Genomic DNA, 57,671 nt, shown 5'->3' on the forward strand with positions numbered 1-57,671 from the left:
TTCCCCAGAAAACACTGTTGTTGACATTGATGACGCCCGCACTGCGATACAATCCTGCACCGCCCATTGTAGTGGCATGAGTAAAGGCAATCCGGTTGCCGCTGAAGGTAACGTTGTTTAGTGTTGCTGCTGCGGCAACAAACAAACCTCCGCCATAATAAGCCCCTGCTGTAGTCACCGCATTTCTGCTGAATACCACATTTTCCAGGGTAGCAGTTCCAGACACATGGTACATTCCCCCTGCCTGCTGACCCGCACTGTTATTCATAAATGAGCTGTTGAATACATTGATCAATCCTCCATTATGTGCAAATCCTCCTGCGTAAAGCTTGGCGGTATTACCTTTAAAAGTCGCATTGACTAAAGTGATGGAAGCGTTTAAATTATACATACCTCCACCATAAGCACTGGCTTCGTTGTCCTGGAAAAGGATTCCGGTAAATACTGCAGGTCCCTGATTGTAGATCCCTGCTCCTCTATCCGCTTTATTGTTTATAATTTGAAGGTTATTGAATATTGCTTTTACAGTGGCATAATTGTAGATACCACCACCACGATGGTTGTCGGTATCTCCTCCTGCTAAAGTTTGTCCGCCGCTAACCGTAAATCCATCCAGGACGGTGGCGGTAGTTAAAGCGAGGTTGTTAAATATTACGTGTCTGCTGGCCACTCCTTTGCTTCCATCTAAAGTACTCTGATTATCGGTGTGGATGGTATTGGCTGCTCGTTCCTGAATGGTTTTTTCTGTTCCGGCAAAACCGCCGTAAACTTTTACGCCTTCTTTCATGGTAAACCAGTCGGTGGCCAATGGCCCTGGGCTGTAATTTCCTTTCGCCACCCAGATCTGATCTCCGGTAATGGATTTGTTCCAGGCATTCTTTAAATCTGTGAATCCATGTTCCCAGCTGCTGCCATCATTATTACCGGATGCAGCGGCGGCATTGGCATATAAAACTGCAGCTGCAGGATTCACCAATAAAGTGTATTGCTTACTGCCCACCAATTCTCCGTCGGTTACACCGATCACAAAAATATAGGTTCCGGCAACCATTGGTCTGCCGGAAAGCGCACCATTTGGTTTAAGCAAAATTCCGGATGGTAAGGTTCCTGAAGTCACTTTCCAGGTCAAGGCATTTGTAGAACCCGTTACCGTTAATGGCACTTCCAATATGTCGCCGCGGCTATAAGCCGATAAGCTCAATGGCGCAATGATCAAACTGGCCGTCCCTTGATTTTCATAGGCCCCCATATCTACCGTTTCGTTGATTAAACGGGGATTTCCATCCAGATCTTTTACGGTAGAGATCTTCGCATTGTTTCCCATATCTATGGCTGGAGATCCTCCTTTCAGGCGAAGATTATCCGCTGCTGGATTGACAAATAAAGGATCGCCGATCACGATGTTTGTACCGCCAGAATAACTGCCTTGAACAATACTCTGATCGATGGTTACGACTCCAGCAATCTGATCTGGAAGGTTTGCTCCATAAGTATTTCCCCAAAAAATACTGTTGTAAATGGTAACAGCTCCGCTGGTGCGGTATAAAGCACCACCACCTGCCGAAGCTCTGGCAATGCTGTTACCACTAAAAGTGACATTGATTAAACTGGCATTTGCAGCGGCATAGATGGCTCCTCCATAAAAGGCCCCGGTAGACGTTACCTTATTCCTGCTAAAGATCACATTGTCTAATTTGGTTGCTCCTGCAAGGTAAAATGCACCGCCATGCTGCACAGATTCGTTGGCAATAAATGAAACGCGATCCAATACGGCATTCACGCTGCTGCTGTATAATGCGCCGCCCGCTCCAGTGGCAGTGTTTCTGATAAAGTTCACATCAGTCAACTCCAGCACTCCTGCGGCCGAATATAGGGCTCCACCTGTTAAGGCTGTATTTTCTATAAATGAGGTTTTAGAGATCTTAGAAGTCGCTCCTGAGGCATGGTAATAGGCACCACCCTGTGCATAAGTCGTTCCTTCCACCCTGTTGTTTTTAAATATCGTATTGCTCATATTTAAAATACCATAGTTGATCAGGGCACCAGCATAGGTACCAGTTCCTGCAGTCACCACATTGTTTTCAAAAGAAACACTGTCCAGATTTGCCGTAGCGTTACCAAGATATAATCCCGCTGCCCTACCATAAGTGCCGGTGGTGGTATTGCCGATAAATTGAGTATTGGTGAGCGTAACCGCACCTCCAGTAACCATCATTCCTCCTCCGTAAACAGCATTATTACCGGTAATGATCAGGTTGTTGAACACTGGATTTCCTAGACTGTTAAAGATCCCCGCACCATAATTATTTACGCCCAGGGAACTGCTGTTGCTCATTAATGTTTTTCCTCCGCTAATGGTAAATCCATCTAATAGCGTGGCATTACTGACCGCGATAGTATTGGAAACCACATGGTAACTGGCTACTCCCTGACTACCATCCAGGATCGTTTTATGACTGGTATGCAGCTCTGATATTTTCCTGTTTTCCAAGCTTACTTCTGTTCCGGCAAAGCCTCCGTAAATTTTCACACCCTCCTTTAAATTGAAAGTAGAAGTGGCGAGTAATCCAGGACTGTAGCTTCCTTTAGCTACCCAAATCTGGTCGCCCGCAATGGCTTGAGTAATGGCTAGCTGTAAATCTGAATAAGCATTTACCCAGTCACTGCCATCTTTTTTTCCGGTTGCCTTTTCATCCGTAAACAGGTGCGTACTGGCTGCATTAACGATATACGTATATTGTTTACTACCGAGAAACTGACCATCGGTTACCGAAAGAACAAAGGTGTAACTGCCTGCAAACATCGGTCTGCCCGTTAACCATCCTCCGGTACTTAGGGAAAGTCCCTGAGGCAATGCTCCCGAGGACACTGTCCAGGTTAATTTTCCTTCGCCTCCTGTTGCAGTGAATTGCTGGTTTAGAATGGTACCTCTGTTTATTGGGCTAAGTGTTGCTGGCAAAATACTCAGACTTGCTCCGCCCTGGTTTTCATAAGCACCCATATCTACCTGCCCATTGACCACCCTTTCATTGATATCCAGATCCCTTGAAGTTCCTGTTGCGGCATTATCACCAGCATCTATGGCCGCTGATCCGGCTTTCACCCGGAGGTTATCATTTGCGGCATCTGTAAATAATGGGTTTCCTATGGAGATATTGGTTCCCGCAGCATAACCACCTTCTACGATGGAGTTAGCGATGGTTAAAGCGGTACCAGTTAACTGATCAGCTACATTCCCCCCGCGTTTATTGCCCCATAAAATACTATTATAGATTGCAGCTGTTCCCGATGCGGTCTTGAAAAAAGCTGCTCCGGTAGCTGTTGTGACATGAACATAAGCGGTGGTATTGTTGCTGAAAGTAATGTTGGAAAGCGTAGATGTTCCTGAGGCATGGTACATTCCGGCACCATATCCACTGGTACTTACCCCGGTGATTGAATTTCTGCTGAAGATGACATTGTCTAACCTGACAATACCGGTATTGTAAAGTCCGGCACCATGCTGTACCCCGATATTGGCAATAAAGGAACCTCGATTTAAGGTAAAATTTGTGGTGGTATGTACCCCGGCTCCTAAAGTATTGGCAGTATTGCCTTTAAAGGTTAAATCTTCTGCATCAATTACGCCATTATTCAAGATTCCCCCACCAGTTGTTAAGGAACTATTATTTTGGAAATCCCCTTTCCTAATGGTTAACAAGCCTGTTCTATGGTATAAACCAGCACCACCTCCGGTAGTTGCTTTATTGCGTAAAAACTGAACATCTTCCAGTTTTACCTCTGGAGAGTAATTGTACATCCCTCCGCCAATAATTGCCTCATTCTCGATGAAAGTCAGCTTTCTAAAACTTGCCAGGGCATTCTGGTTGTAAAATCCACCCCCCTGAGCGTTACCACCAGACACGATGTTTTTTTCCATCCTGATGTTTTCAAATGTGGATGGGCCATTGTTAAAAATACCCCCTCCATAATGGTAGGCATTGTTATTTTTAATCCACAGGTTTCTGAACACGGCCGTTCCTGCATTGTTGTAAATTCCCCCTCCATAATAAGCCGGACCGGAGCTATTGATGGCTGTTCTTCCTCCGATGATGCTGAATCCATCTATGACCGTCGCCGCGGTTAAGGCCACCGCGTTATTGATGACGTGATAACTTTTTCCATTTCCATTCAGGATGGATTCATGAGTTCCGTATAACCCATTTGCATCTGCTACACGCTGTGTCAAGGCATCCTCAGTTCCAGCGAAGCCACCATACATTTTAACGCCTTCCTTAAGGGTAAATGTAGAAGTCAAGTCTGGTCCCGGGGAGTAATTCCCTTTGGCCACCCAGATCTCGTCACCTGCTCCGGCTTGTGCCAGGGCAACCTGTAGATCTGTAATTGCATGGATCCAGCTATTTCCGGTCTTTGTTCCTGTTGCGGCTTCACGTACGTATAAACGTGCTGGCGCCTGCTGTACCTCTATTGTATATTGTTTAGATCCAATCAAATTGCCATCTGAAGCAGCTACTGCAAAAGTATATCCACCAATCACGGAAACCATTGCACGCCCATAGATTTTACCTGCAGGAGAGATAAAAAGCCCTGTAGGAAGATCTCCAGATAATAAGCTCCAGGTATAAGTCCCGCTGCCACCAGTGGCTTGTAACTGGATGTTCTGCTCTTCACCACGGACCAGTACCGGCAAAGTGGCTGGTGTAATTTTTAACGAAGCACCGCCTTGATTTTCATAAGCTCCCTGATCAACAGTAGTATTATAAAAACGTGGATTTCCTTCAATATCTTTTGTAGTCGTGGTATAAGCATTATTTCCTTTATCGATGGCCAATGAGCCGTTTTTCAGACTCAGGTCGTCGGTTGCGGCATTTGAGAATAGTGGGTCTCCTACTAAAATAGCCGTTCCTGCTGCATAATCATCCTGCACGGTACTATTCGCAATGGTAATCCCTGCATTCAATTGATCAGCAACTCCAGCCGCTTTGGCATTTCCCCAGAAAATACTGTTGTACACTTTTACAGTACCCGCAGCTCTGAATAATCCTGCTCCGGCACTGGCAGCCACCGAAGCGACAGTATTATTGCTGAAAGTAGCATTGCTCATGTTTAATGTACCGCTGCCAATGTATACCCCTCCACCGGTAGCAGCTGTTCCTGTTCCTTTATTACGACTAAACACCACATTGTTCATGTTATTCGTGACCGTTCCATAAAAACCTGCACCGCTTTGAACGGCAGTATTGCCAAGGAAGGATACCCGGTCCAAGTCTATGGTACCTACGTTATTTACCGCTCCCCCATAAGTTACCGCAGCATTTTCTCTGAAAACAGCATCTGTAATCGTGGCTGAACCCGCGTTATAAATTGCGCCTGAGCTTGCGTCTGATCTGTTGTTGATAAATTCGGCATTGCTAATCGTGAACCCGGTTCCTGCGGAATTATTAAATATGGCCCCTGCATAAGTATTGCCGAGGTTGTTTTCAAACACCGCTTTATTGATAGAAACATTCGCTGCGGAAGTAAAAATCGCCCCGCCATAATTTGCCTGGTTTCCTCTGAAAACCACATTATTCAGCACTAGATTTGCCCCTGTATTATAGAGCCCGGCACCATAACGATTACCTGTGAGCAGGATGTTATCTTCAAAAGGACATTGTCTATTTTTGTTCCTGGGGCAAGGTTATAAAAGCCTGCTCCATATTGAGCCCCTTTATTCTTTTTAATGATCAGGTTCCTGAAAGTTCCGTTCGCTGCTGCCGCAAGGTGGTTAATACCCGCTCCGGAAGCATTGGTATATCCTCCCGAAATGGTAAAACCATCCAGTAAGGTTTCTACCCCTAAAAATGTCGTGTTGTTAACTACACGGCGGTTGAAATCGTTTCCGCTCAATTCGGTCTCGTGAAGGGTAAACTTACCATTTGCATCAGTAACACGCCCTGTGGTACTCGTTTCTGTGCCCGCAAATCCACCGTACATCTTTACTCCGGAAACCATATAAAACGAAGAATCCAGCTCTGCAACAGGGAGGTATTTTCCCTTAGCCACCCAAATCTCATCCCCATCTTTTGCGAGTGTCAATGCGCTTTGCAACTTGACGAAACCATTTTTCCAATCTACTCCATTATTAATTCCTGTAGCAGTCAGGTTTACATGTAACCTCGTGGCTCCTGGATTAACAATGATGTTATATTGTCTGGTTCCAACTTTAGTTCCCTGAACCGCACGCAATACAAAAATGTAGTTCCCGGCGATCATCGGAATTCCGCTGATCACACCTGTTTGCGTATTTAATGTCAATCCTAAAGGCAGTGCTCCTGTGAATAATGACCAGGCGACTGCCCCAGGGCTATTGCTTAAACTAAATTGCTGCTCCAGAACCGCTCCTCTGGTCATCGGCGTTAATGTTGCCGGAAGGATGGTTAAAGAACCTGGAGTTCCCAGTAGATTTTCCAATGCCCCAAGGTCTACGATCCCATTGATGATCCTGGTATTTCCGGCTAAATCTGTTGTGCCAACGACTTCCTGATTGTTCCCGGCATCTATGGCAATGGACCCATTTTTTAATCGCAGGTCATGCTGTTCCGGGTTTTCAAAATCAGGGTTCCCAATCAGGTTATTTGTCCCAGAGCTATAGTTGTTCTGAACGATGTTATTGGCCATGTTTTTAAGCACCGCTCCACCGATCTGATCTTCTACATTTCCTCCTCGTTTATTTCCCCAGAAAATGCTATTGTAGACATTTACCGTAGTGGGTGCGGCCCATAAACCGGCGCCAAGAAAGGTGCCTGGTAAACTCGTTACCGCAACCGTGTTGTTACTGAAAGTACTGTTCTGAATCGTTGCGGTGGTGCTGCTTTCTACATACACCCCTGCCCCATTAGAGGCCGCTAAAATTCCTGTGATTCGATTTTTGCTAAACACCGCATTTCGTATCGTAATTAGCCCGTAAGCAAAAATACCAGCCCCTTTTTGATCTGCTGTATTTTCGAGGAAACTCGCTCTGTCAATGATGATTTCTGCAATAGAATGTAGTCCCCCACCAGTCGTACTGGCTGTATTTCCTTCAAACCTAACATCGTTCAACTTCACATTCGCGACGTTGTTATATACACCTCCACCAATAATGGCTTTATTATTTTTAAACGTCACCTGATTTAAGATCGCATTTGATCCTGTATTGAATAAGCCTCCGCCATATCTGGTGGTATTGGTCACTTCATTATTTTCAAAAAGGACATTGGTCATTTTCAAACCTGGGGAAGCATTGTACATCCCCCCTCCATAGATGTGCGCTCTGTTATTTTTGATGACCAGATTGTTATACGTCCCATTCATTACGGCTGCACCATTATAGATCCCCGCACCATAACCGTCAAGCCTGGTACTGTCTGCAAAACCGGCAGTAATGGTTAATCCATCCATTAAAGTATTTGGAGAAAGGAGCGTATTATTGAAAACAACATGTCTGTTGATATCGTTTCCATGAAGTACCGTTTCGTTGGTCGTAAACCTGCCTGAAGCATCTGGTACCCGCTGCGTCAAATCTGTCTCTGTCCCTGCAAAACCGCCATACAGCTTTACGCCAGAAACCAGAGAGAACGTTGCTTTAGGCCCTGCTCCCGGACTATATTTACCTTTAGCCATCCAGATTTCATCCCCATCTTTAGCAATGGCCAATGCGGCTTGCAAATCGGTAAAACCATTGCCCCAGTCGATTCCATTGTCATCACCAGTCGCCGCCGCATTCACGTGTAACCTTGTTAAACCGGCATTCACAACGATCGTATATTGGCGGGTTCCTATTTTATTTCCCTGTAATGCCCTAACCACGAAAACATAAGTTCCGGCAATTGTTGGGATACCGCTTAACTTCCCTGTTTTAACATCAAAGCTAACTCCTGAAGGTAAATCTCCTACCAGCAGGGACCAGGTTACAGCACCAGAACCACCAGTAAGCGTCAGCTCCTGCTGAAAAACAGCTCCACGAATCTGCGCATTTATCGCAGCAGGCATGATGGTTAAAGAGCCAGTCATCCCTAGCGGATTTTCCAATGCCCCCAGGTCAACCGTTCCATTAACAATCCTGGTATTTCCAGCAAAATCGGTAGCCGTAACCACCTTTAAATTATTACCGGCATCCAACGCAATAGAACCGTTTTTTAGCCGGAGGTCATGCTGTTCCGGGTTTTCAAAGTCAGGATTAGCAATCAGGTTATTTGTGCCAGAGCCGTAGTTGTTCTGAACCAGGTTATTGGCCATATCTTTAAGTACAGCTCCTCCAATCTGATCCGCAACGTCATTACCTCTTTTATTACCCCAGAAAATACTGTTGTGAATGCTTACTGAAGCAGGTGCCGCCCATAAACCGGCACCAACAAATGTACCTTCTACAGCGGTGCTGGCTAGCGTATTCTGACTGAATGTGCTGCTTTGAATCGTAGTTGTCCCACCTTCCACAAACATTCCCCCACCATTATAACCTGCTGTTGTACCGGTTACATTATTTTTACTAAGGATAACATTGCGCAGGACATTCGTACCCAGTACATACAGTCCCCCGCCTTTTTGCTCTGCTGTATTTTCCAGAAAGGATACGCGGTCAAGTGTTGCGATAAGCAAACTGTAAAGTCCACCACCATTAGTCTTTGCACTGTTGTTTTTAAAGACGACGTCTGTCAGCGTCACTTCAGAAATATTATGTAAGCCTCCACCTATTGTCGTTGCTGTATTTCCTTCAAAACTCACATTATCCAGGGTCACTTTTGTGACATTATTATAGAGACCCCCTCCTAGTATTGCGGCGTTATTTTTGAAAACCACTTGGTTCAGACTCGCACCAATCCCTGTATTGTACAATCCACCACCATACCTGGTTCCATTGACTACCTGGTTGTTCTCAAAAAGGACATTCGTGAGTTTTAACCCAACAGCTGCATTAAACATCCCTCCACCAAAAATATTGGCGTTGTTATTTTTAATGACCAGGTTGTTGAAGATCGCATTCCCCACCGAAGCACCATTGTATATTCCTGCGCCATGTCCACTTGTTGAGGTGGAATTTGCATTACCTTCCGATACGGTAAAACCGTCCATTAAGGTGTTTAATGATAAGGCGATGGTATTATAGACCACATGCTTGTTGATTCCATTTCCAGTTAAAATAGCCTCATTACGGGTAAATCTGCCAGATTCATCTGCCAGTCGCTGACTCAAAACCGTCTCCGTACCTGCAAAACCTCCGTACATTTTTACACCTGAGACCATGGAAAAAGTAGAATCAGCATGTAAAAATGGGCTGTATTTTCCTTTAGCTACCCAAATTTCGTCTCCATCTTTAGCAAGCGCCAGGGCAGTTTGCAGCCTGGTGTATCCATTTGCCCAGTCTACCCCATTATTCAGGCCAGTTGCCGATGCGTTGACGTGCAATCTTGCAGCTCCGGCACTAATTGTAAAATTATATTGCCGGCTCCCAGTCAGGCTTCCCTTACTGGCTTTGATCACGGCCAGATAATTTCCGGCGATGGTTGGAATTCCAGAAAGCTGCCCGGTTTGAGGATTTAAAGAAATTCCGGGAGGCAATGCCCCAAAGGTAACCTCCCAATTGCTGGCACTGCCTCCATTGATACTCAGCAATTGATTAAAAGGCAATCCACGTTGCTGAACACCGATTGCTGCTGGCAGGATATCTAATGTGGCCGACATTCCCGAAGGATTTTCCAATGCCCCAAGGTCTATATTAGGCCCAGCTAACCTTGCATTTCCTGCTGCATCCGATGTTCCGTTTTGTTTGGAATTGTCTCCAGCATCAATTGCTATGGACCCATTTTTCAACCGAAGATCATCGAGCTCTGCATTCATAAAATCAGGATTGGCGATGATATTGTTTAGCCCATACAAGTAATTGTTTTGAACAATACTGCGTTCCATCGTGATTCTTACGCCACCAACCTGATCTTCTACATTGTTTCCTCTTTTATTTCCCCAGAAAATACTATTGTAAACATTTGAGGCTACCGCAGCATTTAAAGCCCCTCCGTAAGTATTATTGTCTGCAATCACATAAGCAATAGAGTTATTGCTAAAGCTGCAGTTAAAGATATTCATCGCCGTTGTCACTCCATAAACGGCCCCTCCAAGATGGGTTGAAGCCAATCCTGTTACCCGGTTTCTACTAAATATGGAATTCCGAAGCGATATTCCACCTGTAGAATAAATGGCTCCTCCTTGCTGACCAGCAGTGTTTTGTATAAAACTAACCCGATCTAAAGTCAGAGCGCCTGTACTGGCTAGTGCTCCTCCATTAATAGTAGCAGTATTGTTTTTAAAGACATTATCTTCCAGTGTAGCTACCACGGTATTATATAGGCCGCCACCAGAGCTCGCCCCGATGTTATTGACAAAAGAAACATTTCTGAAAACTGCTGAGCCGGAATTATACATTCCTGCACCAAAGGTGAAACTGAATGCAGCATTATAAAAGCTGTTATTCTCCAGGAGGAGATTGAGGTAAGCCGGCGTTCCACTATTAAAAAATCCAGCGCCATAATTGCTGGCGATATTATCTTTAATCCATAGATTTTGGAAGACGGCAGATCCCGCAGTATTGTAGACACCCGCCCCCCTGTTCGCAACATTCGAACTATTGCTATTTACTGTTCTTCCTCCAGTAATGGTAAATCCATCTAAAATCGTTTCTTTAGGGACATTTGCAATATTGCTGACCACATGGTTATTGACATTACTACCCGTCAAAATACTTTCGTTAACCGTGAATAAGCTCTCCGGATTTGCGATACGCTGTGTCAGTAAGTTCTCGGTTCCTGCAAAACCGCCGTACATTTTAACGCCCGCTTTCAGCGTAAATGTAGAGGCTGCTGCTGTCCCAGGGCTATAAGTTCCTTTCGCCACCCAGATTTCATTTCCGGTGGCCGCTTTAGTAATTGCATTGAGCAAGTCCGTATAGGCATTGTTCCAATCCGCACCGGTATTTGAACCTGTGGCAGCGACATTCACATAAATTTTTGTTTGAGCGGTAATTTGAAGAGCGGAAAAGAATAGGGTAGAAAAAGTAATGGCCTTAAAAAGGGAAGTACGCATCATTCGACAAAGGGATTTCTTCTTGAAAAAATTAAGATTCAATATGTGTGGGGCAAAATGTTTTAATCGCTTTCCACCAAAGAAAGAAAATTATACTTAATGGCCTTTTTAAGAAAAAATCTGTAAAAAGAACCAAATTAATATTGCTTTATTGATGGTTTAAATAACAAAATCAACCCAGTAGCAAAGCTATAAAATAAAGTTTGCTTCACAATAAAATCACTGGCGGTTTTAGTAAAAAAAAGGATAGCTAAATCAATAACTTAGAATAAGTTAGCTAAAATTATGAGCGATTCTTAGAATTTGAATTTTAAACTGCCTTTAGGACTAAAAGACTAGCTTTTTAAAAAAATAAAAGAGGAGAAAAAAAATGACCAACATCGTCAAATTCGAAGATGTTGGTCATTTTACTTTGATGGAGCAGCAATGGAATGCACTCCAGATTACAAAAAAATAAATCCTGGGTTAAAGTGCTTTGTCCAGCCCTCTATCTTTTAGCAAATATTTCATGTTTGGTTCTTTACCTCTAAAGGCTTTATATAAATCCATTGGCTCTACAGTTCCCCCTTTTTCCAATACGTTTTTACGGAAAGAATTGGCCACTTCCGGATTGAAGATATTTCCACTTTCCTTGAAGGCAGCGAAAGCATCACTATCCAATACTGCCGACCAGATATAGCTGTAATAGCCTGCTGAGTATCCAGAAGCGAAGATATGCTGGAAATAAGTGCTGCGGTAGCGAGGCGCAATTTGCTTGATCAAGCCATATTTATTCATTTCCGAACTTTCAAATTCCGTTGCATTTACTGCTTTGCCGGCTGGAACAGTATGGAATCCCATATCCAGCAAAGAGGCCGCAAGGTATTCTACGGTTTCGAAACCCTGGTTAAATTTCGAGGCATTTTTCATGCGGTCGATCAATTCCTGAGGAACAATTGCACCTGTTTTATAATGTTTAGCATAAAACTGAAGTACTTCTGGTTCAAAAGCAAAATGCTCCATCACCTGAGAAGGCAGCTCTACAAAGTCGCGGGGAACAGACGTTCCAGCCAGACTTCTGTATTTCACATTCGACAATAGGCCATGCAGTGCGTGTCCCATTTCATGGTAGAAGGTAGTCACCTCATCTGCCGTAAACAAAGCCGGTTCATCACCGTTAGGTCCTGAGAAATTACAAACGATAGAAACTACCGGAGCTACACGTTTGCCATTTTCATAAGATTGAGTAGCATAAGAAGTCATCCATGCACCGCCGCGTTTAGAGCTGCGGGTAAAGAAATCCATGTAAATAACGCCGATATGGCTTCCATCAGCTTCTTTCACCTGATAAGCAGAAACGTCTTTATGGTATACCGGAACTTCTGGAAGTAAGGTAAAAGTAATGCCATACAGTTTGTTGACCACCTTAAAAAATCCTTCTCTTACATTGTCAATCTGGAAATATGGACGTAATGCTTCTGCATCATAATTGTATCTTTCTTTACGCACTTTATCTGCATAATGTGCCCAATCCCAGGCTTCCAATTGCTCATTGCGCCCCTCTTTGTCCATCACTTTCTGCATATCTGCAGCTTCCTGCTTTGCAACTGGTAAAGCGGCATCCCAAAGACCATTTAACAAGTCATAAGCCTCTTTAGGAGATTTTGCCATACTTTCTTCCAGTACAAAATCAGCATGGCTGTTATAGCCTAATAATGCGGCTTTCTCTGCACGCAAAGCCACGATACGGGAAATGATCTTTTTGTTATCATTCTCATCATCATGATTGGCGCGGTTGATATAAGCATTGTACATTTTTTCGCGAAGGGCACGGTTTTCCGAATACTGAAGGAAAGGCGTTACACTTGGTGTGTGCAGTGTAAATCTCCATTTTCCTTCTTTCCCTGCTTGCTTTGCCGAAGCTGCTGCAGCGGCTTTTACCGATTCCGGCAAACCGGCAAGATCTGCCTGATTGTCGATGATCAATTCGTAAGCATTCACCTCAGCCAGCAAATGCTGCCCGAAGTTTAAGGTCAGTAAAGAAAACTCTTTATTGATCGCTCTCATTTGCTGCTGCTGTGCTTCATTTAAATTGGCACCGCTTCTCACAAAAGCTTTATAAGTTTTCTCCAGCAAGCGCTGTTGTTCTGCGCTCAGTTTTGAGGCAGTACGTTTATCGTATACGGCTTTTACTCTTTTAAACAATTCAGAGTTCAAATAAATATCGTCACTGTGTTTAGACAATTCCGGAGCCATCTGCTGTGCAATTTTCTCTAATTCAGGAGATGTATTTGCAGAACTCAGGTTAAAGAAAACCGTACTTACTTTAGACAATAATTTGCCGCTTTCTTCCAAAGCCACAATTGTATTTACAAAAGTTGGCACTGAGCGTTGTTTATAAATTGCGGCAACTGCTTGCTGCTGCTGTTTCATTCCTTCCTGGAAGGCTGGAATAAAATGAGCATTGGTAATTTTATTAAATGGTGGCACTCCATAAGGAGTGTTATACGTTTCCATAAATGGATTTGTGCTTTGCCCTAATGCTGTTTTATCGGTTACCAGCAGCATACCGCAAACTAAAAGCATAGAAGGGATTCCTTTTTTTAAGTTCATCTTTTTCATCAAAATTTATTCATCTACCTCAAAATCCTGGCAATCCAGGTCCTCACAAAGATAATTTTAAAAATGCTGATGCCCTTCTTAAAATGTATCATTGTTGCAACAAAATAGAGATAAAAATATTTAAAAATCGAATTTAACCCTTAAACCTGTTCCGATCAAGTATAGATTTTCTTGCGTAAACTCTTTAATCGGGAGCTTTAAAAATGGCTCTAAAGAAACCGATTTGCCTCGGGAGATCCGCTGCTTATAACCCAAAGAAAAGTTATAGAACCCAAGATAAGGATCAGTTTTAAGCTCATCAGAGGATTGCTTTTCTTCTATTATCGTGGTGCTCAACACATTGGACTTAAACGCAAAGGAAGCATTTGCTGGATCCATAGGGCTATCCTGCACCTGACTTTCCAAAAAGATGTTTTTTCTTTTTTGATTCAGAACAGCAAAAGCGGATATCCCCACATTTGCATATAGACTTTTACTTAGGCGGTAGCTAATTTCCAAAGGAATATCTATCCCCTGCAGACTGGCATCTACAGATTGCAGCTGTTTGCTGTTGCTGGGGAATCCACCACTAAAAGCATTGGGCGAATTTTGCTCCCCTCCACCCGAAGAGGCCGCATTTCTTGAGGCTCCCATTTCATTGTAGGAAATTCCTGAATTGATGGATACCTTTTTACTCAAAGCATAGGCCATACTGACTCCATAGCCCATATTCAATTTCTTGCTGCTGCCAAAAGAAGGGGCAACCATCACGCCCATCTCCCATTTGTCATCTTGTATAGCTAATCCCCTTTGATTACCTGTATTTCTCATTCCGCGGGCATTGCCATTTTTGGATTCCTGTGCTAAAAATTCTTCCAGACTTTGTTTTTGAACAACTGTCGGAGTTTTCGGTAAGGTAGCTTCAGCGGTTTTATCTTTTGCAGGCGACATACTGGAATTGTTCAGTCCGGCAACTGCCGTATTGACTGTCTGCTGCTCCTCTGGAATTTTAGTATTGACTACCGCTGCATTTTCCTTTTTTAAACCCTTGCCTCCAATTAAACTCCTGTTTTCATTTAGCCCCTTATTTTCACTTACATCTTTGTCTCTCGCGGCAAGATGCTGTGAAATACTAACAGAGCCATTTTGTTTTGGAGCAGTAGGATTGGAAAGCCCCGCTATTAAGGGGGGATTACTAACTAAATGGTCCGAATGAACTGGGCCAACCGGATGAATTGCCCCAGGTTTTTGCCCTGCGACAGTCTCTCTGACTTTAGCCGGTCCTGTTTTTTCTTTTTCCTCTGCAAATTCAGCAGGCTTCATCGTTTCAGCTGATCCTGCTCCTGGTAATTTTATATCTTGATTCACGGCCTTATTTCGCGTCAATACTGACGGTTTAGGCCCTTCTTTTCTCTCATTTACTAAAAATATGGCAAAGCCGATCAGGATCAATGCGGCAGCGCTGCTTAAACTTCCGAACCAGAAGAATACACCTCGTTTTTTGGCGGGCTTTTCGGAATTGAAATTTTCCCATGCTCCGGGAGCATAGTCTTCCTCATGAGCCAATAATTGCTCCTTAATGTGAGCGATCAGCTCATCATCAGGTAACTTTATATGTTCATTCGGTTTCATTCTTATATTTTTATTTAGGTCATTTTCCCCGTTCATCCCCTGTTATTCCTTTCGCGCGCGCCTTTTAATTTGGTTCAAAATCAGTGATTAGTGATTTCGAATACAGTATTCTTAATTTGTTCTTTGCTCTGGTCAGGTACACCCGACTAGAACTTTCCGGTATTTTTAATAGTTTAGAAATCTCCTCATGAGAAAAGCCCTCCAATTCATACATATTGAAAATCAATTTATGCGTTTCCGGTAATTGATTCAATAGTCTCATAATGTCTTGTACATGGAGTTGAGAAATGGCATTTAAGTCTGTGATTGGCTGTGGCGGCTCCTCCATATCATCTACGTATAAAAAGGTCTTCTTGCTGCGTAAAAAATCGATCGCTGTACGGGAAGAAATCCTGGCGGCCCATCCTTTAAATGCTTTTTGTAATTGTTCCGGGTCGCTGGGCGCCCCAAACTGCCCTAAACTTTTAAAAACCTTAATGAAGCAGTCGTTGATCAGCTCTTCAGCATCATGACGGTCGTTGACATATCTTAAAATAACGGCCATTAAATACCCATAAAATGATTTATAAACCACCTCCTTGCATTTATTGTCATTTTTCAAACATCCAGCTAAAACGTCCTCAAACTTGAGCATTCTTTTCTAACACCATTAAGGATTTTTTAATTTCTTCTACATTGTACAGAGGAAAGGAAGCTTACTAAAAACTCCTTTCCTCCGAACATCTTCTAAAACAGGAATTATTCCTGGAAAGGCTAATTTACGCATTTCCAAATTAACTCTTTTAGAAGCCGGCCCATAAACGGGCCAAAGCTAATGGTGTATTATTTTGCAGAGTAAACTGCTGCTTTAAATTTCAAAGAATCGGTATCGGCTTTGTCTTTAAATCCTTTTGCCCAAACGGTATAAAATTTACCTTTTTCCAGCTTCATGGCAGGAAGTGTTGCTTTAACGGCTTTAGTCGTATGGTCTTTTACCTCCAATGCTACACTTGCTCCTGGTGTTACATCAGTAAAGAGACTATACTCTTTAAATGCTTTATTGCTGGCGATATCTGTTGCTGAACCCGTAATGGCTAAATCTAAAGTTGGTGCATCCGGACTTAAGTTGATGAAACGAACTTTGGCATTGTCGTTCGCTTTGATACTATCTAACTTGTCATTGATTGTCAGGAATGATCTTTTACTTCCAGTATCCAACAGGAAAGTACTGTAGAACTGACCTGATTTGTACAATTCATTTTTTGTCAGTAAGAAAGTTGTTTTTCCTCTTTCCGTGATGGCAATCGTACTCACACCAGGATACAATCCCAGGTAACCTAGTTTAAAGCCATATTTAAATGGCCCGTCATTGTTTGCTCTTTGTCCGCCTACAATGAAATCAAGTTCTTTAGCATCTGGACCAGCATGAACAATGGTTAAAGCTGCAAGCTCAATTGGCTCTCCGCCATCAAACTTTTTTGAGCAAGCTGAAAACACAACTGATACTGCAACGGCAGCAACAAAAGTCTTAGATATTGTTCTTAAATGGTTTGAAACTCTCATAATAATTTTTTTTTTGTTTGAATGGTTAATTATTGGCCTTTAGCCTTTTCCTTATAAAACGGAGGTCATTTTAAAAACGCTACAACCTCCATAAAAATAAAATAAAAAACCCCGCTGCATTGCTGCAGCGGGGTTCCATCTTCTTTTAAAAAATATTAAATCAGGTTTACGCTTCTGCTTACAAAAGCAGTCAATTCTGCACCTGTTAACATTCCCTGCGCCAATAGAGCAAGATCTACAGCTTGTTTAGCCAATAATCCCTGTTCCTCTTCATTGTCGGTCAAAAGAATCTTACCAATCAATTTATGGTTTCCATTGATGGCTACTTTATAAGTATCTGGCATGCTGCCATATAAGCCCATTCCGCCACCCATTTGTGCCATTTCTTTCATTCGGCGCATAAACTCATCCATCGTTACCGTTACTGGCAACTCTTCCGGGTTCAGGCCAACTACTTCTACCTGCATTCCTGGTTTAGTAATCGCTTTGGTAAAGATCTCCGTAATCTTTTTCGATTGATCTTCTGTCAATACAGACTCGATCGCCTCGTCTTTTTCGATCAGTTTATCGGCAACACTAGAGTCTACACGTTTCAATAACGTTTTCTCCAGTTTATTTTCCAGGAAGCTGATAAAGTGATTGTCGATTGCCGAGTTCATCAGCAATACATCATAATCTTTTTTATTGGCCGACTGGATAAAGGTATCCTGTTTAGCAGGATCCGTTGCGTAGATATATACTACCTGACCATTTTTGTCGGTCTGGAAATCTTTTACCTTATCATGGTATTCTCCTAAAGTATAATTTTCGTTTTTAGTATTGGTTAGCAAGGCAAAATCCTTCGCTTTATCGTAGAATTTCTCTTCGCTTACCAAACCATATTTCACGAACAATCCGATGTCACCCCATTTCTCTTCATAACCCTTACGGTCTTTATTGAAAAGTTCCTGAAGTTTATCTGCTACCTTTTTCGTGATGTAGCTATTGATCTTTTTCACATTGCTGTCTGCCTGAAGGAAACTTCTGGAAACATTCAAAGGAATATCCGGTGAATCAATTACCCCATGTAACAACATTAAGAATTCAGGAACGATGTCTTTTACCTCATCGGTGATGAATACCTGACGTGAAAACAACTTGATCTTGTTCCGCTGCATGTCAAAATCATTCTTCACTTTCGGGAAGTACAATACGCCTGTTAAGTTGAAAGGATAATCTACATTCAGGTGAATCCAGAACAGAGGATCTTCTGCATACGGATACAATTGCTTGTAAAATGCAAGGTATTCCTCATCTGACAAATCTGCAGGTGCTTTGGTCCAGATTGGATTCGTGGTATTGATGATGTTATCTACCTCAACAGCTACTGTTTTTGGTTTTCCTTCTTCATCTTCTCCATCAGCAACATGCTCTGTTCTTGTACCAAATTTAATCGGTACCGGTAAGAACTTACCATATTTATCCAGAATCTCTTCCAGTTTATTTTTGCTCAAAAACTCTTCTGATTCTGCATTGATGTGCAGGGTAATCTCTGTTCCACGAGTGGTTCTGTTACCGGCAGAAATCTCGAAAGAAGTACTGCCATCACATACCCAACGTGCAGGCTCTGCGCCATCCTGGTAAGAAAGGGTTTGAATTTCTACTAAATCCGATACCATAAAGGCCGAATAAAAGCCCAAACCGAATTTACCTATGATTTCATTCGCGTCTTTCGCGTCTTTAAACTTCTCTACAAACTCACTTGCGCCAGAGAAAGCCACCTGATTGATGTATTTCTTGATCTCCTCAGCAGTCATACCTAAACCATTATCTGTAATGGTAATGGTTTTTTTATCTGCATCAACCGCTACTTCTACCAATGGGTTACCCAGCTCTCCGTTGTATTGTCCTAATGCAGCAAGACGTTTAATCTTTTGTACCGCATCTACTGCATTGGATACCAGCTCACGCAGGAATATCTCATTGTCTGAATACAGGAATTTTTTGATGATCGGGAAAATATTCTCCGTGTGAATGGAAATGGTTCCTTTTTCTTCTATGCTCATATATTAACTCATTTTTAAGTACATAGCCAACCTATCAATGGCTATTCCAATTCGAAAATCTTGTCAAATTGACAGTAATACTGACCGAAAATTGCCAGAGCATTCTCTTAAATTTATGTATACTTGAATATCCTATAAAATATATTTCGCCTCATGACCAATGCCGACCTTTATAAAACCTTAAAAGAGGAGGATGCCCTATCGCCCGAGTCTTATGAAAAGCTATGTGAAAAACAGCGAAGCACCCTATTTTCCTTACACTGGGAATTAAAGACGCTGTTATACCTGGGTGTAATGATGCTCAGCACCGGATTAGGGGTCCTGATTTATAAAAATATAGATACGATCGGCCATCAGGCAATATTGGCCCTCATCGCAGCCATTTGCGGCGGCTGCTTTTATTATTGCTTCAAACATAAAAAGCCCTTCAGCAAAGAATTGGTCAAGGCTCCGAATGCGATGTTCGACTACCTGCTGCTCCTGGCTTGTCTGAGTTTCCTGACTTTTACCGGTTACCTGCAATTTCAATATGGGGTTTTCGGAACCAATTACGGTATGGCCACCTTTATTCCGATGGTGGTTTTATTTTATATAGCCTATGAATTTGATCATTTGGGAATTCTCAGCATGGCGATCGCCAACCTTGCTGTTTGGATGGGCGTATCAGTCACCCCAAGTCGCTTACTTTCCAATGGCAATTTCGACAACCAAACGATCATTTACACCTACCTCGGCTTAGGTTTAATGCTGCTTCTTGCAGGTTTTCTTACCGATCGCTACCATTTCAAAAAGCATTTCCGGTTCAGCTATCTTCATTTTGGCATCCACATTAGCTTCATCGCTTTGCTCTTCGGATACTTCAATGCTTATGAATCGAAGCTGTCTATTTTATGGTTATTGGTTTTATTTGCCCTTGCCTTCTATCTATACCTGGATGCCATGCGCCATCAGTCCTTCTATTTTGTGCTCCTGATGATACTTTATAGCTACCTCGCGATCAGCATCCTCGTTTTCCGTATGCTGGATGGGATGAACAATATGGGTGGACTTTACTTGCTCTGCTGCTACTTCATCATTTCTGCCACTGCATTAATTCTGCGCATTGTCCGTTTAAACAAACAAATGAAAGCCTCATGATCATTTACAATACGACCTGGTTAAAAAACCTGATCATTCAGGATCAAATGAAAAAAGTACAGCAGGACCTGCAGCCAGGGGAATTACTATCCATTCTGGAAAAACATCCGGTAGGCTTTCATAGCTCCAACCTGTTTATGCGGATCGGGTTATTTGTGGTCACGAACATTCTGACTTCCTTTGCTTTTGGTTTTGTGAGCCTGATCCTGAGCAATACCCAATTATTAGAATCTCCCACTTATTATATTTTCCTTGGACTGATCAGTTATACCGCCCTGGAAATTGCGGTAAGGGTGTATCATCATTATAGATCAGGCGTGGACGATGCGCTGCTATGGACCGCGGGAGGCCTGCTGATCATGGCTCCTTATGTTTACCTAGACATGAAGTACAACCTGAACAATGTCGCCAGTGGATTACTGCTCTCAGGAATGATCAGCATCCTGGCCATTTATTTTACCCTCCGTTTTGCCGATATGCTCATGGCTTTACTCTCTTTCTGCGCAGGCATTACTTTTGTTTTCTTTGCCTGGTACGAGTATGGATTTCTACCCTTTGCCACCATGCCCTTCCTGATCATGATCCTATCATCGGCCGTCTATTTTCTGACCCGAAATCTTTATAAAAAGCATTGGATCTATAAAGACTGCCTCCGTATGATTCAATTGGCAAGTTTGTTAATCACCTATGCCGCCGGAAATTATTTTATAGTCAGAGAACTGGGGAGCATGATGAATGACGTGACCCTTTCTTCAGATCAAGGCATTCCTTTCGGTTGGTTTTTCTGGCTCTGGACCTTTGGGATTCCTTTAATATATATCGGAATGGGTTTAAAAAATAAAGAGGTGATCCTATTGCGATCCGGCTTAATCCTGGTGGCAATCGCTGCTTTTACCTTTAGAAATTATTATCATGTCTTACCGATCGAAATGGTCCTGGTTATCGTTGGAGTTTTGTTGTTGGGCATTTCTTACGGCATCATGCGATACCTAAAAACTCCGAAACATGGCTTTACAGCAGAAGAATTGGAGGGAGATCAGTTATTAGACCAACTCAAAGTAGAATCGCTGATCGTGAGCGGTACTTTTGGAGATGGAGCTACAGCCCCGGAAGGAACCAGGATGGGTGGCGGCAATTTTGGCGGAGGAGGAGCATCGGGAAATTTTTAGAGAATTATTTAGAATAATTATAAATAGTTTGTTTCTTTGTAAAAAAAGAACAGCCATGAAATTCATCATCAAGACTTTATCCATTCTATCACTTATTATTTTTACCGGACAAGCCATATTTGCCCAAACTGCCAAAACAGAGAAAAATCTGGATGCTAAATCTAAGACTACTTTTTATAGTCTGACGGAAGGAAAACCAGTCAAAGAAAGCGAAAACTGGGACCTTGCCTTCAATAATACAACCATCAAACTTAACAGCAAACATAAAGTTGCAGGCCAGATATTAAGTAATACCAGCTTTGATAAAGTAGTAAAAGTACCAGAATCCGGTTATAAAGAAGATACCCAAAGTACAAGTGTGATTCCAACCGGATCAGGAAAAGGCTGGTACAACTATGACATGGCCAGTCATGCTTTAACCCCAATTGAAGGTAAAATCATATTGATCCGCAATGCTGCGGGAAAACACTATAAACTGGAAGTATTGAGTTATTATTTTGACGAGCAGGACTACAACGAAACAGGTTTCTATACCTTCAGATACACCGCATTAAAATAGTTAATCCAGCAATTGAATCCCAATCCAGGAAACATACAGCTCCATAATAAGCGTCTTAGTTTAAGCTAAGTCGCTTATTCAGATACAGAAATGACCGGAATGCTACATAAATATTATCCCGCTGAAGGTGATTTCTTCCGTATCTTTGCGCCAGATGGAATACAATGTTCACACCCTGCCAAATGGCATCCGATTACTTCATGTCCCTTCTCCTTCAGCGATTTCTCATGCCTGCATTATTGTAAATAGTGGGTCTAGAGATGAGCAGGAAGAAAAATCTGGTCTCGCTCATTTTATTGAGCACTTAATCTTTAAGCGTACAGAGAAAAGAAATACAAACCAGATCTTAAACCGCTTAGAAAGTGTAGGTGCAGATCTTAATGCCTATACCACGAAAGAATATACCTGTATTCATGCCTCTTTTCTGAACCCTTATCTGGACAGAACTTTAGAGCTTTTCCATGATATTGTGTTTCATTCGACCTTCCCGGAAGATGAAATGGACAAAGAGAAAAGTGTCATTCTAGATGAGATTACCTCATACCTGGATCAACCGGAAGAAGCGATTTACGATGATTTCGAAGACCTGGTTTTTGCGGGTCATCCACTAGGAAGAAACATCCTGGGCAGCCCGGAAACAGTGAATAATATCAATCAGGCAGACATCCATCAATTCATTAAAGAAAACTACCACACCGACAAGATCATTGTTGCAGTTTTAGGAAACTACAGCCTGAGTAAACTGATCAAAACCGGTGCTAAATATTATTCAGAGATTCCAGAGAACCGACATAAAGACACCAGAACAGCTCCAGAAAAAGCGCCTTTAGCGAAGGTAATCCTGGAGAAACCGATCAGTCAGGCTCATGTTATGCTTGGCTCTCAGGCCTATTCTTTGCACCATCCTTATAAAACCGGCTTATTGTTACTGAACAATATTGTTGGCGGTACGGGCATGAGCTCTATTTTAAACTTACAGATCCGCGAGAAATATGGCATCGCCTACACCATTGAAACGGGCTATAGTCCGCTCAGTGACACCGGCATCTTTACCTTATATTTCGGGACGGACAAAGAAAAAGTGGAGCGGGCATTATCCCTGATTTTCAAAGAGTTTAAGAAATTAAAGGACAACCCGCTCACTGAAGTGCAGCTTCAAAAGGCAAAAAATAAGTTCATCGGACAAATTGCTTTAGGCGAAGAAAATAGAATCGGCCTGATTATATCTATGGCTAAAAGCCTGATCGACTACAATCACATCGAAGATTTACAGGCGGTATTTAGTAGAATTCAGTCAGTTACCACCACTGATATGGCCAATATTACCCATGAAATCTTAGATGAAAGTAATCTTAGCGCCTTAACCTTTTACCCTTTAGCGTAATATTTGTATTTTTGCATTATGAAATTACCCATTGTAGCATACGGCGATCCGGTACTTAAGAAAGTTTGCGCTCCTATAGACGAGACTTACCCGGATTTAAAACAATTGATCAGCAACATGTTTGACACCATGTATAATGCTCATGGAATTGGTTTAGCTGCCCCTCAGATTGGCTTACCGATCAGGTTATTTATTGTAGATACGGGAGTTGATGAAGAGGAGAAGCAAGGCTTCAAAAGTGCTTTCATCAATGCAGAAATCCTGGAAGAAACAGGTGAACCCTGGGCTTTCAACGAAGGCTGTTTGAGTATTCCTGACATCAGAGAAGACGTGATGCGCAAGCCTAACATCCGCATCAGATACTACGATGAGAACTGGGATTTACAGGAAAAAGAACTCAATGGCATCCTTGCCCGCGTGATTCAACATGAGTATGACCACATTGAAGGCAAGCTGTTTACAGAAACTTTAAGTTTATTGCGTAAGAGAATGCTGAAAAGCAAGCTGGATGCGATCTCCAAAGGAAATGTAAGAGTAGATTATAAAATGCGTTTCCCGCAGCAGAGCAGAAGGCGTTAATTCCCTTCGCTCCTGCTTTTATCCCCTTTGAATATGGATTGCATCAACTTACCCCATGCGAATGGGTTTAAAAGCGGGTTGGTTTGCACCATATTCTTGTTTACAGACCTATCGTGATTCAACCTGAAGTTGATCCCGGAAATCTCTCCCGCATCTCTCGGCAGCGTCTGCATCATTCCACTGATACTTTCTGGAGAAAGATTCCTGATGGCGATTGCAAAATCATCATCAGCAATCTTCATGGCCATAAAATCTCTGGTGAAATCCTCTACTGTGGCCCACGGATAAACCCGAACAGTTGGCAGATTGACGATCTCAGACTTTAGCTTTACCATCGCTGTATATTTACTGTCGTCGATTTGCGTAGGGATTGCTTGCAGCAAATCCCTGTACCCTACGGCAGTATATAGAATGGTATCACCGGGATGTGCGATAAAAGAGAAATAACCCTTATAATTCGCTGCATACCGCTGGCCTTTATTTGTTAAATTGGTCACCGTCACATAAGGCACCACTGTATTACTGTCTACATCGGTAATAATCCCGCTAAACTGAATCAACTTTTTACTTGGGCTGTCCTGTGCGAAGGCCGTACCCATAAAAAGAAGTAATAATAAGGTGAGTGAATACTTCATATACAAAAATAGCTGTATTAATTAAGACGGCTAGTTAAATAGTGTTAAAACGATTATACCGGCTCTGCAAGGTTAATAGCCACAACAGAAGTGATTTGCGGCACAGCTTTCATGATGGCTTGTTCAATACCTGCTTTCATGGTCATAAAGCTCATTTTACAAGATCCACAGTTACCTAATAATTTCAATTTAACTACATTGTCCGCCGTAATCTCTTCTATAGCCACGTCCCCACCATCAGCGATTAAATAAGGTCTGATTGTGTCTAGTGCCTGCTCTACTTGTTGTGTTAAATCCATTTTATTAATTTTTTAAAGTATAAAAATAGTAATTTTTTAGCAATTAACCGTCAGCGCATTGTTAATTGCTACCTGTTGCGCTACCTTTCCTGCAATTTCTGCAAATACAGTTGACATTTTACTGGACAGGTCCAGTGCTATCGGAGCACCGCTGTCACCAGCAGCTGTAATACCCTGAACGATTGGTATTTCCCCTAAAAATGGCACCTGAAATGATTTCGCCAGCTCTTTACCACCATCTTTACCGAAGATATAATATTTGTTTTCCGGCAATTCTTCTGGCGTAAAGTAAGCCATATTTTCTATGACACCTAACACCGGAATGTTAATGCTTGGCATTTTGAACATCGCCAGTCCTTTTCTTGTATCCGCAAGCGCTACCTGCTGAGGAGTAGTTACAATCACCGCACCTGCAATCGGAAAGCTTTGAGTAATGGTAATGTGAATATCGCCTGTGCCCGGAGGAAGGTCAACAATCAGGTAATCCAATTCTCCCCAATCTGCATCATTGAACAATTGCTTGATCGCATTTGAAGCCATCGGGCCTCTCCATGGTACAGGCTGATCCGGATCTGCAAAAAATCCTAATGACAATAGTTTAATGCCATATTTCTCAATAGGAAGAATCAGTGTTTTTCCATCTTCAGTTTCTCTGGCACTAGGTTTTGCACCTACCAGATCAAACATGGTAGGAACTGAAGGACCGTAAATATCGGCATCAATCAATCCTACTTTTGCGCCATCAGCAGCCAAAGCCACTGCAAGGTTACTCGCAACGGTAGATTTTCCAACCCCACCTTTTCCGGAAGAAACCAACAAAATATTGCGGATCGCTTTCAGCTGAGTGGTATCCATTGGCTTGGTTACCCTCGATGTGATATTGATTGCTACTTCAGCCTCCTGGCTTACAAAATGTTTTACCGCATTTAAACACGCATTTTTCAGCATATCTTTCATCGGACATGCAGGAGTGGTTAATTCCAACGTAAAACTCACCTTCTTATCTTCTATTTTCAAATCCTTGATCATGTTCAAAGTCACCAGATCTTTTTTAAGATCAGGGTCTTCAACATTTCTCAGAGCGGCTAGAACTTGTTCTGGACTAATCATCATTAGCCAAAATTAACAAAAGACGGCCACAATTAATTGACTTTAGGCTTTTTAAGTGTAATTTTAACACGAAATAAACATTTGCGTTTAACGTTTAGCAATTATATCTACTTTACCGTATGCAACTTCCCAAAATTAACATCCCCAAAAAATATATAAAAATAGCGGCTTGGGTGTTTGGAGTTTTTCTTGTGATCTCTGTTATTCTAGGCGGTATTGCCTATAGTAAACGGGAGGCATTGTTACAAAAAATGATGGCGAAAGCCGTTGCTAAAGCCGACAAAGATTACGGTCTGGATCTTAAAATCGGAAGCTATGGCTTCAGTGGATTGAGTACGGTACACCTGACCAATATCTCTGTCGTACCAAAAGAACGTGATACACTAGCTACTATTGATGATTTTACAGTTGGCGTAAAACTTTTCCCTCTGATCTTCGGAAATGTTAAGCTGTCAGAGATGATCCTGAATAAAGGAAACCTGAATGTGGTATTTAAAGATTCAGTAAGTAACCTAGATTTTCTGCTGAAACGTAAAAAGAAAGACTCAGTAAGCACCAAAAAATCTGATCTTGCCGATCTTGCCCATAATTTATTAAACCAGGTTTTATATAAAATTCCTGACCACATGGAGCTGAAAGACCTGATGCTCCGAATCAATGACAACGATACCGCAAAGCTGACTTTTTTAACCACTACCGCCACGATAAATGATGGAGAACTGCTGTCGACCATTAAAGTGAACGGTAATTATGCCACCTGGCATGTGAACGGTTCTGTGTATCCAGGGAAAAAACAACTGGACATGATGCTCTTTGCGGATCATAAAAAAGTAGATTTCCCTTATCTTGAAAACAGATTTAAAACCAAATTTAGCTTTGATACGGTAAGAACGGAGCTGAAAAGCGCCGATTATAGTGGTGATGACTTTAAGATTAAGGGGTCTTGGGCGGTTAAGAATCTATTGCTGAACCATCCAAAAGTAGCTTCAAATGATATTGTGATTGCCGATGCCAAGATTGATGCCGATATGCGCATCGGTCCGAATTACATCGCGCTAGACAGCTCATCAACAGTATATCTTAAAAATGCAATCGTTCACCCCTACCTGAAATATACATTATCACCAAATAAAATATACGAGGTAAAAATCCAGGCACCAGAACAGGATGCACAGCAAGTGCTGAATGCTTTCCCACAAGGCTTGTTCGAATCACTGGACGGTCTGCAGGTAAGCGGTAAGGTGAAATATGCCTTGAATTTTTACCTGGACAGTTCCATTCCGGACAGTGTGAAATTCGATTCTGGTTTAACACCTGTCAATTTTAAGATCCTTAAATGGGGAAAAACAAACCTGCAAAAGATCAACAGCGACTTTATCTATACGCCTTACGAACGCGGAAAACCAATGCGCGACATTATGATTGGTCCTTCAAACCCAAACTTTACTCCGCTTTCCCAAGTATCCAGCAATTTCAAAAATGCAATCCTGACTTCCGAAGATCCTTCGTTCTTTACCCATAAGGGCTTTGTACAGGAGTCATTCCGAAAGTCACTTGCCGTGAACTTTAAAGAGAAAAAATTTGTCAGAGGGGGCAGTACGATCTCCATGCAACTGGTGAAGAACATCTTCCTCAGCAGACAAAAAACACTGGCCAGAAAAGCAGAAGAGATTCTGATTGTATGGCTGATTGAAAATAACCGCCTGATCAGTAAAAATAGGATGCTGGAAGTCTATTTCAACATCATCGAAATGGGACAAAATGTATACGGTATCGGTGAGGCCACCCGCTATTACTTTGGAAAAAGGCCTTCCGACCTGAACATTGGAGAAGGGATATTCCTTGCCAATATCGTTCCGCGTCCGAAAATTGCCCTTTTTAAATTCAAACCAGACGGCGGGCTGAAAGATTACCTGCATCCGTACTTTAAATATATTGGTAATATCATGGCCAATCGTGGATTAACACCTCGAGACAGCAGTGCTTACGGCTTCTACAATGTACAGCTAAGACCTGCATTGAGACAATATTTATTGCCGGATACTACCGCTGTAGATACTTCGGCATTCGACAATGATGATCCGCTTCCAGCCATAGAAACTCATGATGAGTCTAAAAGCTTATTTGACCGTATCTTTGGTGGCAGCAAAAAAGACACAACCTCCCGCCCAGCCATCAAAACTGATAGTCTGCAAAAGACTAAAAAACAGTTGAGACAGGAAAAAAGAGAGCAAAAGCGGAAGGAACAGGAATTGGAAAAACAAATGGAGCAGTCCAAAGGAAACGGTTAACGCTCCAAAAAATAAGATATGAATTCGATTAAAGTACTAGATAAGGAGTTTGATATCCTTCTCGAAAACGACAACATTCTGAAACGTACCCGACTAATCGGAATACAGATGAATGTAGACTATGAAAACCGGAGTCCCCTTTTTATTGGGGTGTTGAATGGTAGCTTTTTATTTATGGCTGATCTGGTAAAAGAGATCACCGTTCCCTGTGAAATGACTTTCATCCGCGTTTCCTCCTATAAGGACACGCAAAGTACCGGCGAGATTAAAGAGATTTTTGGCCTACCAGAAAACCTGAAAAACCGCGATATTATTATCGTGGAAGACATTGTAGATACTGGTTTTACCCTGAGTCATATCCTGAAAGAAATTTATAAACAAGCACCGGCATCCGTTAGCGTATGCTCATTGCTGCTAAAACCAGACGCATTAAAAGTACAGATCGACGAACTGGAATATGTTGGTTTTGAGATTGCCAATAACTTCGTTGTAGGTTATGGTCTGGATTATAATGGCTACGGCAGAAACCTTAACCACATCTACACGGTTAAATCTGTTGCCAACCCTTTACCTTAATGTTATATTTTTTTATCACTTTTGCAGAAACTAATACTCCCCATCACCAATGACCATACATAAAGAAGGTTACACTACCATTGCCGTATCATTGCTGTTCATCTTTGTATTGAACGCATTCATCGATTATAAATTTGCAGATATTACCTGGTTAACCTGGTTCGTATATATATTATCATTTGCTCTATTTGTTACTGTATTACAGTTTTTCAGAAACCCAAGCAGACAATTCGTTACCGCCGACAATAAAGTAATTTGTCCGGCAGACGGTAAGGTTGTGGTTATTGAAGAGACTGAAGAAGGTGAATATTTCAAAGATAAGAGAATTCAAGTATCGATATTTATGTCGCCTGTCAATGTACACATCAATAGAAACCCGATTTCTGGTGTAGTAAAGTTCTTTAAATACCACCCGGGAAAATACCTGGCCGCATGGAATCCGAAGTCTTCTACAGAAAACGAACGTACAACAGTAGTAGTAGAACACGCTAATGGAACTCCAGTATTGTTCAGACAGATTGCTGGAGCCCTTGCCAGACGTATTGTATGGTATGTGAAAGAAGGTGACCAGGTGAAACAAACTGAAGAATTTGGCTTTATTAAATTTGGCTCCAGAGTGGATATATTTTTACCAGTTGGCACGAAGGTTAATCTTCAGTTAGATCAGGTTGTAAAAGGTGGAATTACGGTGTTAGCGGAATTGAGCTAGACCTGTTTTTTTAAGATTTTTTTTAAACGGCGTTCTGTAATAGGACGCCTTTTTTTTGGCCGCTTTTGGAGAAATTAAGTGAGGGTCTAAAAAACGGCCATCACTCTTCAGCGGCTGAAAGCTTTGCGTTGAAGGACGCAAAACCTTCTATGCCTTTTCAGAGGATAGCCGTTTTTTTTGACTAATGAAGGTTCCGTTAAATTGCATAAAACAGGAACAACGCGCTTGTTAATCATATTTTCCAGGTTGATTTTGCTCGACAAGGTTATTTGCTGCATTGCTGAAATAAATTGATTGTATTTGTCAGCTGGTATTTAATGGATTGCTGAACGCTTATGAAGCTTTTGAAGGTCTGTTTTACTTCATATAGTGCAGGATGAACAAAAAGAGATTGTTTATTTCATCCTTTCAGCAAAGATTCAAGGATAAAAAGAATAACTGCTTTCTTTATGATTAGACGAATGGGTATGGGCTAGAAGATAGAAAGGTTTGTAAAACTCTAATGTAAAGGCAAAAGAGGCTTTTACAGCGCGCTAAACTTGCTCAGGGTACTGCTGGATATTTCTATAGGATATGCTTTGTTAGAAGCCTTAGACCTGCATTGCTAGCTGGGCAATTTTTAATAATTACATCTGGAAACTCACAAAAAAATAGGCGCTATTATTTAGCTGAGCAATCTGAGAGATTTGCTCATTTACGCTGACCGGAGAAAGGCCATAGCGTGTACCATGAATACACTCCCAGGATGGGAATCCTCATGGGTTTCGCGACGATACGCAGGAATAAATTACCAGACAGCCTTCGGCAATAGGGTTATATCCTTCCATTCTAAAGCATCCTTGCCTTATTTTCCCGGTAACTTACTCGAATCCTTTTTTAACAGGTACCTCCTGATATCACGGGTAAAATACCAGCTATATCTTTAAAATACCTCTTCCAAGAGGAGAACAAAAAAACCTCCCCGATTGGGATCGGGAAGGCTATTATGCTTTTTGACTAGAGAGATTAAACTCTTCTAGATTTGATACGAGCTGCTTTACCAGTTAATTCACGTAGATAGAATAATTTCGCCCTGCGAACCTTACCGTGGCTGTTAACCTCTATTTTAGCGATATTAGGCGAATTGATAGGGAATATACGTTCCACACCAATACCATTAGACATTTTACGAACAGTAAACGTTTCATTAGCACCTACACTATTACGTTGTAATACTACACCTTGGTAAATTTGAATACGTTCTTTATTACCTTCGCGAATTTTATAGTGAACACTCACTGTATCTCCTGATTTGAATGCAGGAAACTCATTTTTTGCGATTACCTGCTCTTCAACAAATTTTACTAAATCCATGATTTTAAGCTATTAAGCCGACTTTTTGTTGTTTAAAATCGGACTGCAATATTAGGAATTATTTTTTATAAATGAAAGCGATTTCTGTTTTTTTCCACATTCTTTAACATTTCCACATTTCATTCTTTGGCATTTCCACAATTAAAACCCCTGCAAAGCTGTTTTTTGCTTAAAAAATATTTTTTAGCGATTTGACTACCAGCAATGTGAGTGATTTAAATTAGGCTTCATCATTAGGCTGAGCCTCTTCGGCAATAAGCTGTGCCAGGCTTTTCTCTGCTATAGGATAATTGGCGAGTTCACCTCGCTCCAGCCCAAAGATTCCCTCCAGCATAATTACTGTTGCATAAGGGATATCAGCCTTTCCATTTATAGGGAGTTTCCTGTAATTGTGAAAGGTATTAAAAGCGATGTTCAAGTATTTAGGAATTAACCTGCTTGCCGCTTTATAACTCTTAAGGTTCAACTTGTTCATTTCTTCTTCAATTTTGTACTTCCTTGGTTCTTCCATTATTTTTTGGTTTTGCGATTAACAATTAGAAATTGATTTCATTGAGATTAAGTACAGTTTATTTCCAATTAAACAATTATTAGATTGCAATTATATAAATAAGCGCGGACTAAACATAATTTATTTCTGTTTAGCGTACTTATTATCACCAAAGGAATTTAAATTGGAGGCTTTACTAGGCAACTATCTTAGCGGGATCATTGCAAATGCGCTTTATTTAAAGTTGGCTGCATCAAATCCTTCAGGTTGCTGATCTCAATTGGCTCTGTTCTTAAAGTGCCAGGCGCCATACCAAAAAGCTGCTCCATCATCACAACTTTTTCATAGGGAATATCCTGAGTTTCATTTCCTAAAATATTTCGATAATTATGGAAAGTATTTAGAGAAATACCCAAAATTTTAGGGAGGCTCTGTATGGCCATTCTGTACTCTTTTACATTGAGCTGGTAGAGGTAATCGTTGATTTTATACTTTCTAGAGGCTTCTATCATATCTTTTTAAAAAAAATAATATTTAAAGTGTATTTTTATCAAAATTATGAGCTTAAACACATAATTTACTAGAACTAAAATACTTATTATTTTTAGCAAAATCACCAAATATTCCTATTTTTTTATGAATCTAAAAAGTACAGTAGACGGAATCTTAAAGAAAAACAATCGAAGATTCGTTTGGTTGGCTGATAAAATGGATCGGACATTTGATGGATTAAAGCTAAGTCTGACTACGGGCTCCATCAAGTATAGGGATATAGAAAAGATGGCAGAAATACTGGAAGTACCTCCCCAGACGTTTTTTAGCGACCTTACAGCCCCTCTCACAGATCCGGCAGGAAAAGGGATTCGCATCACTATTACACCTGAATACGGGGAATTAAAACAGGCTTTAAAAAGCTGTAAAGAATTAAATGCAGCTTTGAGGAATCAGATCAAAGATAAAGACCAGATTATCGCTTTGCTCAGTAAGAATTAACCGATAATCTGGAGATGGGATTAGTCGGTCAATAAATCTGGTCTGCGCTGCTGCGTACGCAGCAAAGCCTGCTCATGACGCCAATCGTTGATTTTTTGCTCATGGCCGCTCAACAGGATCTCCGGCACCTTATGTCCGTTAAAATCGGCTGGACGCGTATATACCGGCGCATCCAGTAATTCTCCCTGAAAACTATCTGATAAAGCGGAAGTCTCATCATTTAACACCCCTGGGATCAACCGAACAATGGCATCCACAAGAACGGCCGCTGGCAGCTCTCCTCCAGACAATACATAGTCGCCGATGGAAATCTCTCTGGTTACATATAAATCTCTTATACGCTGGTCTATGCCCTTATAATGGCCGCACAAGATCATGATGTTCTCCTTGCCCGACAACTCATTCGCGATAGTCTGGTTAAAAGTAACGCCATCGGGACTCATAAAAATAACCTCATCATAAGTTCTTTCCGCTTTCAGTGCTTCAATACAGCGCGCAAAAGGCGGAATAGACATCACCATTCCACTTCCGCCGCCATAAGGATAGTCGTCCACGCTTTTTTGCTTATTCGTGGAATAATCCCTGAGGTTATGGACTACAATTTCGGCAATTCCCTTAGTCTGCGCACGTTGTAAAATAGAGTGTGCAAAAGGGCTGTCCAATAACGCGGGTAATACAGATATGATGTCAAAACGCATAGGGCAAAGGTAAATTAATTTTCAAGGTAAATGTCTAACAAGCCATCAGGAAGGTGTACACGAAGGATACTTTCTTCTTCATCAATCTCCACGATCAGGTCGTCATTGAGTGGAAACATAATTTCTTTTTCCTGATAAATCACTGTGGCCACAAATTGCTGAGGATATTCATTTATTTCAGTAATTTCTCCGAGTTCACCATGATTTTCATCAGAAACCAAGTACCCTTTCAGGTCATTGTAATGAAATTCATCATTAGAACGGTCTGGCATTTTTGTAAGTGGCAAGTAGATTTTTTTCTTCAATAAAGGCTGAGCTTTATCGATATGATCTACATCATCGAAATAGATATTGGCGGTATTATTGACTTGTAATTTATAAGTAGAGACAAAATAAGGCACTAATTTCCCATTAAAATCAGCAAAAACGACATCCAGTTCCAGCAAATCAGGTTCATCATATTCAAAAAATAGCTGTACCTCTCCTTTTAATCCTTTAGTCTTGGTGATGTAACCAATGTAAAATGCTTCTTCAATCTTCATAATCGTATCCTTAATGTTTCCAGGCTTTCCTGAAATTGCGTCTTAATATGCTCAGCAAAAAAATCTGGCTTAAATGAAAATAGCGAAGAATACATTCCAATGGAAGATTCTTCGCTATTGTTCAGAATAACAAAAATATTATGCTTGTTCTTCTTTGTTCTCTTCTGTTGCAGGAGCTTCTTCAGTTGCAGGAGTTTCCTCAGCTACTTCTTCAGTTGCCACTTCTTCTTCAACAACTTCTTCTGCTACTGGAGCATTTTTGATTGCTAAAGCAGCTGCGCGATCTGCATTTTTCTTAGCTTCAGCAGCTAAAGCAGCTTTCTTAACTTCATCTTTAGATTTAGTCAAGTTGTCTTTTTTACCTTCGATTTGACCGTCTTTACCCACTAACCACTCAGCAAATTTAGCTTCTGCTTGTTCTTCAGTTAAAGCGCCTTTTTTAACACCACCTTGTAAATGTTTTTTGTATAAAACACCTTTGTATGAAAGGATAGCACGACAAGTATCCGTAGGCTCAGCACCTTTGTTAACCCAGTCTAAAGTTTTATCGAAATTGATTTCGATGGTTGCAGGATTGGTGTTTGGGTTGTATGAACCTAAACGCTCAATGAATTTACCATCTCTTGGTGAACGGGAATCCGCTACCACTACGTGGAAAAAAGGCTTACCTTTTTTACCGAATCTTTGCAATCTGATTTTAGTCGACATTTCTTATATAGTTTATGTATTCAACATAGTTCCCGGAGCAACGCGCTTGCGGGAGTGCAAAAGTAAGTAAAATCCTATTGATTAGCAAGATGCATTATTTTTTAATTATTTTCGACTTGCTTTACCGATTTGAAGCGCAGGGGAATTGAAGGTCAGTGGGATAAGGATTTGTCCTAAAAGTACCTGAAATGACAATATAGTTTATTGGGTTCTGGCGGGCTCCTGGCTGGAGACTGGTAGGGCCTTGTAGGGCCCCCTGCCCTGGAAGAACCTTTCATTCCCTTTCTTTGATCTGATGCAGCCCGCAACAATCCATCTGCTCTCCAACCATTATAGTTCTATTCCATCTGCTGATACTTTGAGCGATTCCTAATTTTTAGGCGCTAAATTTGTAACATCGGATTCAGATCCACATCAAATTGAATAAAAAATAAATTATGCTAGTCACGACAACGAATTCGATAGAAGGCAGAAAAGTAGTGAAATACATTGGCCTGGTGAGCGGCGAAACGATTATCGGCGCAAACATTTTCAAAGATTTATTCGCCAGTATCCGCGATGTGGTGGGTGGAAGATCCGGTTCATATGAACAGGTATTGAGAGAGGCGAAAGACACGGCCATTAACGAAATGCAGCAATATGCTTCAGCCTTGGGTGCAAATGCCATTATTGGCGTTGATCTGGACTATGAAACCGTAGGCAGTGGCGGCAGCATGCTATTGGTTGCAGCGACGGGAACGGCAGTAGTGATTGAATAACAAAAAAAAGCCTCCATAAAGTTCAGCACTTTATGGAGGCAATATCCTCACTTTTTAAGGGCAGTTATTTTATAAAGAAAGGATCTCCACCAACTTTAACCAGGCTGGTGTGATCTCTTTAGCATCGATATGTTTGATGGCGTGGTCAAAAGGCGTAAAGATAATTTCTCTGTTCATCTGTCCAACCATCGCACCTGATTGCCCAGCGAGCAATCCTTCTACGGCAGCAACTCCAAGCGTACTGGCCAATACACGGTCCATACAACTTGGTTTACCACCACGCTGAATGTGTCCAAGCACAGAAACTCTGATGTCATAATGAGGGAATTTCTCTTTCAAGACTTCGCCTACATTAAATGCACCTCCTACTTCATCACCTTCGGCAACGATAATAATTTTTGAAGATTTGTCTTTTCTTCCGGAAGCCAACCTCGTTACCAAACCTTCTACACCCATATTGGCTTCAGGAATCATGATCGCCTCTGCTCCTACACCGATTCCGCTTCTTAAAGCAATCAGTCCGGAATCACGTCCCATTACTTCTACGATAAACAGACGGTCATGAGACTCTGCAGTATCGCGAATTTTATCTACGGCATTGATCACCGTATTGATGGCTGTATCGTATCCGATGGTAAAATCGGTTCCTTCCAGGTCATTATCAATGGTACCAGGCAGGCCTACTACTGGAAAATCAAACTCTGTAGTCAGTAAATGTGCACCAGTAAAAGTACCATCCCCACCGATCACAATCAGTGCATCAATATCATTTGCCTTTAATTGTCTGTAAGCTTCATCTCTACCTTCTTTAGTACGGAAGGCATCGCTTCTGGCTGTTTTCAAGATCGTGCCGCCACGTTGAATAATATTGGCTACAGATTTACGGTCCATATCGAAGAAATCGCCATGAATCAGACCTTCATAGCCCCTTAATATACCGGTAACTTTCAAATCATAATAGATTGCCGCTCTTACCACTGCCCTAATGGCAGCATTCATTCCCGGGGCATCACCACCGGAAGTTAATACTCCTATATTTTTAATTTTATTCATTTGGTTTTTCAGCGTTTTTAAATTTATCTAAACCACTTTGTAAATATGCAGCGTACTCCTTTGCGTCGAAAATTGCGCCCTGAGGTTTTACCAGAGGATTCAGGTCATGGCCTGCAAGTACGTAGTAAGGCTGTGAATTCGAGCCATATTTTGTGGCTTGAAAATCTCCGTTCCACCTACCCAGGTCGTCCGTTGTAGTCCTTAAGATTTCCGAATAGTGGATTTTATCTTTTGGCATTTTGATGTTCCGCTCATCCACATAAAGCTGGATCAGGACATATTCCTCTTTGATGATTCTTCCTACTTCTTTGTCAATCCAAACCTTATCTTCCATCTTACGGCAGTTCACGCAGGCATGTCCTGTAAAGTCAATTAGGACTGGTTTATTCACGCTTTTTGCGTAGGCTAACCCTTCATCCAGGTCAAAGAAAGCATTGAATCCTACTGGCGGTTTCAGTGTTTCATTATATTTTACGCTGGCAGGGAAGCTACTGGAAGCAGCAGATGCTGCCCCCCCTCCATTGCCATTCAGGATAAAATCTTGTGTATTCATTGGCGGAGCAATGCCACTCAACACATTTACTGGTGCACCCCATAATCCAGGAACCAGGTATACTGCAAATGATAAAGAAATGATGGCAAAGAATAACCTTGGAACGGAAACGTAAGGGACGTCACTATCGTGCGAGAACTTCAGCTTTCCTAGCAGATAAATACCCATCAGAATAAAGATCACGATCCATAAGGCCAGGAACAACTCACGGTCGAACCATTCCCAATGCCAAACCAGGTCGGCAGCAGAAAGGAATTTCAAGGCCAATGCCAGTTCCAGGAAGCCCAAACATACTTTTACACTATTCAACCAACCACCAGATTTAGGCATTGCGCTTAAGAATCCAGGGAAGATTGCAGATAAAGTGAAGGGCAATGCCAATGCCAATGCGAAACCAAACATTCCGATTGCAGGGGCAAGAATATCTCCTTTAGAGCTCGCCTGGACTAAAATAGTTCCGATAATTGGTCCGGTACAAGAGAAGGAAACCAGCGCCAGAGAGGCCGCCATAAAGAATATTCCTCCTAAACCTTTGCTATTATCTGCTTTCTGATCAATTTTATTGACTAAAGAGCTTGGGAGTGTAATCTCGAAAGCACCAAAGAAAGAGATAGCGAAGACGACTAATAGGATAAAGAAGAAAAAGTTAAAGTATCCACTAGAGCTGAGTTCATTGAGTTTTGCCGAACCAAAAAGTACGGTAATCAATAAGCCTAGGGCCACATAAATGACAATAATTGAGATTCCATAGATCAATGCCTGTCCGATTCCTCCCTGTTTACTTCCTGCTCTTTTGATAAAATAGCTGACGGTAAGGGGCACCATTGGGAAGATACAAGGCATTAGAAAGGCGATAAATCCGCCTATTAATCCTGCAATAAACGTTTCCCAAAGGGTTCTGTCTGCTTCTGCAGGAATGGAGGTGTCGGTAGTTGCAATTGCAGCTTTGGCTACTGTATCTGTTGCTGTAGTCATTTTGACTGCAGTATCTTTCTTTACCGTGTCTTTGACGATGTTATTTGCGATGCTATCTTGGGAGGAACCTACTTCGGTAAAAACAAGTTCTTCTTCTGTAGCGGCAGTATCTGGTTTTTGCATAGCTGCAAAAGCCGTTGAGTTTAGGGCTGCGGTAAACAGCAGCATTAGACTCAGCATTAAAAATAATCTCTTCATTCTTGTGTGTGTTTTACTTAAAGGCTCACCATAAATGGGGAAAATTCATTTAAACGGCAATTCTCTTTATGATAAGGGCGTGAAATTAGTTATTATTTTTTATTTAAGGCTTTCAATATGGGCGGATGGGCTATAATTTTACGTTGGACGGATAACTCTCTGAATGAATGGGCATAAAAAAAGCGATGAGAGAAATCCCATCGCTAATATTGTTGTGCTTTTATTCCGTTTATTTCACTGGAATGCTGAAGCTCACTTCTTCTGGAGGCAAACATTGTTTGTCGTTACACACCATAAATTCAACTTTTCCTTTGACAGTTGCAGTTGCTTTGTTTAGTTTCACTTTTTGCTGGAAAATCACTTGTTTACCAAAATAACTTACGTTCATTTTGAAATTCTCATCAAAGTAAGTCGTTGCTTTTGGCTCTGTAGTTTTCCCTACCAGGGTATAGTCTTTTGAAGCTGGGAAACTGAAAATGGTTGGACTCGGTCCGCCTGGTTTCAGGGTTTGCGAATAAATATGCCATCCTTCGTCCATCGTAGCTTTCATATACACAACGGCTTCTGTTTTACTTATTTTTTTTGCGGCATAGGACCAGGTTACCGGTTTCTCTATTTGAGCAGAGGCACCGATCACCGTGAATAATACGAATGATAGGATCAAACTGATTTTTTTCATGTTGTGTGATTTAAAAACTCTATTTCTTTAAAATTGTACTCTTTTTTCTCTCCGTCGACCAGGACAACAAGCATCCCTGTTTCGGTCACGTCAATGATCTTTCCTTCAATTATCTCGCCATTTTGGCGGTAGCTTGAAAGTGTATCAAATTTATACAGTCCACTGACATAATCAGTGATCATGTCTTTATAATTTCCTGACTTTAAACGGAGGTACTGTTTTTCAATATTGCTGCAAATTTCTGCTAATACCTGAAATAAATTAACATCCGCTTTTAAAATTCCCTTCATCGAAGTTGCTCGGTTTTCGAGTTCCGGAGCGAAAGTCGACTGATTTACATTGAGACCAATCCCGATGACACTGGCTTTAAAAGTGCTTCCAGCAAGGATATTTTCGATAAGCACACCTCCCATTTTACGGTCGTTATGGTAGATATCATTGGGCCATTTGATCTTGATTCCTTCGGGAATAAAAAGCTGCAGTGCATTCCTAATACCGATGCTTACGGCCATATTAAGCAGGAATTGCTTGGTTATTGGCAAGAAAGCCGGCTTGAGGTAAATGCTAAAAGTGAGGTTTAATCCGGGTTCGGTATGCCATACATTGCTTTGCTGTCCTCTTCCTGCGAATTGGTGATCTGCCATAATAACAGTTCCTTCCGTTAATGGCTCGGATTTTGACACCAAGAGTTTTATAAAGTTATTGGTAGAATCAACCTCTAATAATTTGATAAGATTTTGACCAACAAATAATGTTGAAAAAGTGTTATTTTGCAAGTGTTGATTGTATATTTGTTTATCAAAACTAAAAAATTTTAATGGTAAAAAAGAAAAATGTAATCCTTTCTACATACCTCTCAGAGATAGCCGTAAACGGCATGCAGGAAAAAAAAGGGAAAGATATTGTGCGTTTAGACCTACGTGAACTGAACAGTTCTGTTTCTGACTATTTCATCATCTGCCATGCAGATTCAGCTACCCATGTGAAGGCAATTGCGGATAGCGTAGAAGAAGAAATCTATAAAAACACACAAACCGATCCCTGGAGAAAAGAAGGACAAGCAGGTGCAGATTGGATCATATTAGATTATTTTGATGTAGTAATTCACATCTTTAAGACTGACAAGCGCGAGTTTTATGGTATAGAAGATTTATGGGGTGATGCCCAATCTACCAGCTATCAAAGCGCTTAATCATTTACACAAAAACATTTTTGACTCAAGATGAAAGAGAACCCGAATACAAAACCTAAGTTAATTAAGAGAATACCGAATATTCCTAAAAAGCCTCAAAAAGGCTCTAAATTCAATATTATTTGGGTTTATGGGGCAATTATTTTAGGTCTGTTTTTACTGCAGTTTTTATTTAGTGCAGATACGACCAAGGATGTTACTTACCGTACTTTCGAAACTCAAATGCTTTTGCCTGGTGACGTTGAAAAACTGGTTGCCTATAAACATGAAGACCTCGTTAAGGTTGAAGTGTATATAAAGAAAGACAAACTCAATGAGGAGAAGTATAAAAAGTACATCAGCAAAAATAATTTCGGCACACAGAATGGTCCATTGGTATATTTTACCGCAGGATCAATGGATGCGCTGGATGCGCAATTAAAAGAGGCTCAGAAAAATATCCCTCCTGATCAGCAGATCCTGGCGGAAAAAGAGACGAGACAAAGTACTTTTAACTCTTGGTTCTTCACCGTAATTATTCCGGTATTGTTATTTATCGGGTTCTGGATTTTCATTATGCGCCGCATGGGCGGTGGCGCTGGTGGTGGTGGCGGACAGATTTTCAATATTGGGAAATCTAAAGCAACACTATTTGACAAAGAAAGCCAGGTTAACGTCACATTTAATGATGTTGCCGGTCTGGAAGAAGCCAAACAAGAGGTAATGGAGATCGTCGATTTCCTTAAAAACCCTCAGAAATACACGAATTTAGGAGGTAAAATTCCTAAAGGCGCGCTATTGGTAGGTTCTCCTGGTACTGGTAAAACTTTATTGGCGAAAGCTGTAGCTGGTGAAGCTCAGGTTCCTTTCTTCTCTCTATCGGGTTCCGACTTTGTGGAGATGTTTGTAGGAGTTGGAGCTTCCAGGGTACGTGATTTGTTCAAGCAGGCGAAAGATAAAGCACCATGTATTATCTTTATTGATGAGGTGGATGCGATCGGTCGTGCGAGAGGAAAAAACAGTATGATGGGTGGAAATGATGAGCGTGAAAACACGTTAAATCAGCTATTGGTAGAGATGGATGGTTTTGGTACAGATTCAGGAATTATCATCCTTGCTGCAACTAACCGTCCGGATGTATTGGACTCTGCATTACTGAGACCAGGTCGTTTTGACCGCCAGATCTCTATTGACAAACCAGATTTAGTGGGCCGTGAGCAGATTTTCAAAGTTCACCTGAAGCCTATTAAGACGGATGAAGTTGTAGATGCTAAAAAGCTTTCTGCACAGACTCCAGGTTTTGCTGGTGCTGAGATCGCGAATGTTTGTAATGAAGCTGCACTAATCGCCGCACGCCGCAACAAGAAATTTGTAGATATGCAGGATTTCCAGGATGCGATTGACCGTGTAATTGGTGGATTAGAAAAGAAAAATAAAATCATCTCTCCGGAAGAAAAAAGAATAGTTGCTTACCATGAGGCGGGTCATGCGATTGCAGGATGGTTCCTGGAACATGCAGATCCATTGGTAAAAGTATCGATTGTTCCTCGCGGTGTGGCTGCCCTTGGGTACGCACAATACCTGCCAAAAGAACAGTTCCTGTACACTACAGAGCAGCTTACTGATGGCATGTGTATGACGATGGGCGGACGTGTAGCAGAAGACCTTATCTTCGGTAAGATTTCTACTGGTGCACAGAATGACCTGGAACGCATTACAAAATTAGCTTATGCCATGATTACCATTTATGGTATGAATAAGGTAATTGGTAATGTATCTTTCCATGATCCGCAGAATGAATATAACTTCAACAAACCTTACTCAGAGAAAACATCAGAATTAATTGATGTGGAAGTGCGTAAGTTAGTTGAAGAAGTCTACGTGAGAACGAAACAACTCTTAACAGATAAAAGCGAAGGATTAGAGAAACTGGCTCAGAAACTTTTAGAAAAAGAGATTTTATTCCAGGCAGATCTGGAAGAGATTTTAGGCAAACGTCCTTTTGACAACCGCACTACTTATGATGAATTCGTAAATGGTACAGGTGATCAGAAACCGGCTGCTGAGGGTCTATTGCACCAAGGTGTTGGCGAGGCAACCGATGTATCGGCTCCTACCAGCCCTGCTCAAACAGAATCTTAAACACATTTATGAGGAACCGCCAGTACGATCATGTGCTGGCGGTTTCTCCTTTTTTTTATGCAAGAAAACCGATCTTCTAAAGAGTTAATACTAAAAAAGATAAGGAAGGCGCTTCTGGAAAAGCGTGACAACCCTTATCCGAATCTGGAAGATACCCCATTGTATCCTAAGAGCGATGAATTCCTGGAAATCATGTTCGCTGAAGAGCTGACTGCCGTTTCCGGTAACTTTATTTATTGCGAAAACGGAATGGATTTCATCGAAAATATGCTGCAATTGGCAGATAGATTCAACTGGAGAAAAATCTATTGCTGGGAGCCTGAATTACAAAACCTTTTGTCAGAATACGAATTCCCATTTTATCAGACCGATAAGGACTTTGAAATGGCGGAAGTAGGCATTACCCTTTGCGAAGCTTTAATTGCTCGCAATGGTTCGGTAATGGTTTCCAATGAGAATGCAGCCGGAAGAAGGCTGAGCATTTTCCCTCATCACCACATCATCATTGCCAGGACCGGTCAGCTGGTACTGGATTTAAAAGATGCCTTTAAACTCATCAAAAACAAATATGCGGATCAGCTTCCTTCTATGATCAGCACGATTACCGGTCCCAGCAGAACTGCCGATATTGAAAAGACTCTGGTACTTGGCGCACATGGACCAAAGGAATTATTTGTAATTTTAATTGACGATTTTAGCTAATCGTTTCACAATTCAATTAATTAATCCTAATTTTATACTGTACACCAATTCAGTATCCGGTTCAAAATGGGCGAAAAAACAAACATACATTCAGTTATTATAGGTACTGGCAGTTATATTCCAGAAAATATCATCTCAGGTGACGCCTTTTTGAATTCCACATTTTACGACAATGGCGTAGTGCTGGAGAAGGATATTCATGAAATCATCCATAAGTTTAGCGAGATCACAGAGATCAAAGAAAGACGTTACGTGGATGATGATATGACGAACAGTGATATTGCGGTGATTGCTGCACAACGTGCAATTGACCATGCTTCGATTGATAAAGAGAGCCTGGATCACATTATTTTCTGTCACAATTTTGGCGATGTGAAACTCGGTTCTAACCGGATGGACATTTTACCTTCCCTTGCGGCTAAAGTGAAACAAGCGCTGGAGATCAACAATCCTGACTGTGTGGCCTATGACCTTATCTTTGGTTGCCCGGGCTGGGTACAGGGTGCTATTCAGGCGAATTACCTGATCCAAAGCGGAGATGCTAAAAGAGTATTGGTCATTGGTGCAGAAACCCTGTCCAGGATTACTGATCCTCATGATAGGGATTCTATGATTTTCTCAGACGGTGCTGCTGCAGTCGTTTTTGAAGGCCAGTCTACTTCGGAAGATCTGGGTATTATTGCACATAAAACCCAGACTTACGCGGTGAATTACGGCTCCCTGTTACAGATGGGCAGCAGTAACAATCCAGCAGAAGACAATGGCAATGCTTACCTTAAAATGAACGGCCGCAAGCTCTATGAATTTGCGGTAACCAATGTTCCACAGGTTGTAAAGAAAGCTATTGACAAGGCAGGTGTTGACATTACTGCGATTAAAATTGTGTTCATTCACCAGGCAAATGGGAAAATGGACCATGCCATCATGAAACGTCTATTCAAATTATACGATATTGATAGTGTTCCGGAAAATCTGGTTCCAATGTCTATCTGCTGGCTTGGAAACAGCTCTGTAGCCACCGTTCCTACCCTGCTAGACCTAGTCTGGAAAGGAAATGTAAATGGTTATCAGATCAATAAAGGCGATTATGCAGTATTTGCTTCTGTTGGCGCAGGGATGCACATCAATGCTTTTGTTTATCGGTTTTAATCTATCATTAAATATGGCTATTTAATCCGGTTTAACCCGGCTTTGGCCTGAGTTTCAATACTGCTTTCGTATTCATGGTTTTTCATTTGAATGGCAGTATTGAAACTTTCCCTTGCTTTGCTCATGTTTTTTTGCTTTTCGTACACCTTCCCCATTTGTAATGCAGCATTGGCCGCAAAGTAATATTTCAATTGTTTTCCGCTGCTGATGGCCAGCTGATAATTCGTCAAAGCGGCATCATCCTTACCCAGGTCATCGTATAAACGTCCTAAACGGTAATAATACTCCGTACGGTCTCTACCCGCACTAAAATCTTCTGCTCTACGAGCTGATAATACTTCCACTCCTTTGCTGTAATATCCTCCATCAAAAAGTAAACGTGCTTTCAAAAGGGTTAAATCAGGCATTGGACCATTCGCTTCATTGAGCGCCTGCTTGTCTTTTTCCTGATAGACATAACCATTGTTTTTTACTTTCGTAATAAAGCCTGAATAAGCTCCTGTATCGCCTTTTAATAAAGAAACCCAAGCCAAGTGCAAGTGGGCATCTTTAATGTAATTGACGCCTTTATTTTGCTGCAGAAAGCGATTGAAATACGCAGCAGCGGAAACATCTAATTTATTGAGCATTGCTGTGCCTGTGAGCAGCTCCAGGTAAGGAAATGAAGTATAATAATTACCGGAAGGCCGATTTTGCAAGATCTGTATGGCTTCAGCATTGTGCCCGGTTTTAGCGCATACAGCCGCTTGCAAATAAGCTTTCAATAAACTGCTATCGGCCATTCTGGCTGTATATTTCATAGTTTTCTGATAAGCATTCGGGCTGTGTGCAATGTCGTTGAGCACAAATACATAGTAGAATACCACTTCCTCATAAAAAGGCTCATACGTTGATCTTGGTAGGTTTTCGGCCAGGTTATCCAGCATGTTCATACCGGATTGCAGGTTGCCTTTAATGCCAAAAGTAGCCAATGTACTTTTTAACATCCCATCAGGCAGGTTGCCAAGGAAAGCATTAATAACGCCCAGTCCCTTGGAATTGAGGTGGAATCCCGGAAATTTCTTCGTGTTTTCCTGCAGCAATCCGTTGGCCTTTTTAATCTCCCTGGCTGCAGTAAAGTATTCGCCGTAACGTCCCCTGATTAAGGCCCATTGCAGGTTAATTTCGGCCTGTGCATACAAGTAATAGGGCGAGCTTTTATCATCCCCTTCTATCTGATCCAGTCTTTTTGATTTGTTTTCTTTTAGCTGATCAAAATCGGCTTTGCTTTCTGTAGTCAGTAAATGAAAGTAATCGACGTAATTTTCAAGCAGCGGGATGATCGAATTTTTAGGGTTTACTTTTTTCTCATTGGCGATCAATGCTTTTGCGGTATTGAGTTTGAGCTCAAAGATATTCTGATAAGCCCGGAGGCAATTGGCATTGAAGTCGAAATTGGCAAAAACAGCCGTAGGTACTGTTAAAAGGAGGATAAAAAGAGATAATCGGGTATAAAAAGATTTTATTTCAGTCATTATAGATACATTGTACAGTAAGGAATTAATAAAGGTTAACAGCAATGTGGCAACAATGTTTCAAAGATAAAAAACAGGGCCAACGAAAAAAGGCCGGAAATAAATTCCGGCCTTTTTTATATTCGATAATTTGTGATTATACTGGAGCTACTTCTTGCGTTAGGGCTTCATCCACAAGGATTCTTCCACAGTGCTCGCACACGATAATTTTCTTACGTTGACGAATGTCAAGCTGACGTTGAGGCGGGATCTGGTTGAAACAACCTGAACATGAATCGCGGTCAATAGTTACTACTGCCAATCCGTTATTTGCATTCCCTCTTAACCTGTTGTAAGCGGTTAACAGTCTTTCCTCGATTAGAGTTTCTGCTTTTTCAGATTTTTTAGCTAGTGATTGCTCTTCTTTTTCCGTTTCAGCAGTAATGGTTTGCAATTCGCCTTTTTTAATTTCAAGATCTTTTTTTCTTGACTCTAAATCAGCTAATGCTTTTTCATAAACCTCATTTTTCGTTGCGATGTCAAAACCATGCTCTCTGATCTTCTTCTCACAAACCTGAATTTCAAGTGTTTGTATTTCTACCTCTTTAGTTAAGGCGTCATACTCACGGTTGTTTTTAACATCTTTTAACTGGGTCTCATATTTCTTGATCAAGTTCTGAGCTTCTTTGATCATGTTTTTACGCGTTACAATGGCATCTTCAGTATCATCCAATTCGCCTTTGAATTTTTGTATACGTGTTTCCAGGCCAGCAACTTCATCTTCTAAATCAGCCACTTCCATTGGTAATTCACCGCGGATTTGACGTATTTTATCGATCTTAGTATGCAGGGTTTGTAATTCGTATAAAGCTTTTAGCTTTTGCTCTACAGTTTGTTCCATTAAATGAAATAATTTATGGGGTTTGTGTTATGCTCCGTTAAACGGATTGCAAAGTTAGGAAATTTTTCTTGAATAATATCTATCAACAAATCAGATGTAAATTGTTCACTCTCAAAGTGTCCGATATCTGCGATGACTAATTTTTCATCGGCATCAAAAAACTCATGGTATTTAAAATCTGCGGTTACAAACGCATCGGCGCCCGCAGCAATCGCTTCTTTGAGCAGAAAGCTTCCGGAACCGCCACATACTGCGACCTTTCTGATTCTTTTAGGGAGTAATTTGGTGTGCCTGATCACGACTGCATCCATCCGGTCTTTGACCAGGTTGAGGAATGCTCTGCCTTCCATGGCTTCGTCCAGCCAGCCGATCATGCCCGCTCCTACGGTATCGAGCTTATTTTCGAGCTGGTAGATGTCGTAGGCTACTTCCTCATAAGGATGATTTTCTAAAAGTGCCAGAAGAATCTTGCGTTCATTTTGGGCGATGAATACCGTTTCAATCCTGATTTCTTCTTCATGATGACGGATACCTGGTTCTCCAACGAAAGGATCAGTGTGTTCGTTTCCTTTGAAAGTTCCTGTACCGGTAGCATTGAAACTACATTCACTATAATTGCCGATGTTTCCTGCTCCCGCAGCAAAAAGTGCTTCTTTGAGCTCCTCAGCATGTTCTACCGGACAAAAAGTAACGAGTTTTTTAAGCAATGACCCTTTTGGACTGAGGATTTTGGCATTTTTTAGTCCGAGTCTTTTCGCGATGACGCCATTAACGCCATATTTTACATGGTCCAGGTTGGTATGGATGGCATATAATGCGATGTTATTCTGGATGGCTTTGAGGACTACTCTTTCCACATAAGTTTTTCCGGTGATCTTTTTCAGTCCTTTGAAAACAATAGGATGATGGGTAATGATCAGGTTGCAATTTTGGGCTATTGCCTCGTCTACAATTGCTTCTGTACAATCTAAGGCGACTAATGCGCCATGTACTTCCATTTCAGGCTGACCAACCAGCAGGCCTGAGTTGTCATAATCTTCCTGATAATTGAGCGGTGCAAAGGCTTCCAGGTGTGTTATTAAAATGGATAATCTCATAAGCTGTAAATTTACGATTTGAACCGCATAAAATAAACTTAATCATTTTGGAGGCTTTTCTCAATTTTAATACGACAAAAAAAAGCCGGTTCAAAAAATTGAACCGGCGCTCCTATTGCTATATCTTTTATTGAATATTTCCCATTTTTACCATTTGTAAGCTTTCAAAAACCATGCGTTGGTTGTATTCCATGGCTAAAGTTTTATGGTTGACCAGGTCGATAATCGTTCCGATAAAGCACAAGCCTAAAGTAAAGAAGTAAAGTACGCCCATTCCGATCTGATTGACCAGGAACCTAGGTAATCCGGGCACGAAAAATCCCAAGATACAGTACAGTACCATATCATCTGGATTTCTTCTTTTACTTCCGTAAATCATTAAAAATCCCCTTAATTGTTGTTCACTAAATCCTGTAGTTGCAGTCTGCAAGTAAGAATATTCCTGAGGTGTGATACCCGGCAGTGTCATAAATGGTGAATCAAACATATCTCTCCTCCTTATATTTTAATTTTCTATTGTTATCTATTATCCTATTAACCAGTTCAATAATTCGGTGTCCAATGATCAGCAGTGCTGGAATTCCAAACCAGTGATGCGCCAGACTTTCTCTTACATTTCCATGGAGCAGCTGGGTGATTGCCCTGCCGATGCCACATCCCGGACACCATTCTATCCCCATATTTGCCAGCGGGCAAAGGGTAAAATGATGAATATGCCCATGCTGTATTGGTTCTGCTATCGCCAGCAATACCAGGGCCGTTATCCAGAAGATCAATTCAACAGGTATGCGGTGCAGCATTTTCATCAAGAGGCATTATTTGGTTAGGAAATTTATGGTCCTAATATCGTTTTTATTTTAGATGGATTAATAGAGACTTTGTTACATTTAAGCTCGCCATAAATCTTACCTTTGCATAGTGAACATCCGTGACCTGATAAATACCTATAAAACAGACGAACGCATTGTCGCATTGGCAAAAGCCCTAAACGCGGGCAAAGGTAATAAACTTCAACTAAAAGGTTTAGTTGGTTCTGCCGATGCAACGATAGCCATTGCTATTTATTTTCTGCTGCATAAGCCCATGTTATTTGTCCTTCCTGATCGGGAAGAGGCTTCTTATTTCATGGCCGATCTGGAGAGTATCCTTGATAAAGAGGTGTTACTTTTCCCATCTTCCTTCCGTAAACCCTTTGAATTCACCCAGGTAGACACAGCAAATGTGCTGGCCAGGGCAGAAGTCCTCAATGAGCTGAATCACCATTCAGAATATGGCAAAATTGTGGTGACGTATCCAGAGGCATTGGCTGAAAAAGTGATCAATAGGAGTGTGCTGGAGAAAAATACGCTTGAAATTGCCGTTCAGACGAAACTAGGCATTGATTTTATTAATGAATTCCTGATTGATTACGATTTTGAGCGTACAGAATTCGTTTATGAGCCCGGACAATTCTCCATTCGTGGTGGGATAGTAGATATTTTCTCTTTCTCTCATGATTTACCTTACCGAATTGAGTTTTTTGGTGATGTGATCGAGAGTATACGGACCTTTGAGATTGAAAGTCAGCTGTCTGTAGAAGATGTAAAGACTTTTACCATCATCCCAAATGTGCAGTCCAAATACCTGACAGAAAGCAATATCAATCTGTTGGATTATATAGAAAAAGACACTTTACTTTGGTTTAAAGACGTAGAGTTTAGCCTGGACATCATTAAAGGCGGTTATAAGAAAGCAAAAGAACTCTGGCTGGCTTTACCGGCGAAAGAGAAATCGGAGAACCAGGATTGGATCGACCCTAAATTTGCTTTCACTGATGAGAAAATGATGGCCGATATGGTGCATGATTTCTCCTTGATTGAGTTTGGCAAGCAGTTTTTCTATAAAACGGAGCATGTGATCTCCTTTGAGACCAAACCACAGCCTTCCTTCAATAAAGATTTCAATCTACTCATTCACAATTTAAAAGAAAATGAGAAGCAGGGGATCCACAATTATATTTTCAGTTCTTCTCCGAAGCAAACCGAGCGTTTGTATGCGATTTTAGAAGACATTGATAAAACAGCAAAGTTTACACCGGTTAATATTCCATTACGGGAAGGTTTCTTAGATCCACACCAGAATGTGGCCTTTTATACCGACCATCAGATCTTTGACCGTTTTTATAAATACAAGCTAAAAAGAGGCTACCAGCGGAGTCAGGCGATTACTTTGAAAGAATTAAGAGACCTGAAGCCTGGAGATTTTGTGACTCATATTGACCATGGTATTGGAAAATATGCCGGTCTGGAAAAAGTAGAGGTGAGCGGCAAGACACAGGAGATGATTCGCCTGGTTTATGCCGATAACGACTTGCTGTATGTAAATATCAACTCCCTAAACCGGATTGCTAAATACAGCGGGAAGGATGGAACAGCTCCGAAAATGAATAAACTGGGCACAGAGGCCTGGGATAAGCTAAAAAAGAATACTAAAAAAAAAGTTAAAGACATTGCCAGGGATCTGATTAAGCTGTATGCTTTGAGGAAAACCCAGGTAGGGACTGCATTTGCTCCTGATGGCTATCTGGAAACAGAACTGGAAGCTTCCTTCATTTATGAGGATACCCCAGATCAGGAGAAGGCTACCCTGGATGTTAAAAAAGACATGGAGGCACCACATCCGATGGACCGTCTGATTTGTGGTGATGTGGGTTTCGGCAAGACCGAAATCGCGATCCGAGCTGCTTTTAAAGCTGTTGCCAATGGGAAACAGGCCGCGGTACTCGTACCAACCACCATTCTGGCATTGCAGCATTTCAAAACGTTTTCTGCCCGTCTGAAGGATTTCCCTTGTACGGTAGATTATATCAACCGTTTCAAAACGAACAAGCAGATCAAGGAAACCCTGGCTAAACTAGCGGAGGGAAAAGTAGACATCGTAATTGGCACCCACAGGCTCTTGAGTAAAGATGTCAAATTCAAGGATCTGGGCATCATGATCATTGATGAGGAGCAGAAATTTGGGGTAACCTCCAAAGAAAAGTTAAGGGTATTGAGGGCAAACGTAGATACGCTGACCTTAACCGCCACACCGATTCCGAGGACTTTACATTTCTCGCTGATGGGGGCAAGGGATCTTTCGATCATGAGTACGCCACCACCAAACCGTCAGGCGGTGAATACAGAATTACATGTTTTCAATGATAAATTGATTCAGGAAGCCATTCAATTTGAGCTGGATAGGGGTGGACAAGTATTTTTTATCCATAACCGGGTAAATGACTTACCACAATTGGGTGGTATGATACAGGGAATGGTTCCTAAAGCAAGGATAGGAATTGCACACGGACAGCTGGACGGCGATGCACTCGAAGATGTAATGCTTGATTTTATCAATGGTGAAAAAGATGTATTGGTAGCCACCACAATTATTGAGGCTGGTCTCGACATTCCAAATGCGAATACCATCATCATCAACCATGCGCACATGTTCGGTTTAAGTGATTTACACCAGATGCGCGGCAGGGTAGGACGCTCCAACAAAAAGGCATTTTGCTACTTGTTAAGTCCGCCCTTATCTACGCTGACTTCTGAAGCCAGAAAAAGACTGAGTGCCATAGAAGAGTTTTCTGATCTGGGCAGTGGTTTCAACATCGCCATGCGGGATTTAGACATCCGTGGCAGTGGAAACTTACTAGGAGCAGAGCAGAGTGGTTTCATCGCTGAAATTGGCTTTGAAATGTACCATAAGATCTTAGATGAGGCCATTCAGGAGCTAAAAGGCGATGAGTTCAAGGATTTATTTAAGAATGAGCCTGCACGTCCTTTCGTGACCTACACACAGATAGATACCGATCTGGATATGTTTATTCCAGATGATTACGTAACGAATATTACCGAAAGATATAACCTGTATACGGAGCTTTCCAAGCTGGAAAATGAAACACAGCTGAAAGCTTTTGAAACTGCTTTAAAAGACCGTTTTGGGCCTGTTCCGAAGCCTGTAAAAACGATGCTGAACGTATTGCGCTTACAATGGGTGGCCAAACAACTGGCTTTTGAAAAGCTGAGCTTTAAAAAAGGGGTCTTGCGCGGTTACTTCATCGCTGATAAGCAATCTGCTTTCTTTGATTCAACAATGTTCAATCAGATCCTGCATTTTGCACAGATGCACCCGAGGATCTGTAATTTAAAAGAAGTGAAAAACTCTTTACGGATTGCTTTTGAAGGCTTGAAATCAGTAGATGAAGCGGTAGAAATGCTAAATATGGTGGCTAATTAACCTAAGAAATCTATGAATCCGCAATTATTAAACGATCTGGTCACGATGAAAATGCCTTATGGGAAGTATCAGGGAAAGACCATGTGTGACCTTCCGGAATATTACCTGGTCTGGTACCACAATAAAGGTTTCCCTGCGGGAAAACTAGGGGAGATGATGGCCACTTTATATGAGATTAAATTGAACGGTTTAGAGTACTTATTACAGCCTTTGAAGAAAAGATAACCAAATAGCTGCCTTCGAAGAGAAAGTCGCTTAAAACCGATTATTCTTGCTCAAAAAGACATAAAAAAAGCTGCAGATCTCTCTGCAGCTTTTTTTATGGGAATTTATTTGTTTTACTTGATCAATGTACCGTAGAAGAAGGACGTATTGTCATTTACGTTGTACAAGCCTCCGTAAGTTGGTCCTGAACCGGGATTTGTTACCCAGTCTACCTTGAATTTATTATTTCTAAAGTAGTCGGTAACTGCGATTACCCCTGGCCCAGCGGTACCAGCATTTCCGTCCTGAGAAAGGAAAGTAAAAGTATAAATGCCATTTGCATCTCTTGCCACCGTAAATGTAATAGTTGCCAATAAAGTAGAATTGGATGTATTACGATACGTATAGATCAGCGACAATGTATTGTCGGTATTGAATTTTGTCGAAACTTTATCCAGAACCCTACTGCCTATTGCAAACAGACCTGTTTTTGCTGCAGTAAATTTGGTATTAAAGTCAGCAGATAAGCCTGCTGCTACTGTGGCAGAATTATATTCAATCTGAGAATAGTCCTTTAATGGTCCAAATAAGGCCTTTAAATCCAGCACCGGGAGTAAGGAATTCAGCACATTACTGCGTGTTCCGTTTACATTCACATAATACTGCTTGCTGCTTGCATCATAAAACAATTCTTTAATTGTAGTCGTCAGATAGGTTAATGGTGTACTTAAAGTCAGGCTATTGAGTCCAAAGGCGAATGTCGCATTGCTCACTTTACTTGCTCCATTTTCATCGATATAGCTCAGTGTAAGCTTTTTAGCGGTCGCATCAATCCCTACAGCCACCTTTATACTTCCAGAAACCAGGTATGGGAATTTATTTACGGCTTGGAAAGCAGTATTGGCATCCATCATAGTTTTGATCCCTTCGGTACCATAGGCAGTTGCTTCCGCAGCTGTTACTTTTACCATGTCCATTAGATTTCCATTTACGATACCTCTCATTTTTAGCGTATCTCCACTCATTCCGTCGAAAGCAAATTCAAAATCTGAGGTTAACCCTTTACCATTTGTACCACCACTAATGCTTCCATTTGGATCCGCAGGGAGATGGATGTAGTTATAGGTATCAAACATCAAAGTTGGAAACTGCAATGCTTTCAAGCGGTAAGTACTTTCCTGAAAAGTAACTGCTGTAGTCGTATTAAAGTCTGACAGCATTTTCACTTTACCTTCTTTGTCAAATTTGAAATAAAAGGAAAAACCTTTCCCCAATTTAGGGTAAATCGTAGCTTTCCAGCCATTTTCAGCGGATAAAAGCTGTGCCTGATGTTCTACAAGCGCTGCTGCTACTCTTTGATCAGGGTCATCCAGTATTGGATCTTCGTCCTTCTTACATCCGGTAATAAACCCTGCGGACAGTAGAACTATATAGAATAAGAATTTTTTCATATCAGTATTTTTATTGATCAGCTATTAATATTTAATTACACCTAAAGTCCCAAAAAAGGAACTATTGGTATCTGATGTTTTGAACCATTGACCGTATTCCAAAAGATTGGCATCATAACGGTAATTCATCCCGAAGCTTCCGGTGGTCATGTAGTTGGTTAAGGCTACAATACCAGGAGCAATCGTAGTTCCATTACCATCTCTTCTCAGGTAGGATAAGGTCATATTGCGGTTGGCATCATACGTTGCTTTGTAGACAAAATGCGCCGCGAAGGCAGTAGTTCCGCTCGTATAATTGACGCGCAATACCAATTCCCCTGCTTTCGGGTAAAAGAAAACAACAAAATTGTTCAAAACCCTACTTGATAACCCTGCCAAGCCAGTTTTTGCGGCTGCCCAGGTAGTCATGAAAGTAGCAGACATTCCAGGATTATTATCGGGATCTACACTTAATGAAGTAAACTGACGCGCATTCCCAAAGATGGTAGCCAGATTTACCGGTGCATTCTCTGACAGTGCATAATTGGTGCGATTTCTCAGTTTCGCAAAATCAATTCCATAAGATTGCTTAAAATAAGTGATGACACTTTCTTCTTTCTTGCGGATAAATGCCTGTGCAGTTGCATTAGGAATTTCTCTCTGGATGATGAAAGGAGGGTTTGCAGGATCAGGAATAGAGTCTATTTTTGGCAATACAATACTGTTCACTTTGGCATCATAAGCTGCCTTTCCCTCTGTCAACATGATAGAAGTCATCTCTGCATAATCTTCTCCAGGAGCAGCCTGAGCATACTGACTAATGTAACCAGCGGCATTTGCATTGGCTAAAGTGGTGTTATTCCAATCTGCAGTATATCCTCCTGGTGTAATTTTCTCAAACTCTTTCGCATAACTGATGGTCTGGTTTAAGATGTGGGTAAACTCATGGTGAATGGTTTTCAACACGGGTTTAATGATATTTCTATCGGTCTTTACAAAGTTATTGATATTGAACAAAGTAACCCTGTTGCCACCTTCAGCCTCACCAAGTGTTACCGTACCACCAGCATTGTATTGTAAACTCCCTACTAAAAGGTATTGGCGGGGTGCAAATTGCTTGATAAAACCTAATCCGGCTTCTGCGGTATACACATCAATCCATCCTGCTTTCACAATTTCCATCACTGGCTGTACTTTTTCCGCTCTTGGCGGCACCAGGGTTTTAGATAAATCCAGTTCTGATCCATCCCAACGGTACTTCACATCGATATTGAAAGGCTTAGTGAAGTTTTCTGCAAGCCAGCTATCTAATGGGCCATTTACCCAGGTATCTCCACCTAAACCGACAATTTCCCGGTTGAGGTTCTCTGATTTCTTACAAGAAGCCAGGGTTAACATCAGCCCGGCAGTCAATAATATATTTAATTTCTTCATTACAAACAGGTTAAAAGATTAACGTGGATTCAATTCCACACCGGACAAGGATACTTCTGGAGGTAACTGGCAAAGTCTTCTAGGATCATTTGCCGGTAATACCCTAACGGTACCATCCAGGTCAATATGAGTAACTGGGATATTTAAGCGTTTAATATCCAGCCATCTCATTCCTTCATGAACAAATTCAGCAGCTTTAAAGTCTAATACTGCTTTTAAATATGCCTGTTGCGGATCTGAGATTGTCGCGATGTAAAAGTTCTTAATTTTCGCATCGGTTAAGTCATGTGTTGCAGGAACATAACCGTTTACCCTTACACTAATTAGCGTGTTGAGATCTGCCAGGGCAGCGGTATAGTTACCTTTCATCACATTGGCTTCTGCTCTGTTCATCAGCACTTCTTCAGTTGTCAATAGTGGCACCATTGCATAATAAGTACCCGTAGTTGCGTTGATGGTCGTTCTAACGAAATGCGCATAAAACTTATTTACAAAATAAAAAGTACTGGAAGTTGAATACTTCTTAAAGGCAGAAAAGTTGACACCTACCGGAGCCGTCAGGTTATTTAACTTTACCTGAGGCATAGAATACCTTGTATTGTAATAGTTATTGGCAATTCTTGAAACCGTTTCACCAAGTAATAAATTTCCTGGATTAGTACCTGCAGTATAATTAATTCTGGTTTCCGATACGTCTAAATTCGCATAAGCAAACCAAGGTCGTACATTGGAAGCGAATTCATTAGAAGGGAAGGTTTCATTTGCTTCAGAAATTACTTTATCATATTCTCTTTTGTTCAAATAAAAGCGGGAAGCAAATGCATGAGCTGCCTTTTTAGTGAAATGGTAAGCAGGAGCAGCATAGTTATCAACGATTAATGGAAGACCTTCTGTCAGGTCTTTCTCAATCTGTTCGTATACATAAGCCACTGTTTTGCGCTCGTAATTCTTCAATACTACCGTTTCTGGTTCCGTTACATAAGGGATACCAGGATCAACCGCAGCAGTTGCCGGATCGTAAGCTTTTGAATAATAAGTAACGAGCATAAAGTGCGCATATGCTCTGGCTACCAATGCTTCTCCTTTTTGCGCCTTGTAAGATTCAGGATTTGTGGCTTTATTACAAGCGTCTAATGCTTGATTTGCAGCTGCGATGGCTGTATAGCAGGCACCCCAGTAATAATTCGGTGAATCCTGAGAGATATCTTCCGGATCTTTCCAGAAATAACCACCGATATTGATGTTATTGACCGCACCAGCAATACTATTGTCGATTACATTATCAGACATAGACTCGCTCCAAAGGAAAAGATTAGCTCTTGGATAGGCAGTAACCAATAATTCTGAAACTTTTTCCGGCGTATTTAACTTAGTACGCTGATCTGGCACTTGCTCCAGGTATTTTTTACATCCGGTGAAAAGAAAGATCACCGCAAGAATAAAGTATATATTATATTTTTTCATTGGAATATAATTTAAATTTTTAGGTTATTAAATGATCCTGTTAAATGCCCACTTTTAGAGATAGCGTGATCTGCTTAGGAATCGGCATTGCCACCCCACCAGAACTAAAGAATTCCGGATCCTGACCTTTCAATTTCTTATCCGCATAGATCAACCATAGGTTATTTCCCACCAATGACAGCGACAAATTATTCCCACCAATCGATTTAATCCACTTTGCAGGGAGGTTGTAAGCCAATGAAACGCTTTTTAAACGTACAAATGAGCCATCAGCAACGCGATCTGTAGAGTAGTTGTAAGCGGTGTAAGGATATTTTCCATTTAAGGCATTTTGCAACAGGTAATCTGCAACAGAAGGGACATTTGTTGCATTTTGATCCAATGGCAATGACCATCTGTTTAAGAATTCTTTAGGCAAAGCATCATCGTCAGAATATCTGGCCTGGAATGCATTGTTCAGACGGATTTTATTGCCTGCCTGATAAGATACAAATACGTTTAAAGTGAAATCTTTGTAGCTGAAATTGTTCATTAAACCACCGGTAATGGTTGGATCTACGGAACCTTCATATTTCAGGAAACCACTATTAGAACTTTGCACATAAACACTATTGCTGACTTCCCCATCTTCGTTTACAAATGTTGGCACTCCAACTTTGTCTAAAGCCTGGAAATCGATAGAATACAAACCTCTTACCGCTCCACCTAGCTTAGGACCGCCTTCAGGAACGATTAAGTCATAGATCCGCGGTGTACTTTTCAGGTTTACAATTTTGTTGGTGTTGTAACCAAATGTAAAGTTCGTTTTCCAGCTGAAGTCATTTCTTCTCAAAATCGGACCACCTAAAGTAACCTCGAAACCTGATGAATTCATGTCTGCATAGTTGGCCAGTTTAGTGGTTTGTCCACCGATACCAGAAGTTCTGATTGCAGAAATCAGATCAAATCCTTTACGGTTATAATAATCTACACTTAGGTTAATTTTGCTATCAAATAATCCAATATCAAAACCAATGTTGGCTTCATATTGCTTTTCCCAGGTTAATTCTGAGTTTTCCAAGTCGTCAATAACGATCCTTGGTTCTACTTCAGAAAGCACCGGACGACGTGTAGAACTGTTTTGGAACACTACAGATGAATTTGTGGCACTTCCCATACTCGCAGTTAGTCCGTAACCACCTCTAAGTTTCAGATAAGAGATCTGACTTACATTCTTCATGAAGTCTTCTTGATCAATGTTCCATGCCGCACTTGTAGTCCAGGTTGGCAGCCATCTCGCTACTGCAGATTCTCCCAATCTGTTAGAACCGTCATAACGAGCGGTTGCACTGAATACATATTTGCCACTATAAGAATACGTTCCATTCAAAAAGAAGGAAGCATATCTATCATACAACTCATTCATCCCGTAGTAGTTGAAGTTTCCTTCCAAGGTTTGTTTGATGATGCGATAGTCGATAAATGGCACACCACCTTTGTCATATTGGTAACCGTAACCATTGCTAAAGCTGTTTTTACGGTCTGTAAATTTGATTTCCTGTCCGGCTAATGCGCTGAACAAATGTTTGTGGTTGATTTCTTTTTTCCAATCCAACTGATTTCTAACGTAGAAATTTAGCAAATTGTCATCATTTCTGTTGTAAAAACCACCCTGCGGCAATACGATTTGCTTATCAATATCTTCCGGGTGACTAGGGTCTTTATACAAAAAGTCGTTTTTATTTCTGATGGTATTTGTTGGCGCATAGCGATAGGCATTGGCCATGTTTGAATATTCAGTTACACGGTGTTCTCTGGTTGTTTTCACATAACGCAGTGCTCCTAATGACTTAAAATTCAGATTTTCTGTAATTTTGATACCCAGTTCAGCCTGTAACTTC

At 41.3% G+C, this 57,671-nt stretch carries 45 protein-coding genes (2 of these 45 cut by a window edge); 16 read left to right on the top strand and 29 right to left on the bottom strand.

All coding sequences use genetic code 11. The annotated features are described in order from the left end of the window. The 7 genes from AQ505_RS00155 to htpG all read right to left on the bottom strand — a co-directional run. Positions 1 to 5,566 carry the start of a choice-of-anchor Q domain-containing protein gene (locus AQ505_RS00155; protein WP_157262155.1) on the bottom strand. It extends 14,159 nt beyond the left edge of the window, so only the first 5,566 of its 19,725 coding nucleotides appear in the window; it begins with the start codon at positions 5,564 to 5,566; the stop codon falls past the left edge of the window. Between the two features lie 11 nt (positions 5,567 to 5,577). Beyond that, the gene (locus tag AQ505_RS00160; protein ID WP_062546307.1) at positions 5,578 to 11,100 is read right to left on the bottom strand and encodes a beta strand repeat-containing protein; all 5,523 of its coding nucleotides are present in this window, start codon (positions 11,098 to 11,100) and stop codon (positions 5,578 to 5,580) included. A gap of 462 nt (positions 11,101 to 11,562) precedes the next feature. Further along, positions 11,563 to 13,689, bottom strand: coding sequence for a M3 family metallopeptidase (locus AQ505_RS00165; RefSeq protein WP_062550828.1), 2,127 nt, complete (start codon positions 13,687 to 13,689; stop codon positions 11,563 to 11,565). Between the two features lie 129 nt (positions 13,690 to 13,818). After that, a complete protein-coding gene (locus AQ505_RS00170; protein WP_157262157.1) occupies positions 13,819 to 15,309 on the bottom strand; it encodes a hypothetical protein in 1,491 nt (496 codons plus the stop codon). A gap of 64 nt (positions 15,310 to 15,373) precedes the next feature. Beyond that, positions 15,374 to 15,943, bottom strand: a complete 570-nt coding sequence (locus tag AQ505_RS00175; RefSeq protein ID WP_062546309.1) for an RNA polymerase sigma factor — start codon at positions 15,941 to 15,943, stop codon at positions 15,374 to 15,376. A gap of 188 nt (positions 15,944 to 16,131) precedes the next feature. After that, positions 16,132 to 16,851, bottom strand: coding sequence for a DUF4397 domain-containing protein (locus AQ505_RS00180; protein WP_062546310.1), 720 nt, complete (start codon positions 16,849 to 16,851; stop codon positions 16,132 to 16,134). Positions 16,852 to 17,006: 155 nt separating this feature from the next. Further along, complete coding sequence (htpG, locus tag AQ505_RS00185; protein ID WP_197286273.1) at positions 17,007 to 18,896, bottom strand: molecular chaperone HtpG; 1,890 nt, start codon at positions 18,894 to 18,896, stop codon at positions 17,007 to 17,009. A gap of 153 nt (positions 18,897 to 19,049) precedes the next feature. Between htpG and AQ505_RS00190 the strand changes: the two genes are divergently transcribed. The 5 genes from AQ505_RS00190 to def all read left to right on the top strand — a co-directional run bounded on the left by AQ505_RS00190 (position 19,050) and on the right by def (position 23,724). After that, the gene (locus AQ505_RS00190) at positions 19,050 to 20,033 is read left to right on the top strand and encodes a DUF2157 domain-containing protein (protein ID WP_062546311.1); all 984 of its coding nucleotides are present in this window, start codon (positions 19,050 to 19,052) and stop codon (positions 20,031 to 20,033) included. After that, a complete protein-coding gene (locus AQ505_RS00195) occupies positions 20,030 to 21,202 on the top strand; it encodes a hypothetical protein (RefSeq protein ID WP_062546312.1) in 1,173 nt (390 codons plus the stop codon). The genes AQ505_RS00190 and AQ505_RS00195 overlap by 4 nt, the downstream gene beginning before the upstream one ends. A gap of 55 nt (positions 21,203 to 21,257) precedes the next feature. Continuing rightward, positions 21,258 to 21,761 (top strand): HmuY family protein, encoded by a 504-nt coding sequence (locus AQ505_RS00200; protein WP_062546313.1) that lies wholly within the window; start codon positions 21,258 to 21,260, stop codon positions 21,759 to 21,761. Positions 21,762 to 21,915: 154 nt separating this feature from the next. Beyond that, positions 21,916 to 23,145 carry a M16 family metallopeptidase gene (locus AQ505_RS00205; RefSeq protein ID WP_062546314.1) on the top strand — a complete coding sequence of 410 codons (1,230 nt, stop codon included), beginning with the start codon at positions 21,916 to 21,918 and terminating at the stop codon, positions 23,143 to 23,145. A gap of 18 nt (positions 23,146 to 23,163) precedes the next feature. Then, positions 23,164 to 23,724, top strand: coding sequence for a peptide deformylase (gene def, locus AQ505_RS00210; RefSeq protein ID WP_062546315.1), 561 nt, complete (start codon positions 23,164 to 23,166; stop codon positions 23,722 to 23,724). Here the strand turns inward: def and AQ505_RS00215 are convergent. The 3 genes from AQ505_RS00215 to AQ505_RS00225 are packed head-to-tail and all read right to left on the bottom strand — an operon-like array spanning position 23,721 to position 25,768. Continuing rightward, positions 23,721 to 24,359, bottom strand: a complete 639-nt coding sequence (locus AQ505_RS00215; RefSeq protein ID WP_062546316.1) for a hypothetical protein — start codon at positions 24,357 to 24,359, stop codon at positions 23,721 to 23,723. The genes def and AQ505_RS00215 overlap by 4 nt on opposite strands. A gap of 53 nt (positions 24,360 to 24,412) precedes the next feature. After that, positions 24,413 to 24,658: a NifU family protein gene (locus AQ505_RS00220; protein ID WP_062546317.1), complete on the bottom strand. Its 246-nt coding sequence runs from the start codon at positions 24,656 to 24,658 to the stop codon at positions 24,413 to 24,415. Between the two features lie 36 nt (positions 24,659 to 24,694). After that, positions 24,695 to 25,768, bottom strand: a complete 1,074-nt coding sequence (locus AQ505_RS00225) for an Mrp/NBP35 family ATP-binding protein (RefSeq protein WP_062550830.1) — start codon at positions 25,766 to 25,768, stop codon at positions 24,695 to 24,697. A 119-nt stretch (positions 25,769 to 25,887) separates the two neighbouring features. Here AQ505_RS00225 and AQ505_RS00230 point away from each other — a divergent pair, with 119 nt between their 5' ends. From AQ505_RS00230 to AQ505_RS00240, 3 genes are read left to right on the top strand one after another with little or no spacing between them, the layout of a single operon-like run. Next, positions 25,888 to 28,059 carry a transglycosylase domain-containing protein gene (locus tag AQ505_RS00230; RefSeq protein ID WP_062546318.1) on the top strand — a complete coding sequence of 724 codons (2,172 nt, stop codon included), beginning with the start codon at positions 25,888 to 25,890 and terminating at the stop codon, positions 28,057 to 28,059. Positions 28,060 to 28,077: 18 nt separating this feature from the next. Further along, positions 28,078 to 28,635, top strand: coding sequence for a hypoxanthine phosphoribosyltransferase (gene hpt, locus AQ505_RS00235; protein WP_062546319.1), 558 nt, complete (start codon positions 28,078 to 28,080; stop codon positions 28,633 to 28,635). 49 nt (positions 28,636 to 28,684) lie between these two features. Continuing rightward, positions 28,685 to 29,344, top strand: a complete 660-nt coding sequence (locus AQ505_RS00240) for a phosphatidylserine decarboxylase family protein (RefSeq protein ID WP_062546320.1) — start codon at positions 28,685 to 28,687, stop codon at positions 29,342 to 29,344. 1,005 nt (positions 29,345 to 30,349) lie between these two features. Here AQ505_RS00240 and rplS read toward each other — a convergent pair. From rplS to AQ505_RS00255, 3 genes are all read right to left on the bottom strand, one after another. Beyond that, positions 30,350 to 30,697, bottom strand: a complete 348-nt coding sequence (rplS, locus tag AQ505_RS00245; RefSeq protein WP_062546321.1) for a 50S ribosomal protein L19 — start codon at positions 30,695 to 30,697, stop codon at positions 30,350 to 30,352. A 220-nt stretch (positions 30,698 to 30,917) separates the two neighbouring features. Further along, entirely contained in the window at positions 30,918 to 31,208 is a 291-nt protein-coding gene (locus AQ505_RS00250; RefSeq protein WP_062546322.1) for a hypothetical protein, read from the bottom strand. A gap of 197 nt (positions 31,209 to 31,405) precedes the next feature. After that, positions 31,406 to 31,699: a hypothetical protein gene (locus tag AQ505_RS00255; RefSeq protein WP_062546323.1), complete on the bottom strand. Its 294-nt coding sequence runs from the start codon at positions 31,697 to 31,699 to the stop codon at positions 31,406 to 31,408. Between the two features lie 124 nt (positions 31,700 to 31,823). Here AQ505_RS00255 and AQ505_RS00260 point away from each other — a divergent pair, with 124 nt between their 5' ends. Beyond that, entirely contained in the window at positions 31,824 to 32,180 is a 357-nt protein-coding gene (locus AQ505_RS00260) for a hypothetical protein (protein WP_062546324.1), read from the top strand. Positions 32,181 to 32,200: 20 nt separating this feature from the next. Here AQ505_RS00260 and trmD read toward each other — a convergent pair whose 3' ends face one another. From trmD to AQ505_RS00275, 3 genes are all read right to left on the bottom strand, one after another. Further along, complete coding sequence (gene trmD, locus AQ505_RS00265; RefSeq protein WP_062546325.1) at positions 32,201 to 32,878, bottom strand: tRNA (guanosine(37)-N1)-methyltransferase TrmD; 678 nt, start codon at positions 32,876 to 32,878, stop codon at positions 32,201 to 32,203. Positions 32,879 to 32,892: 14 nt separating this feature from the next. After that, complete coding sequence (rimM, locus tag AQ505_RS00270) at positions 32,893 to 33,420, bottom strand: ribosome maturation factor RimM (RefSeq protein ID WP_062546326.1); 528 nt, start codon at positions 33,418 to 33,420, stop codon at positions 32,893 to 32,895. 138 nt (positions 33,421 to 33,558) lie between these two features. Continuing rightward, positions 33,559 to 34,128 carry a 30S ribosomal protein S16 gene (locus tag AQ505_RS00275; RefSeq protein WP_062546327.1) on the bottom strand — a complete coding sequence of 190 codons (570 nt, stop codon included), beginning with the start codon at positions 34,126 to 34,128 and terminating at the stop codon, positions 33,559 to 33,561. A 437-nt stretch (positions 34,129 to 34,565) separates the two neighbouring features. On the opposite strand from AQ505_RS00275, the gene AQ505_RS00280 reads away from it, so the two are divergent. Further along, positions 34,566 to 34,886 (top strand): heavy metal-binding domain-containing protein, encoded by a 321-nt coding sequence (locus AQ505_RS00280; RefSeq protein WP_062546328.1) that lies wholly within the window; start codon positions 34,566 to 34,568, stop codon positions 34,884 to 34,886. A 69-nt stretch (positions 34,887 to 34,955) separates the two neighbouring features. Here the strand turns inward: AQ505_RS00280 and pfkA are convergent, their stop codons facing one another. The 4 genes from pfkA to AQ505_RS00300 form a co-directional block, all read right to left on the bottom strand. Next, positions 34,956 to 35,939, bottom strand: a complete 984-nt coding sequence (gene pfkA / locus AQ505_RS00285) for a 6-phosphofructokinase (protein WP_062546329.1) — start codon at positions 35,937 to 35,939, stop codon at positions 34,956 to 34,958. Beyond that, positions 35,932 to 37,665 (bottom strand): protein-disulfide reductase DsbD family protein, encoded by a 1,734-nt coding sequence (locus tag AQ505_RS00290; protein WP_062546330.1) that lies wholly within the window; start codon positions 37,663 to 37,665, stop codon positions 35,932 to 35,934. Before AQ505_RS00290 ends, pfkA begins: the two co-directional genes overlap by 8 nt. 229 nt (positions 37,666 to 37,894) lie before the next feature. After that, entirely contained in the window at positions 37,895 to 38,344 is a 450-nt protein-coding gene (locus tag AQ505_RS00295) for a protein-disulfide reductase DsbD domain-containing protein (protein ID WP_062546331.1), read from the bottom strand. Next, complete coding sequence (locus AQ505_RS00300) at positions 38,341 to 39,027, bottom strand: biotin--[acetyl-CoA-carboxylase] ligase (RefSeq protein ID WP_231634995.1); 687 nt, start codon at positions 39,025 to 39,027, stop codon at positions 38,341 to 38,343. The genes AQ505_RS00295 and AQ505_RS00300 overlap by 4 nt, the downstream gene beginning before the upstream one ends. 134 nt (positions 39,028 to 39,161) lie before the next feature. Here AQ505_RS00300 and rsfS point away from each other — a divergent pair, with 134 nt between their 5' ends. The 4 genes from rsfS to AQ505_RS00320 all read left to right on the top strand — a co-directional run bounded on the left by rsfS (position 39,162) and on the right by AQ505_RS00320 (position 43,508). Then, on the top strand, positions 39,162 to 39,536 hold the full coding sequence (gene rsfS, locus AQ505_RS00305) for a ribosome silencing factor (RefSeq protein WP_062546333.1): 375 nt from the start codon (positions 39,162 to 39,164) through the stop codon (positions 39,534 to 39,536). 30 nt (positions 39,537 to 39,566) lie between these two features. Continuing rightward, the gene (gene ftsH / locus AQ505_RS00310) at positions 39,567 to 41,657 is read left to right on the top strand and encodes an ATP-dependent zinc metalloprotease FtsH (protein ID WP_062546334.1); all 2,091 of its coding nucleotides are present in this window, start codon (positions 39,567 to 39,569) and stop codon (positions 41,655 to 41,657) included. 57 nt (positions 41,658 to 41,714) lie between these two features. Next, entirely contained in the window at positions 41,715 to 42,359 is a 645-nt protein-coding gene (locus AQ505_RS00315) for a LutC/YkgG family protein (protein ID WP_062546335.1), read from the top strand. Between the two features lie 66 nt (positions 42,360 to 42,425). Further along, the gene (locus tag AQ505_RS00320; RefSeq protein WP_062546336.1) at positions 42,426 to 43,508 is read left to right on the top strand and encodes a 3-oxoacyl-ACP synthase III family protein; all 1,083 of its coding nucleotides are present in this window, start codon (positions 42,426 to 42,428) and stop codon (positions 43,506 to 43,508) included. A gap of 17 nt (positions 43,509 to 43,525) precedes the next feature. On the opposite strand, the gene AQ505_RS00325 is transcribed toward AQ505_RS00320, so the two are convergent. The 5 genes from AQ505_RS00325 to AQ505_RS00345 all read right to left on the bottom strand — a co-directional run bounded on the left by AQ505_RS00325 (position 43,526) and on the right by AQ505_RS00345 (position 47,805). Beyond that, positions 43,526 to 45,022 (bottom strand): tetratricopeptide repeat protein, encoded by a 1,497-nt coding sequence (locus tag AQ505_RS00325; protein WP_062546337.1) that lies wholly within the window; start codon positions 45,020 to 45,022, stop codon positions 43,526 to 43,528. A gap of 136 nt (positions 45,023 to 45,158) precedes the next feature. Further along, positions 45,159 to 45,902, bottom strand: a complete 744-nt coding sequence (locus tag AQ505_RS00330) for a zinc ribbon domain-containing protein (protein WP_062546338.1) — start codon at positions 45,900 to 45,902, stop codon at positions 45,159 to 45,161. Further along, entirely contained in the window at positions 45,902 to 46,999 is a 1,098-nt protein-coding gene (locus AQ505_RS00335) for a Nif3-like dinuclear metal center hexameric protein (RefSeq protein WP_062546339.1), read from the bottom strand. The genes AQ505_RS00330 and AQ505_RS00335 overlap by 1 nt, the downstream gene beginning before the upstream one ends. Positions 47,000 to 47,126: 127 nt before the next feature. Further along, entirely contained in the window at positions 47,127 to 47,486 is a 360-nt protein-coding gene (locus tag AQ505_RS00340; RefSeq protein ID WP_082461367.1) for a TM2 domain-containing protein, read from the bottom strand. Then, positions 47,479 to 47,805, bottom strand: coding sequence for a DUF2752 domain-containing protein (locus AQ505_RS00345; protein ID WP_062546340.1), 327 nt, complete (start codon positions 47,803 to 47,805; stop codon positions 47,479 to 47,481). Before AQ505_RS00345 ends, AQ505_RS00340 begins: the two co-directional genes overlap by 8 nt. 112 nt (positions 47,806 to 47,917) lie before the next feature. Between AQ505_RS00345 and mfd the strand changes: the two genes are divergently transcribed. Then, complete coding sequence (mfd, locus tag AQ505_RS00350; protein ID WP_062546341.1) at positions 47,918 to 51,259, top strand: transcription-repair coupling factor; 3,342 nt, start codon at positions 47,918 to 47,920, stop codon at positions 51,257 to 51,259. A gap of 12 nt (positions 51,260 to 51,271) precedes the next feature. Beyond that, positions 51,272 to 51,484, top strand: coding sequence for a DUF3820 family protein (locus AQ505_RS00355; RefSeq protein WP_062546342.1), 213 nt, complete (start codon positions 51,272 to 51,274; stop codon positions 51,482 to 51,484). Between the two features lie 113 nt (positions 51,485 to 51,597). Here the strand turns inward: AQ505_RS00355 and AQ505_RS00360 are convergent, their stop codons facing one another. The 4 genes in view from AQ505_RS00360 to AQ505_RS00375 are tightly spaced (at most 40 nt apart) and all read right to left on the bottom strand, a layout consistent with a single transcriptional unit that may run on beyond the window. Then, entirely contained in the window at positions 51,598 to 52,914 is a 1,317-nt protein-coding gene (locus AQ505_RS00360; protein ID WP_062546343.1) for a DUF4302 domain-containing protein, read from the bottom strand. Between the two features lie 24 nt (positions 52,915 to 52,938). Then, positions 52,939 to 54,327: a zinc-binding metallopeptidase gene (locus AQ505_RS00365; protein ID WP_062546344.1), complete on the bottom strand. Its 1,389-nt coding sequence runs from the start codon at positions 54,325 to 54,327 to the stop codon at positions 52,939 to 52,941. Positions 54,328 to 54,345: 18 nt separating this feature from the next. Next, entirely contained in the window at positions 54,346 to 55,791 is a 1,446-nt protein-coding gene (locus AQ505_RS00370; protein ID WP_062546345.1) for a RagB/SusD family nutrient uptake outer membrane protein, read from the bottom strand. A gap of 40 nt (positions 55,792 to 55,831) precedes the next feature. Next, positions 55,832 to 57,671, bottom strand: partial view of a SusC/RagA family TonB-linked outer membrane protein gene (locus tag AQ505_RS00375; protein ID WP_062546346.1) — the 3' portion only. Its footprint extends 1,781 nt past the window's final position; the window shows 1,840 of its 3,621 coding nt (coding positions 1,782-3,621); its start codon lies beyond the right edge, outside the window; it ends in the stop codon at positions 55,832 to 55,834.

Origin of the sequence: Pedobacter sp. PACM 27299 (genome assembly GCF_001412655.1) — a bacterium.
Taxonomy (GTDB): Bacteria; Bacteroidota; Bacteroidia; order Sphingobacteriales; family Sphingobacteriaceae; genus Pedobacter.

Coding starts and splice junctions, on each gene's coding strand:
- AQ505_RS00160 (WP_062546307.1), bottom strand. CDS start 11,100: ATGATGCGTACTTCCCTTTTTAAGGCCATTACTTTTTCTACCCTATTC.
- AQ505_RS00165 (WP_062550828.1), bottom strand. CDS start 13,689: ATGAACTTAAAAAAAGGAATCCCTTCTATGCTTTTAGTTTGCGGTATG.
- AQ505_RS00170 (WP_157262157.1), bottom strand. CDS start 15,309: ATGAAACCGAATGAACATATAAAGTTACCTGATGATGAGCTGATCGCT.
- AQ505_RS00175 (WP_062546309.1), bottom strand. CDS start 15,943: ATGCTCAAGTTTGAGGACGTTTTAGCTGGATGTTTGAAAAATGACAAT.
- AQ505_RS00180 (WP_062546310.1), bottom strand. CDS start 16,851: ATGAGAGTTTCAAACCATTTAAGAACAATATCTAAGACTTTTGTTGCT.
- htpG (WP_197286273.1), bottom strand. CDS start 18,896: ATGAGCATAGAAGAAAAAGGAACCATTTCCATTCACACGGAGAATATT.
- AQ505_RS00190 (WP_062546311.1), top strand. CDS start 19,050: ATGACCAATGCCGACCTTTATAAAACCTTAAAAGAGGAGGATGCCCTA.
- AQ505_RS00195 (WP_062546312.1), top strand. CDS start 20,030: ATGATCATTTACAATACGACCTGGTTAAAAAACCTGATCATTCAGGAT.
- AQ505_RS00200 (WP_062546313.1), top strand. CDS start 21,258: ATGAAATTCATCATCAAGACTTTATCCATTCTATCACTTATTATTTTT.
- AQ505_RS00205 (WP_062546314.1), top strand. CDS start 21,916: ATGGAATACAATGTTCACACCCTGCCAAATGGCATCCGATTACTTCAT.
- def (WP_062546315.1), top strand. CDS start 23,164: ATGAAATTACCCATTGTAGCATACGGCGATCCGGTACTTAAGAAAGTT.
- AQ505_RS00215 (WP_062546316.1), bottom strand. CDS start 24,359: ATGAAGTATTCACTCACCTTATTATTACTTCTTTTTATGGGTACGGCC.
- AQ505_RS00220 (WP_062546317.1), bottom strand. CDS start 24,658: ATGGATTTAACACAACAAGTAGAGCAGGCACTAGACACAATCAGACCT.
- AQ505_RS00225 (WP_062550830.1), bottom strand. CDS start 25,768: ATGATTAGTCCAGAACAAGTTCTAGCCGCTCTGAGAAATGTTGAAGAC.
- AQ505_RS00230 (WP_062546318.1), top strand. CDS start 25,888: ATGCAACTTCCCAAAATTAACATCCCCAAAAAATATATAAAAATAGCG.
- hpt (WP_062546319.1), top strand. CDS start 28,078: ATGAATTCGATTAAAGTACTAGATAAGGAGTTTGATATCCTTCTCGAA.
- AQ505_RS00240 (WP_062546320.1), top strand. CDS start 28,685: ATGACCATACATAAAGAAGGTTACACTACCATTGCCGTATCATTGCTG.
- rplS (WP_062546321.1), bottom strand. CDS start 30,697: ATGGATTTAGTAAAATTTGTTGAAGAGCAGGTAATCGCAAAAAATGAG.
- AQ505_RS00250 (WP_062546322.1), bottom strand. CDS start 31,208: ATGGAAGAACCAAGGAAGTACAAAATTGAAGAAGAAATGAACAAGTTG.
- AQ505_RS00255 (WP_062546323.1), bottom strand. CDS start 31,699: ATGATAGAAGCCTCTAGAAAGTATAAAATCAACGATTACCTCTACCAG.
- AQ505_RS00260 (WP_062546324.1), top strand. CDS start 31,824: ATGAATCTAAAAAGTACAGTAGACGGAATCTTAAAGAAAAACAATCGA.
- trmD (WP_062546325.1), bottom strand. CDS start 32,878: ATGCGTTTTGACATCATATCTGTATTACCCGCGTTATTGGACAGCCCT.
- rimM (WP_062546326.1), bottom strand. CDS start 33,420: ATGAAGATTGAAGAAGCATTTTACATTGGTTACATCACCAAGACTAAA.
- AQ505_RS00275 (WP_062546327.1), bottom strand. CDS start 34,128: ATGTCGACTAAAATCAGATTGCAAAGATTCGGTAAAAAAGGTAAGCCT.
- AQ505_RS00280 (WP_062546328.1), top strand. CDS start 34,566: ATGCTAGTCACGACAACGAATTCGATAGAAGGCAGAAAAGTAGTGAAA.
- pfkA (WP_062546329.1), bottom strand. CDS start 35,939: ATGAATAAAATTAAAAATATAGGAGTATTAACTTCCGGTGGTGATGCC.
- AQ505_RS00290 (WP_062546330.1), bottom strand. CDS start 37,665: ATGAAGAGATTATTTTTAATGCTGAGTCTAATGCTGCTGTTTACCGCA.
- AQ505_RS00295 (WP_062546331.1), bottom strand. CDS start 38,344: ATGAAAAAAATCAGTTTGATCCTATCATTCGTATTATTCACGGTGATC.
- rsfS (WP_062546333.1), top strand. CDS start 39,162: ATGGTAAAAAAGAAAAATGTAATCCTTTCTACATACCTCTCAGAGATA.
- ftsH (WP_062546334.1), top strand. CDS start 39,567: ATGAAAGAGAACCCGAATACAAAACCTAAGTTAATTAAGAGAATACCG.
- AQ505_RS00315 (WP_062546335.1), top strand. CDS start 41,715: ATGCAAGAAAACCGATCTTCTAAAGAGTTAATACTAAAAAAGATAAGG.
- AQ505_RS00320 (WP_062546336.1), top strand. CDS start 42,426: ATGGGCGAAAAAACAAACATACATTCAGTTATTATAGGTACTGGCAGT.
- AQ505_RS00325 (WP_062546337.1), bottom strand. CDS start 45,022: ATGACTGAAATAAAATCTTTTTATACCCGATTATCTCTTTTTATCCTC.
- AQ505_RS00330 (WP_062546338.1), bottom strand. CDS start 45,902: ATGGAACAAACTGTAGAGCAAAAGCTAAAAGCTTTATACGAATTACAA.
- AQ505_RS00335 (WP_062546339.1), bottom strand. CDS start 46,999: ATGAGATTATCCATTTTAATAACACACCTGGAAGCCTTTGCACCGCTC.
- AQ505_RS00340 (WP_082461367.1), bottom strand. CDS start 47,486: ATGTTTGATTCACCATTTATGACACTGCCGGGTATCACACCTCAGGAA.
- AQ505_RS00345 (WP_062546340.1), bottom strand. CDS start 47,805: ATGAAAATGCTGCACCGCATACCTGTTGAATTGATCTTCTGGATAACG.
- AQ505_RS00355 (WP_062546342.1), top strand. CDS start 51,272: ATGAATCCGCAATTATTAAACGATCTGGTCACGATGAAAATGCCTTAT.
- AQ505_RS00360 (WP_062546343.1), bottom strand. CDS start 52,914: ATGAAAAAATTCTTATTCTATATAGTTCTACTGTCCGCAGGGTTTATT.
- AQ505_RS00365 (WP_062546344.1), bottom strand. CDS start 54,327: ATGAAGAAATTAAATATATTATTGACTGCCGGGCTGATGTTAACCCTG.
- AQ505_RS00370 (WP_062546345.1), bottom strand. CDS start 55,791: ATGAAAAAATATAATATATACTTTATTCTTGCGGTGATCTTTCTTTTC.